We start from the raw sequence: 57,671 nt of genomic DNA on the forward strand, positions 1-57,671 counted from the left end.
AGCCTGTTGTGGCCACAGCACCCACACCCGCACCCGCCCCGGTGCAGGCCCAGGGCCAAGGCCAAGGCCAAGTGTTCTCGCCCTTGCCTGAGGGCCTGTCCAGCATGGGCTGGGCCGAGCTGCAAACGGCCGTGCAAACCTGCCAGTCGTGCGGCCTGTGCGCTGCACGCCAAACGCCAGTTTTGGGCTCGGGCCAGGGCACAGCCCGCTGGATGGTGGTGGGCGATTTGCCTTCGGACACCGATGCGCAGCAGGGCCAACCCTTCACCGGGCCGGAAGGCGTGCTGCTCGACAACATGCTCAAGGCCGTGGGCGTGCGCCGCCAGGGCTCATCTGGCAGCGCTGATATGCCCGAGGCCTGCCTGACCCACGCCGTCAAATGCCGCCCCCTGAACGGGCGCAACCCCGAGGCCGCCGAGTTGGCGATTTGCGCGGGCTATTTGTCGCGCCAGGTCGCGCTGGCACAGCCCCGGGTGATTTTGGCCATGGGCCGTTTTGCCATCCAGACCCTGCTGGGCAGCACCGAGCCCATGGGCAAACTGCGCGGTCGTTTGCACGACTTCCAGGGCGTGCCGGTGGTGGTGACTTACCCCCCGTCGAGCTTGCTGCGAACCCCGGCCGACAAGGCCAAGGCCTGGGCCGATCTGGTGTTGGCTTTGTCGGTGGCCCAAGGCTGATCACGGCTCTCCCCGAGGACTGGCGGGGCGGGCTTCCAATGGCGAGGCCTCTGGCATGGCGGGTGGCCTGCGCCATGCACGCTTGGGGCCGTGGCTACGGGCATCGTGCGGCGGCGGGTGCGTGCCCGACAACCGCTAAAATCTCGGGTTTACCAGAATACTTCCCCGGAGCTGACCCCCATGGCCAACACACAACACATGGCGAACGCCATCCGCGCGCTCGCAATGGACGCCGTTCAACAAGCCAACTCCGGTCACCCCGGCGCCCCCATGGGCATGGCCGACATGGCCGTGGCGTTGTGGGGCGATCACCTGCAGCACAACCCCACCAACCCGCACTGGGCCAACCGCGACCGCTTTGTGCTGTCCAACGGCCACGGCTCCATGCTGATTTATTCGGTTCTGCACCTGACCGGCTACAAGCTGCCGATTGACGAGCTGAAGAACTTCCGCACCCTGCACAGCAAAACCGCTGGTCACCCCGAAGTGGGCGTGACCCCCGGCGTCGAAACCACCACCGGCCCCCTGGGCCAAGGCATCACCAACGCCGTGGGCATGGCGCTGGCCGAAAAAATGCTGGCCGCCGAGTTCAACCAAGAAGGCCACAAGATCGTCTCTCACCACACCTACGTGTTCCTGGGTGACGGCTGCCTGATGGAAGGCATCAGCCACGAAGCCGTGGCCTTGGCCGGTGCCTGGAAGCTGAACAAGCTGATTGCTCTCTACGACGACAACGGCATCTCCATCGACGGCCAGGTCGCCCCCTGGTTCATCGACAATACGCCCCAGCGCTTTGCCGCTTGTGGCTGGAACGTGATCGACGCCGTGGACGGCCACGACGCCGCTGCCGTGTCGGCCGCGATTGCCAGTGCCAAGCACAGCGCAGACAAACCCACCCTGATCGTCTGCAAGACCGCCATCGGCAAAGGCTCGCCCAACCGTGCTGGCACCTCCAAAGCCCACGGCGAGCCACTGGGTGCTGAAGAAATCAAGCTCACCCGCGAAGCCCTGGGCTGGACGGCCGAACCCTTCAAGATCCCCAAAGCGGTCTATGCCGACTGGGACGCCAAGGCCGCTGGCAAAGCCCGCGAAGCCGAGTGGAACACCGCTTTTGCCGCTTACAAAGCCGCCTTCCCCGCACAAGCCAAAGAGTTTGTGCGCCGTATGAAAGGCGACTTGCCCAAGAACTTCAACCAAGTGGCGTTTGACGCCGTGGTCGCTGCCCACACCAAGGGTGAGACCGTGGCCAGCCGCAAGGCCAGCCAGCTGGCGCTGGAAGCCTTCACGGCTGCCTTGCCCGAAATGCTGGGTGGCTCGGCCGACCTCACGGGCTCCAACCTGACCAACACCAAGAGCACCCCCGCTTTCCGCGTGGACCTGGCTGGCGATGTGGTCAAAACCGAAGACGGGAAAATCGGCCGCCACATCAACTACGGCGTGCGCGAATTCGGCATGGCCGCCATCATGAACGGCGTGGCCCTGCACGGCGGCTACATCCCCTACGGCGGCACTTTCCTGACCTTCTCAGACTATTCACGCAACGCCATCCGCATGGCCGCGCTGATGAAGCAGCGCGTGATCCACGTCTTCACCCACGACTCCATTGGCTTGGGCGAAGACGGCCCGACCCACCAGTCCATCGAGCACGCGGCCAGCCTGCGCTTGATCCCTGGCCTGGACGTGTGGCGTCCTGCCGACACGGCCGAAACCACTGTGGCCTGGGCCGTGGCCCTGCAAAACGCCAACCGCCCATCGGCCCTGCTGCTCAGCCGTCAAAACCTGGCCTATTCGCCCAAGAGCGATCTGGGCGACATCAGCCGTGGCGCGTATGTGCTGTCCGAGCCTGAGCACGTCGGCATCAAGAAGACCCACGGCGTGATCATCGCTACCGGCTCTGAAGTGCAACTGGCCCTGGCCGCGCAAAAGCTGCTGGCCGAACGCAAGATCGGTGTGCGCGTGGTCTCCATGCCCAGCACCAACGTGTTTGACCGCCAAGACACCGAATACAAGCAAAGCGTGCTGCCCAAAGGCCTGCCCCGCGTGGCGGTCGAGATGGGCTCCACCGACGGCTGGTGGAAATACGGCTGCGCCGCCGTGGTCGGCATCGACACCTACGGCGAATCGGCCCCTGCGCCTGTGCTGTTCAAACACTTCGGCTTCACCGCCGAAAACGTGGCCGACACCGTCCACGCGGCGCTGCTCAAGGCCTGATTCAGGCCCGCCGGATGAACCGCTTCAGCGCCATGGGTTGGGCCCAGCGCTGAAGTGCGTTCAGGGATCAGGCCCATGCAAGGGATTTGATTTCAAATCTGGTTACGTAACCGTTTAGTAACTTTTCTCCCGAGGCTCTCACCATGACCATCAAGTTGGGTATCAACGGATTCGGCCGCATTGGCCGTCTGGCACTGCGCGCCGCACTCAAACATGGCTACGACGACATCCAGATCGTCGGCATCAACGACCCCAAGCCCGCCGACTACCTGGCCTACATGCTCAAGTACGACAGCGTGCACGGCCGCTTTGATGGCACGGTGGACTTCACCGAAGACACACTCATCGTCAACGGCAAAAAAATCAAGCTCTCGCACGAGCGAGACGCGCACAACCTGCGCTGGGGCGAGATGGGCGTGCACACCGTGCTGGAATGCACAGGCCACTACCTGACCGAGCCCACCAGTCAAATGCACATCGTGGCGGGTGCCAAAAAGGTTGTGATCTCTGCCCCGTCCAAAGACAGCATCCCGATGTTCGTTTATGGCGTGAACCACAAGAAGTACGCGGGCGAAGCCATCATCTCCAACGCCTCATGCACCACCAACTGCCTGGCCCCCGTGGTCAAGGTGCTCAATGACAAATGGGGCATCAAGCGCGGCCTGATGACCACGGTGCACGCCGCCACCGCCAGCCAAATGACGGTGGACGGCTCATCCCGCAAAGACTGGCGCGGCGGCCGTGGCATCCTGGAAAACATCATCCCCAGCAGCACGGGCGCAGCCAAGGCCGTGGGCGTGGTGATCCCCGAGATCAAGGGCAAGATCACCGGCATGGCCTTCCGCGTGCCGACCTCTGACGTGTCGGTGATTGACCTCACGGTGGAGTTGAACAGCGACGCCAGCTACGCCGAAATCTGCGCCGAAATGAAAGCGCAAAGCGAAGGCGCCCTCAAAGGTGTGCTGGGTTACACCGACGAAAAAGTCGTCTCCACCGATTTCCGTGGCGAGCCTTGCGCCAGCGTGTTCGACGCGACCGCGGGCATTGCGCTCGACAAGAGCTTCGTCAAGATCGTGGCCTGGTACGACAACGAGTGGGGTTATGCCAAGCAGTGCCTGGAGATGGTGCGGGTGGTGGCCAAGAAGAAGTGATCTGAACGGGCAGGCAGCGCCAGGGCTCCCCGCAGGGGCTCAGAGGCGCTTCGCTTTGCCACATCGCCCCTGCGGGGAGCCCTGGCGCTGCCATGGGGCATCGCTCAAATCGCCTGCGGGCGCTTTTTCATGCCTGGGTGGCTTGCCGAATCATGTCGGCGGCCTTCTCCGCCAGCATGATCGTTGGCGCATTGGTGTTGCCGCTCACAATGCGCGGCATGACGGACGCGTCCACCACGCGCAGGCCCGGCACGCCGTGCACGCGCAGTTGCGCATCCACCACCGCCATGTTGTCCTGCCCCATGCGGCAGGTGCCCACGGGGTGGTAGACCGTGTCGGCGTGTTGGCGAATCCAGTGGTCGAGATGTTCGTCGGTGCGGGCATCGGCCGAAGCTGCCCACTCCTTGCCATGCGCGGCCAAAGCGGGCTGGGCCAGAATGTTTTGAGCTTGACGAACGCCGTCGCGCAAGCGCTGCAGGTCGCGCGGGTCGCTCAAAAACTGCGGGTCAATCAGCGGTGCGCTGTTCGGGTTGCGGTCGGTCAATTGCACACGACCTCGGCTGTCGGGTTGCAACAAACACACATGCAAAGAGTAGCCGTGCCCCAGCGTGAGTTGGCGGCCATGGTCCACGAGTTTGGCCACCACAAAGTGCAGCTGAATGTCCGGGTGCGCCTCACTGGGCCGGCTTTTGTAAAACGCGCCGCCTTCGGCGAAGTTGGTGGTCAGGCGTCCCTTTCGGTGTTGACGCCAATCCCACAGGGCCTGCAAGGTGTGCCAAGCGCCTTTGGGGGACACACCGATCAAATCGGTCTGGCCCGGCGCATCGGCCACGAGCACCACGTCGGGGTGGTCGTGCAGGTTCTCGCCCACGCCGGGCAAGTTGTGCAGCACCTCAATGCCCAGGCTTTGCAAATGCGCAGCAGGCCCAATGCCTGAACGCATGAGGATGGCGGGCGATTGAAAAGCGCCTGCGCTCACAATGATTTCGCGCCGGGCGGTCACGGTGCGTGCTTGACGGCCCTGCAAGGCATGCACCTGTCTCGCCATGCCATCCACCAGGCCAATGCGGTCCACCGTCACGCCCGTCATCACATGCAAATTGGATCGACCCCGATTCGGCGTGAGGTAAGCCTTGGCCGCGCTGAAGCGCTCGCCAGCTTTCTGCGTGACTTGGTACAGGCCAACGCCTTCTTGCGATGGGCCGTTGAAGTCGGTGGTGTGGGGCAGGCCCGCTTGCACGCCCGCCTCGACGAAGCGCTGTGAAAACACGTTGGGGCTTTGCAGGTCGGCCACGTTCAAGGGGCCGTGTTGGCCATGCCACTCGTTGTGGATGCGCTCGTTGTGCTCGGCCTTCAGAAAGTAGGGCAAGACCTCGGCCCAAGACCAACCCGCGCAACCCATGTCGGCCCAGGTGTCGTAAACCACGGCTTGGCCACGGATGTAGGCCATCGCATTGGTCGAGCTGGAGCCGCCCAGCGTGCGCCCGCGCGGCTGAAAACCGATGCGGCCGTTCAAGCCGGGTTGCGGCACGGTGTTCAGGCCTTGCGACACCAGGTCCACGCGGGCCATGAGCGCGATGCCTGCGGGGCAGTGGATCAGCGCGCTGGTGTCTGGCGGCCCGGCCTCCAGCAGGGCTACCTGCACGCTGGGGTCTTCGCTCAAGCGGCCAGCCAACACACAACCGGCCGAGCCACCGCCCACGATCACGTAATCAAATTCCATGCATGCCCCGAAAAAAGCTGAGTGCTGCCAATATAAGGGTTAGGACGGTGTGCGCCCAAGGCGCCTGTCATTCAGAATGGCCCAAGAGGAGAGCGGGCATGGGGCATGGCTTCGGTGCGGGGTCAGTTGGGCGTTGTTTGCAGGTGCGCAGATGAGCACGCCTGCGCTCGCGCACGAACAACCTTGGCAAGACAAGCGCTGGTGGTGGCTGCTCAGCCCCGCCATACCATTGATCTTCACGGCCTCGATGCTGGCTGCCGTTGGCACAGGTGTGTGGTGGTGCATGTTGCTGGCCCCGCTCATCATCCATGTCTTGTTGCCCCTGCTCGACCGGGTGTTTGGCGAAGACTTCAGCAACCCGCCCGAATCGGCGGTGGCGCAACTCGACGGGGACGTGTTTTACCGCGCCTTGGTGTGGGCCTATGTGCCCCTGCAATGGATGGGCACGGTCTTGGGGGCTTGGATGGCGGTCACGCAGCCGATGCCCTGGATGGGCTATGCCGCTTTGGTGTTCACGGTGGACGCCATCAACGGCGTGGGCATCGGCACCGCGCATGAGCTGGGCCACAAAAAGGAAAGCCTGGACCGGTGGTTGTCCAAGATCGCTTTGGCGCCCAGTGCGTATGGGCACTTTTTTGTCGAGCACAACCGCGGCCACCACAAATGCGTGGCCACACCCGAAGACCCGGCCAGCGCCCGCTTGGGCGAAAGTTTCTGGGCCTTTTTGCCGCGCTCGGTTGCGGGAAGCTGGCAATCGGCTTGGGCGCTGGAGCAAGAGCGCTTGAACAAACAAGGCCTGAACGTGTGGCACCCGCAAAACCACAACCTCCAGGCCTGGGCCCTGACGCTGCTCTTGTTTGGCGCGCTGGTGGCGTGGCAGGGCTGGGTGGTGCTGCCTTTTTTGCTGCTGCAGGCCGTGTACGCGGCCTCGATGCTGGAGGTGGTGAACTACGTGGAGCACTACGGTTTGCTGAGGCAAAAAGACGCCAGCGGCCGCTACGTGCGCTGCGAGCCCGAGCATTCTTGGAACAGCAACCACCTGGTGGGCAACCTCTTGCTCTACCAGCTGCAAAGGCATTCCGACCACCACGCCCACCCCAGCCGGCGCTACCAAGCCTTGCGGCATTTCGAGTCCGCGCCGCAATTGCCGGCGGGCTACGCCACCATGATCACGGTGGCGTATTGGCCGCGCCTGTGGTTCGCGTGGATGGACCCCCGCGTGATGGCGCACTACGGTGGGGATTTAGATCGGGCCAATGTGCAGGCACCGGCCCGTCACAGGCTGATGCGCCACGGGTCCTGAACCCATGGCCCGTGTGTGGGCTCGGCCTCATGTCTCCACAAACGCCAACACCGCCTCCAGCATGCGCCTTACATGCGGCTGCACGCCCGCTGCCATCTCGGGCAGGTAATCAAACGGCCAGCTTTCCTGCATGTAGCTGCATTGCGTCATTTCCAGCTGTACCGCGTGCACGCCTTGCGCCGGGTTGCCGTATTGGCGGGTGATGTGCCCGCCCTTGAAGCGGCCATTGAGGACCGCTGTGTAGCCGGTGGCTTGCTTGCCAATGGCCAGCAGTTGCTCGGCCAGCACAGGGCTGCAGCTGGCCCCGTTGGCTGTGCCCAGGTTCAGGTCGGGCAGGGCCCCTTCAAAAAAGCGAGGCAACACCGAGCGTATGGAATGTGCATCCCACAGCGCCGCCACACCGTGCGCGGCTTTCATGCGGGCCAGCTCTTGCGCCAGTTGTGCGTGGTAAGGCTGCCAAATGGCTTCGCGTCGCGCGGCAATCTCGGCCTCACTCGGTGCATCGGCCGGGTCGCGGTACAGCGGCTGGTCATCGAACAAGTCAACCGGGCACAAGCCCGTGACGCTTTGCCCGGGGTACAGGCTTGCGCCGTCTGGCGGGCGGTTCAGATCGATCACAAAACGCGAATGCGTGGCCACCAGCACCGAGGCACCGAGCGCATCGGCAAAGTCGTACAAGCGCTCCAGGTGCCAGTCGGTGTCGGGAACGCGCTGGCCTTCGTCGGTGAACCGCGCGGCCAATTCAGGCGGCACATGCGTGCCCACATGCGGCATCGAGATAAGCAAAGGGCGTGTGCCTTGGCGAAAGCAGAAGGGGGGCTCGTTGGTCTGGAAAGTCATGGTGTGTTCTTCAGCAATTGTTGACGTGCGGTGACTAAGCCATTCAAGGCCGTGTCGTGCAAAACGTGGCGGCCCGATTGAACCTGTACACGACCTGCCACCCACACCTGCTGCAAGGTCGATTGGCGGTGGCTGGCAAACACATGCGCCGACAACATGGCATCGGGCGTGGGCAGATCGCGCAGCAGTGGGTGTTGTGCGTCCAGCACCACCATGTCAGCCTGCTGACCCACAGCCAAGCCGGCCACCGAGCGCGCACTCGCCTGCGCGCCACCTGCCACAGCCGACAGTGTCATGGATGTAGCGACCGAGGGCTGCGCCACACTGGCCAGCACATTGCGCTGGCGTGTCGCTAGGCGTTGGCTGTATTCAAGCTGCATCAACTCTTCGGCGGCATTGACACAAGCATGGCTGTCCGACCCCACCCCCCAGCGCCCACCGGCTTGCAGCCAGGTGGGGGCATCAAAAATGCCATCGCCCAGATTCGCCTCGGTGCTGGGGCACAGGCCCGCCACTGCGCCGGTGCGGGCGGCGCGAGCACTTTCTTCAGCGCTCATGTGGGTGGCATGCACCAGGCACCAGCGGGCATCCACCGGGGCGTGGTCCAGCAGCCACTGCACCGGGCGCTGTCCACTCCATGCCAGGCAGGCATCGACCTCGGCAGTCTGCTCGGCAATGTGGATGTGCAACGGGGCCGTGGCATCCATGGCATGCAAACCGGCCAGGGCTTCGCGCAAGCTGTCTGGCGGCACAGCGCGCAAAGAATGGGGTGCCAAGCCCAAGCGTGCGCCCTGTGCTTCGCACAAGGGTTTGAGCTTTTGCAGCAAGGCCAGCATGTTGTCGGTCGAGCGGATGAAGCGCCGCTGACCCTCGCTGGGCGGGGCAGCGCCAAAGCCACTGGTCTGGTAAAGCACGGGCAACAAAGTCAGGCCCATGCCTGCGCGGGCAGCGGCTCGCAGCAGGCACATCGACAAGGCGGCGTCATCGGCATAGGGGCGTCCATCGTGATCGTGGTGCACATAATGAAATTCACACACGCTGGTGTAGCCAGCCTCTAGCATCTCGACATAGAGCCCTGTTGCGATGGCCTCCAGTTGTTCGGGCGTGATGGCCGCTGCGAAGCGGTACATCAGACTGCGCCAACTCCAAAAACTGTCTTGCGCAGCACCCCGGTATTCGGTCAGGCCACCAAACGCCCTTTGAAACGCATGCGAGTGCAAATTGGGCATGCCCGGCAACAAAGGGCCAGCGGCGCGGGGGGTCGCTTCCGGACAGACGGCCTGCGCCTTCACTGCCGTTATCACGCCCTGGTTGTTCCAAGACAAAAGCACATCACACGCCCAGCCCGAGGGCAACAAAGCATGTTCGGCAAACAGACTCTGTTCGTTCATGCTGCACTCCGCTGCACCTGCATACCGTCAACCGCCACACGGCCCTGGCGCACCACGCTGCAGGCCGGACGCTGGCCCAGCCAATAGGCCAGCTCGGCCACATCACCCAAAGGCCACAGCACAAAATTCGCGGGGCAGCCCACCGCAACGCGGCCATGCGTGGCCTGCAGGCCCAGCGCCTGCGCGGCATGGCGCGTCACGCCCGCCAGCGCCTCGGGGACCGTCAAACGGAACAAGGTGCAGGCCATGTTGAGCATCAGCAACAAACTCAAAGCAGGCGAGGTGCCGGGGTTGTGATCGGTGGACACGGCCATGGGCACACCCGCCTCGCGAAGTGCGGCAATGGGCGGCATGTGCGTGTCGCGAAGCGTGTAATAAGCGCCTGGCAAGAGCACCGCCACCGTGCCCGCTTGCCGCATGGCGGAGATGCCCGCGGCGCTCAGGTGTTCGATGTGGTCGCACGACAGAGCGCCGTAACGCGCCGCCAGCGCCGAGCCGCCCATGTCAGACAGCTGCTCGGCGTGCAACTTGACCGGCAATCCCAGCGCTTGCGCAGCCTGAAACACCTGCTCGGTCTGCGCCAGTGAGAAGCCAATCGTTTCGCAAAAAACGTCTACCGCATCCACCAGGCCTTCGGCGGCCAGCACAGGCAGCATCTCTTCACAAACCAGACGGATGTATTCGTCGCTGCGCCCGGCGTATTCGGGCGGCAAGGCATGCGCCCCCAAAAAAGTGGTTCGCACCGTCACGTCAAACACATCGCCCAGACGACGAGCCACGCGCAGCTGTTTGCGTTCGTGCTCCAAGCTCAGGCCATAGCCTGATTTGATCTCGATGGCGCAAACGCCTTCGGCCAGCAAAGCCTGCAAACGGGGCACGGCCGCGTCGAACAAGGCTTCTTCGCTCGCCAGACGTGTGGCTTTGACACTGGACACAATACCGCCCCCAGCCCGCGCCACCTCTTCGTAGCTGGCACCAGCCAGTCGCATGGCAAATTCGTTGGCCCGTTGGCCACCGTAAACCAAGTGTGTGTGGCAGTCGATGAGGCCTGGCGTGACCAAAGCCCCTTGGCCATCGAATGTGGGCAGATGCCGGTAAGCATCTGGCAAATCGGCGTGCGCGCCCACCCAAGCAATGGCCCCTTGCTCGACCACGATGGCCGCGTCAGGCACGCCCGAATCATCAGCGCCCAAGGCCTCAGGTGCCAAGTGCAGGTGGTGCCAAATGCCGTCGGCACTGTGCCAAGCAACAGGAGTCATGGAAGCCTTCATGGTCGATGGAAGTAAAGGGTCAATGTGATATTTTCAAGGCCAAGAGTGCCGCGTCAGGGCTTTGCGGGCGCAGCCGCCAAGCCGTGTCCGCATCCGACCACCATACGCCCTCTTGCGGCAAAAGCGTCAGCGTGCTTGGGCCTTCCAACTTCCAGCTTCCCTGGACCGCCATCAACAAGCCCTGCGACGCGACAGGCCAATCGCAGGCGCTGCGCAAGACCTGCAGCGATGCGCTGCACACAGCACGCCGGGTCATGACGTTGAAGTCGTGACAGTCGCCTGCCAACAAACGGGCTTGGATAGCCGCCTCACCCGCAAACGCGAAGGGTTCCCATGGCGTGTCCAAACAGTGGTCCACCTGCCCGCCATCGCCGTGCAAGTGCACACCGCCGCCGCTGAGCAGCGTGATGACGCGGTCGATGCCAACAAAAGAAGAAAACGGCCCGTCACTCTCGATGTGCGCGATGCTCACGCGCCAGTCGAAACTGCCCATGTCGGCACCGGACGGCTGGCAGACGATTTCTCGCGTCACGCCTCCACCGTTCTTCCAAGGCATGGCGGGCAAATCTGCCACATTGAATCTTTGCAGTGACATGGGTTTGAGTAACACAGACCTTTGGAATGCCTCGGATCGGACCACGCCAGCCTTACTTGACCATGGGCAGTTTCAAACCCTGCTTTTTGGCTGTGGCCACGGCCAGTTCGTAACCCGCATCGGCGTGGCGCATCACGCCCGAGCCGCTGTCGTTGACCAGCACACGCGCCAGGCGCTCGGCTGCGGCGTCGGTGCCGTCGGCCACGATGACCATGCCCGAGTGTTGTGAATAGCCCATGCCCACGCCACCGCCGTGGTGCAGGCTGACCCAGCTGGCGCCCCCTGCGGTGTTGAGCAAGGCGTTGAGCAGCGGCCAGTCGCTCACGGCGTCGGTGCCGTCTTTCATGGCTTCGGTCTCGCGGTTGGGGCTGGCCACCGAGCCGGTGTCCAAGTGGTCGCGTCCGATCACGATCGGGGCTTTCAATTCGCCCGTGCGCACCATCTCGTTGAAGGCCAGACCGGCCAGATGCCGCTCACCCAGACCCAGCCAGCAAATGCGTGCGGGCAGGCCCTGAAAGCTGATGCGTTCTCGCGCCATGTCGAGCCAGCGGTGCGTGTGCGTGTTGTGCGGGAACAGTTCCTTGATCTTGGCGTCGGTTTTGTAGATGTCCTCTGGGTCACCCGACAAGGCCACCCAACGGAAGGGGCCCTTGCCTTCGCAGAACATGGGGCGGATGTAGGCTGGCACAAAGCCGGGGAAATCAAAGGCGTTTTTCACGCCATGGTCAAACGCCACCTGGCGGATGTTGTTGCCGTAATCCACCGTGGGGATGCCCATGGTCTGGAAGTCCAGCATGGCTTGCACCTGGATGGCGCAGCCTTGTGAGGCATCGGCTTTCAGTCGGGCGTGCTGTGCGGGGTCGTGTTGGGCGGTTTTCCACTGCGCCACGGTCCAGCCCGGTGGCAGGTAGCCGTTGATCAGGTCGTGCGCCGAGGTCTGGTCGGTCACCAGATCGGGGCGCATGCCACCGGCCTTCGCCCGACGCACCAGCTCGGGCAGGATGTCTGCCGCATTGCCCAGCAAGGCAATTGAAATCGCCTCTTTGGCAGCGGTGTGCTGCGCGATCATGGCCAGGGCCTCGTCCAGGTCTTTGGCCTGCTTGTCCACATAGCGGGTGCGCAAACGGAAGTCGATGCTGCTTTGCTGGCATTCGATGTTGAGCGAGCAGGCCCCGGCCAGCGTGGCAGCCAAGGGCTGTGCGCCGCCCATGCCGCCCAGGCCGGCCGTCAGGATCCAGCGGCCCGTCCAGCTGTTGTTGTAATGCTGGCGACCAGCCTCCACAAAGGTCTCGAACGTGCCTTGCACGATACCCTGGGTGCCGATGTAAATCCACGAGCCGGCTGTCATTTGCCCGTACATGAATAGACCCTTGCGGTCGAGTTCGTTGAAGTGTTCCCAATTGGCCCACTTGGGCACCAGGTTGGAGTTGGCGATCAGCACACGCGGCGCGTTGGCGTGCGTCTTGAACACGCCCACCGGCTTGCCTGACTGGATCAGCAAGGACTCGTCTTCGTTCAGGTCTTTGAGCGAAGCCAGGATCTGGTCAAAGCAGGCCCAGTCGCGCGCGGCACGACCAATGCCGCCGTACACGACCAAGCTTTGCGGGTTTTCGGCCACTTCCGGGTCGAGGTTGTTTTGCACCATGCGGTAGGCGGCTTCGGTGACCCAGTTTTTGCAGGTCAAGGTGCTGCCACGCGGTGCGCGCACCACTCGGGTTGGGTCCAGGCGGGGGTCGAGATTTGTGGTCATGTGGGCTCCTTGAAGATGAAAAATGGATGTGTCAAAGGTGTTCAGCGCACGCCGGGCAGGGCTGTGTTGCTCAGTGTGGAGGCGCACTCAAGCAGTGCGCCACTCTTGACCATGTCGATGGCCGCTTGCATGTCGGGCTGGATGTGGCGGTCGTCGCTCAGGTGCGCCACGCGCGTGCGCAGCAAAGTCACCGCCGCGGCCAAGGCCTGACTGGTCTTGAGCGGCGCGTGGAAGTCGCAGCCTTGGGCAGCGGCCATCCACTCGATGCCGATCACCGCCATGGCGTTGTCGGCCATGGGCAGCAGGCGGCGTGCACCGTGCGCGGCCATGGACACATGGTCTTCCTGGTTGGCCGAGGTGGGGATCGAGTCGACACTGGCCGGGTAGGCGCGTTGTTTGTTTTCTGAGACCAAGGCCGCAGCTGTGACCTGCGGGATCATGAAGCCCGAATTGAGCCCCGGCTTGGGTGTGAGGAATGCGGGCAGCCCCGACAGTGCTGGGTCCACCAGCATCGCGATGCGTCTCTCGGCCAAGGAGCCGATTTCGCAAATCGCCATGGCGATCATGTCGGCGGCAAAGGCCACCGGTTCGGCATGGAAGTTGCCGCCAGACAGGGACTCGTCGGTGTCGCTGAAGATCAATGGGTTATCGGACACCCCATTGGCTTCGGTCTCCAGCAATTGGGCAGCGTTGTGCAGCACATCGAGGCAGGCCCCCATGACCTGCGGTTGGCAGCGAAGGCAATACGGGTCTTGCACCCGCTCATCGCCTTGCAGGTGCGAGGCGCGGATGGCGCTGCCCAAGAGCAATTGGCGCAAAGCCTCTGCGGTGGCGATCTGTCCCCGGTGCTTGCGCAAGCGGTGGATGCGGGCATCAAAAGGCGCATCAGAGCCCTTGGCCGCATCGGTGGCCAAGGCGCCGGTGAGCAAGGCCGACTGGAACAAGCGCTCGGCTTCAAACAAGCCCGCCAAGGCGTGGGCGGTTGAAAACTGCGTGCCGTTGAGCAGCGCCAGGCCTTCTTTGGGGCCCAAGGTCACTGGAGCCAAGCCCGCGCTGGCCAGGGCCTGTTCTGCGGGCATGCGGCCTTGGGGCGTGTCGGCATCGCCCACGCCGATCATCACGGCGGTCATGTGGGCCAGGGGTGCCAAATCGCCCGAAGCGCCCACCGATCCTTGACCCGGCACCACGGGGATGATGTCGTGGGTCAACATGGCTTCGAGCAAAGCCAAGGTGGCTGGGCGAATGCCCGAGGCACCTTGGGCCAAACTGGCGATTTTCAGGGCCATCATCAAACGGGTGATGGCCACTGGTGTGGCTTCGCCCACACCCGCCGCGTGCGACAGCACGATGTTGCGCTGCAGGGTTTCCAGGTCTTCGGCTGGAATGCGCACACTCGCCAATTTGCCAAAGCCGGTGTTGATGCCGTACACCGGCTCGCCTTTGGCCACGATGCGGGCCACGCTGTCGGCACTGGCTTGCACGGCAGCGGCACAGGCGCTGTCCAGCACAGGCTGGGCACCTCGGTAAATGGCGCACCAGTCGTTCAAAGTCACGTGACCCGGAATGAGTTTCAAAATAAGGGGTTTCATCAAAAGGGTCGGTTCAAACAAAAATAATGGCGCTTTATCGCCCTGAGGTGTCGAAGCAGTTTCAGTGCATGCCAAGATAGGCTTCTGTCAACTTGGGATCGTTGCGGGCAGCTTCGGCGCTGCCTTGCCACACGGTGCTGCCAGATTCCAAGACACAGATGTGGTCCGCAATTTTCAAGACGCGCTCGGTGTTTTGCTCCACGAGCAAGACGGTCATGCCATCGCGCCTGAGTTGAATGAGCGCTTGGTAACAAAGATCAATGATCTTGGGCATCAAACCCAAAGACAACTCATCGATCATGATCAGGCGGGGACGCGTCATCAGAGCGCGGCCAATGGCCAGCATTTGCTGTTCGCCACCCGACAAGTTGCCCGCCAAAGAGTTCAGGCGTTCGCCTAAGCGAGGAAATAACGCAAGGACACGGTCTCGGTCATGGTTAAAAACCTGAGCGGATTGCACCATGCCCCCAACCCGAAGGTTGTCTTTGACAGTCAGGTCTTTGAACAAGCGACGGCCTTCGGGAGAAATGGCAATGCCATTGCGCACGCGCTCGGTGGGACCCAACCTTGAAATGTCTTGTCCGTCCAGATGGATGGCACCACCTTGTTGATGCACATGGCCAGCAATGCACATGAGCGTCGAGGACTTGCCTGCACCATTGGCACCCAAAAGCCCCGTGATGGTGCCCGACTTCAAGGAAAGGGACAGGCTGTGCACGGCCTGAAATGCGCCGTAGCCGCAAGATATCGAAGTGAGCTCAAGCACGTTGCGTCTCCAATGTGGAATGTCCCTGGGCTTCAGAGGCGCCCAAGGCATCTCCTCCAAGGTAGGCAGCGCGTACGACTGGATCAGCCATGACCTCACGCGGATCGCCATCGCCAATTTTTTTGCCGTTGTCGAGCACAACCAAGCGTTGACAAATTCTCATGACTTCGCCCAAGTTGTGTTCAATAAGCACAATGGTCAAACCCTGCTGGTTGATTTCGGCGATGGTTGTTGCCAGCGCACGCGCTTCCTGAGAGTTCAAGCCGGCCAAGGGCTCATCCAAGAGCAGCAGACGGGGTTTGAGGGCAAGCGCGCGCGCCAACTCCAAACGTTTGAGAACACCCAGGGGCTGGATGCCAGGACTTTGGGTCGCCATGCTGGCAATACCCACACGGGCCAATTCAGTTTGGGCAATTGCCAGTTCTCGCTCAGTCGAGACATTGAGCAAAGCCCGCAAAGGACTGATGGTCTTGTCACTGGCCGCGGCCAAAGCAACGTTTTCTTGGATGCTGATGTCCCGCAATGGCCTCACCAATTGCTGCGACAAGGACATCCCCTTTTGGATGCGTTTGTGGATAGGCAAGCCGTTGAGTGATTCGCCGCCCAGCAAAACGCTGCCCACGGTCGGCTGCACCACGCCAATGATGGCGCGCATCATGGTGGTCTTGCCAGCTCCGTTGGGGCCAATCAATCCCAACAAATCACCTTGGTGCACATCGAAGGACACATCGTCTACGGCAGTCAAGCCACCGAAACGCACGGTGACCCCTTTCACTTGCAACAGTGGCGTACTGGAGGTTGGATGGTTCACTGCTTACCCCCCTTGCCCAAGGGCGTTGTCGGGAAAAAGCGTGCCGCCAAACCCGCCATACCGCCTGGCGAAAATCGCATCATGACAAACAGCAATCCACCGTACACCAACAATTTGTAATCACCAATCACCTGAAACCAGGCTGGCAGCACGGAGAGCAATGCCGCTGCAATGATCACACCCGGCACGGAGCCAATGCCACCAAAAACCACCATGGACAAAACAGTGATGGACTCTACAAAGCCAAAACTTTCGGCGCCAATGAAGGTCAGGTGGTAGGTGTAAAAAGTACCGGACATGCCCGCAAGAGCGGTGCCCATCGCGAAAGCTGCGAGCTTGTACCGCGGCACGTCAACGCCCAGCACCCGCATCGTGTCTTCGTCTTCGGCGATACCGTTGAAGACGCGCCCCATCCAACTGCGCTTGATGTAAACACTGAGCGCAGCAACGCACGCACACATGAACAAAGCCAAGGACATAAAGCCCACACGCCCCAGTCCATGGTCAGGGATGGACGAAATACCCAACTCGCCGCCCAAGAATTCCTGTTGACGAACAATGCCCACAAAAAGAAAGCCCACCCCCATCGTTGTGATGGCCAGGAAATCAGCACGCACCCGGAGCGAAGCCAGCCCAACAATCACCCCCAGTAGACCCGCCAGGAGCATGGATACGGGCAGCGTCGTGAGAAAAGGCCATCCTGCTTTTCCCAGCATGGCAGCGGCATAAGCGCCGATGCCCTGAAAGGTGGCATGCCCCAGACTGATCTGACCACAAAACCCTGTGATCAAATTCAGTGAGAGTGCAAACATCACGGCAATGGCCATGGTGGTGATCAGTGAAATTTCATAATTCATGGTGTGTCCTTCTGTGTCAGCTGCGGGCAAACAAGCCCTGAGGACGCACCATCAGCACCGCAATCAAAAAGGCAAACGCAATCGCATTGCGGTCAAGAATGTCGCCAAGATAAATGGTTCCGAAAGCCTCAATGACACCGAGCAGCAGTGCAGCCGCCAGCGTGCCGGGCACTGAGCCCAGCCCGCCCAGCACGATGATCGCCAGGGCTTTGTAAGATGGCACGCTGCCCATGGTGGGTTCGACCAAGTTGTTCAAAAGAGCCACCCAAACACCCGCAAATCCCGCCAAAGCCGAGCCCACGAAAAAGTTGATGTCGCGCACTTTGAGCAAGGAAATTCCAAACGATTGCGCCATCTGCGGGTCAGAGACAGTGGCTTGGCAAGCAATACCAATTCGGGTGCGCGCCTGAAGCCAGGCGAGCACACCAATGATGGAGGCTGTGCTGACCATCACCAGTATCTCGGCCAACTTGAATTGAAGTCCCCAACCGAGCACAAGTTGTTGTTGCAAGGCGGGATTGGTGAAGGACATGCCCTGTGCACCAAAGATGATTCGGAAAGCTTCCTCGGACGCAATGAACAACCCGATCGATGCAATGAGCGCCACATAAGGCGGTTGTGACAGCAAGGGTTGGTAAGCCAGACGAAACATGGCCACGCCACCAAAGCCAGCCACCAGGGCTGCAATCAAGAAGCCCAATGCCAAGCTCCCGCTCGCGTTGCACACCAACACACCGACATAACCACCGAGCGTGAACAGCGCCGCGTGCGCCACATGAAGAATACGCAAGAGTCCGTAAACCAAGGTCAGCCCCAACGCCACGAGGGCGTAGATGCTGCCTTGTATCAGGCCCTGCGCGACGAGTTCAATCGCGAGCATAGGTCAGTTCCTTGCTTATTTGGCTTTGGTAGGAGGCGCCAGCAGCACGGGGTCTGAAATAACGGAATGGCGGCGGAATGCTTTATCTTTGACGATTTGCACTTGGATGTCTTTTTTCACTTCGTGCAGGTCATTGAAGGCCAGTTTGCCAATGGGCGTGTCGTAGTTGCCTGCAGCAATTGCATCGCGCAATGCAGCGCCGCCTTTTCCGCCTGTCTTTTTCAAGCCTTCAATGGCCACCGATACGGCTGTGTAAGACGAAGCAGCGACCATGTCGGCACCTGCGTTGGTGGCCTTTCTGTAGTCAGCCAAGAATGCCTTGGTCGCAGGCTCAGTCGAGTCGCGATCCAGCGAGGTGGTGATGAGCGTGCCTTCAGACGCAGCGCCAGCGATTTCGATGAACTTGTCCGAGTCGTAGCCTTCCTGGCCGATGATTGGAACGGTAATGCCGGCTGCACGCAGCTGGCTGACCAGAGGTCCGGCGTTGAAGAAGTAACCCGAGGCATAGATCACTTCAGGGTTGTCGGATTTCACCTTGCTCACCAGGGCACCAAACTGCCGATCGGGCATCGCGTATTCGTATTCATTGACGATATTGATGCCCAGCTTGGGGGCCGCGTCCTTAAAGCCAGCAGCCAGGGCTTGACCGAAGTCGTTCTTCACAGTGATCAGTACTGTGCGCTTCTTGCCCAGGTTCTGAACCAGCTTGGCACCCCCGCGACCCTGGACTTCGCCCATGGACGAAACACGGAACATGTAGTCGCCGGCCAGTGTGATGTCAGGGTGGATGGCATACGCCACGACATAAGGTATCTTGGCATTCTGAAAAATCGACGCAGCAGCTCGCGTGGAGCCGGAATACGAGCCCGATACAGCCACAACGACTTGGTCTTTTTCAACCATTTTGGTGGCAGAGGGCACCGCCTCTTTCGCGACGGCTTGGTCGTCATAGACAACCAACTCAATCTTCTGGCCAGCCACGCCGCCCTTGGCGTTGGCCTGTTCAACGGCCAGCTTGGCACCCTCCAGCGCCGATTTACCGTCGGCGGCAGCAAAACCCGTCAATGGGACGTTGAAACCCATCTTGAGCTGGGCCCAAGCAGGTGAAGTAGACAGCGCCACCGCAGCAGCGACGGTCATTAAGGAAAAACGGGCAGTGCGGAATTTCATGGTCAAGTCCTTTCGGGTGATGGCGTTGCTTTGAAGTCGACTTTTCAAAACTTGTTAAATTGCATGTTTGTATAGACAAATGAATGATTTAAGAAAATATTGTCTATACAACTCTGCAAGCCAGAATGTAGTTAGCGCTAAGATTCGTGTCAATGCTCAACACAGCAACCGCGGGAAAACACCTAAAAAATGCCCAAAACAACTCTGCCAACCAAACGCCAACCCGCCTATCAGGCCATCAAGGCGCATGTTTTGTCCAAGATTCGTGATGGCGCATGGACAGATGGTGACGCCATACCTGCTGAAGAAAGCCTGGCACGTCAATTTGGTGTCTCGCGCATGACGGTCAACCGGGCCATCAGGGAGTTGTCAGACGAGCAAATCGTCAAGCGCATTCAAGGCTCAGGAACTTACGTAGCGCAACACAAATACCAATCAACGCTGGTTGAAATTCGAAACATTGCGGATGAGATCGCCGGTCGTGGTCATCAGCACCGCAGCGAGCTTCACTGCCTCGAACGTGTGAAAGTCGGTGATGTGTTGGGCCGAAAATTTGGCTTGAAGTCCAGCCAAATGGTGTTTCACTCTGTGGTCGTTCACTTTGAAAATGACCAGCCGATCCAGGTAGAGGATCGGCATGTCAACCCCAGTGTGGCACCGGATTACATGTCGCAAGACTTCAGCAGCTTGACGCCCAATGCCTACCTCATGCGCACAGCGCCTTTGCAAGGCGTGCGGTTTGACATTGAAGCTTGCTTGCCGCCCGTACACATCACGGAAATGCTGAACATTCCCGCCACTGAACCGTGCCTGGTTTTGCATCGGCAAACTCAATCTATGGGGCAAGTGGCATCGGTGGCCATGTTGTGGCATCCCGCTTCGCGCTACCGCTTCACGGGTCATTTCTGACGGCCAGCCTCACTTGCGCAGCAGCACGATGTTGCGGTAACCCAATCGGATCAGGCCTTGATCCTGAAACTGCCGCAGTTGCTGGTTCACGCGCTGGCGCGAGGCCGAGGCGGCTTGCGCCAGGTCGGACTGGCTCACGCGCAGCATCACGCCGTCGGCCACCTTGACGCTGTTGAATTTGGCGATCCGCTCCAGCGCGGCCCACACGCGCTGCTCCAGGCTGTGCATGCCTTGGTCGGCCAAGGTGTCAAACAGTTGGTTGATGCGCAGACCCAGGATGCGCAGCAGGTCCAGCGCTACCACAGAGTCGCGACCAATCAGCTCAATCAATCGGGCGCGTTCGATGTGCAAGACCTGTGTCAAGCCATGAGAGACTAGGTCGGCGGGGTTGGTGGCTTCTGCAAACACCGAACTCAGCCCTGCGATTTCACCGGGCAGCATCCAGCGCAGCAATTGTTCCTCGCCTTCAGGTGTGATCACGCTGATGCGTACGCGTCCACTGACGACCATCCATGCCGCCGAGGTGGGTTGGCCCCGGCTGAGCAAGACCTGGCCATCGGTCCAGGTGCGCAGCACGCCCACGCTGTGCAGCGCTTGGGTCGAGCGTGGCGTCAGCGCCGAGTTCACGGTCCAGGCTTGGTTGAAGTCGGGCGCGTCCAGCGCCTTGAAGACAGCGCTGCGTTTGGGGCTGGACGTGACCGTGCTCGGTGTGCGGGGGCGGGGCAGTGGCATGTTGATTTCGGGTGGCGTTCAGATTTATTTTGAGTGCTTTCCCCTAAATTGTCACATCAGAAACAATTTGGCGCTCCCGTGGGGCTTCAAATCTGCTTCGCCGAGCTTGACGGTGATCAAGCCTGTAACCCATCCATTGGAGACAACATGAAATTTACTGCCCCTGCATTTGTTCGCACCACCTTGGGTGCCATCGCCTTGACCCTGGGTGCCAGCGCCATGGCGCAGTCCGTGGTGCGCTTTCAGGACTATCCTGGTACCGGCAATTTGTTGGTGCGTGTGGCCCAAGAGCAAGGCTTCTGCCAGCAAGCGGGCATTCGCTGCGAACTGCGCACCATCGCAGGCGGGCCCCTGGGCATGCAGACCATGCTCTCGGGTGACATCGAAGTGTTTTTTGGCCCGACCGAAGTGGCGGTTGCAGCCGTGGCCCGCAAGGCCCCCATTTCCATCATTGCCGCAGGTTTCGTTGACCCGGTGTTTTTCATGGCCGCAGGTGCAAAAACCGAATTGCCGACCGAAAAAGAAGGCTACCCCGGTGTGGTCAAGTCCTTCAAAGGTAAAAAAATCGGCGTGACCCAACGCGGCTCAGGCGCTGAATTTCAGGTGATCGACATGCTGGCCGATGCGGGCCTGACTGCGAACGACGTGACCTTTGTGGCCGTGGGCGCGCCCGACACAGCATTTCCTGCGCTCACGCGCGGCCAGGTCGATCTGATCATGACCTTCCCGCCTGCCGACGGCATGTGCGAAGTGCTCAAGGCCTGCCGTCTGGTGGTCGACCCCCGCAAAGGTCAAGGCCCCAAGAGCATGCTGGCGACCCGTGGTGGCGCTGGCGCCATGGCGGTGAAGAGTGAATGGGCTGCAGCCAATCCACAAACGGTGGCCGCTATCCGCAAGATGCTGGACATGTCGGATGCTTTTGTCGCCAACCCAGCCAACTTCGGCAAGACACTGGAGATCCTGCGCAAGACCTTTGCACTGCAATTGCCCAACGCAGACCAGATCGCTGAGGTGAGCCTGCGCAACGGCATCGGCAACTTCAAGGCCCGTGGCACCGTGCCCGCCATGCAGGCGGTGGCCAATGGCATGGCTGAAAACAAGCTGCTGCCAGCCAAAGTGGACATGGCACCCGCGGTCTTGCCTTGAACTTCGAGCGGCGAGATTTTTTCAGGGAGCATTCATGATCGACGCACAGCGCATCGACCTGAGCTTTGACGGCACCAATTTGGTGTTGCAGGGGGTAGACCTGCACGTCAAGGCGGGGGAGTTTGTCGCGCTCGCAGGCCCCAGCGGCTGTGGCAAAACCACCTTGCTCAACCTGTGCGCGGGGCTGGTAGATTTGCCTGCAGGTCAGCATTTGCTGGTGGCGGGTGAAAAGCCAGCGCTGGGCAGCCACAACGTGGCCTATATGTTGGCCCGCGACAGTTTGTTTCCCTGGCTCAACGCGCTGGACAACGCTGCCTTTGGCCTGAAGGTTCGGGGTGTGCCGATTGCGGATGCCCGGGAACGGGCCGCTGTGATGCTCAAGCAGGTCGGGCTCGGCGGGTCTGAGTACCGACTGCCCAAGGCCCTGTCTCACGGCATGCGCCAGCGCGTGGCCCTGGCCCGCACCTTTGCCATGCCATCGCCCCTGCTGCTGATGGACGAGCCCTTTGGGGCACTGGACGCACAAACCAAGCTGCAGCTGCAGGACCTGCTGCTGCAGTTGTGCCAAGAAGGCAACCGCACGGTGCTTTTTGTGACGCACGACTTGTCTGAAGCCGTGGCCCTGGCCGACCGGGTGATGGTGATGTCCTCGCGTCCAGGGAAAATCGTGGCCGATGTGCAGGTGCCTCTGGCGCGTCCGCGCTCTATCCGTGAGCTGCAGACCAGCGATGACTTCCACCACACCTACACACAAGTTTGGAAACATCTCGAAGAAGGTTGGGTGCACCATGAGGGCTGAAACATTGCGTACCTTGTCACTGCATGCCCTGTTCCTGTGCGTGGTTCTGGGCTTGTGGGAGTGGGCTGCCCGCATGGGTTGGATTGACCCAAGTTTCATGGGCAGTCCGCTGGGCATCATCCAGTTCACGCTGGAGAACCTGACCAACGCCCGCTTGTGGGGCGATTTGGGCTACACCCTGTTGGCCGTGTTCGCGTCTTTTGTCATTGGCTCGGTTGCCGCCATGATCACGGGCTTGGCCTTTGTGACCTGGCCCAAGTTCGAGGCTTTTTGCGACCCCTACATCTCTGCCTTCAATGTGCTGCCGCGCATTGCGCTGGTGCCGCTGTTCATTTTGTGGTTTGGTTTGGGCATCGGCTCCAAGATCGCTCTCGGGGTTTCGCTGACGTTCTTCATTGTGCTGTCCAGCACGGTGGCCGGTATTCGGGGCGTCAGCCAGGACCATGTGACGCTCACCCGCACCCTGGGTGCCAGCAGTCGGCAGATGTTTTTCTCAGTCACATTGCCGGGCGCTGTGCCTGTGCTGTTCTCAGGATTGCGCTTGGGCGTGATCTACGCCTTGCTGGGCGTGGTGGGCGCAGAAGTCATTGCTTCCGAGCGTGGCCTTGGGCAGCAACTGGCCTACCTGGGCTCTACTTTCAACGTCAACGGCGTGTGGTCACTGCTGTTTGATCTGGCGCTCATTGGGGTGCTGATCATGAAGCTGATGAACTGGATCGAACGCCGTTTGCTGCACTGGCAATAAGCCGGTGAACACCATCACATCAAGGAGATTAAAAAATGAACTTCCGTCACATCCAGGTCGATCCCATGACGCCCACCATCGGCGGCATGATCAGCGGCGTTGATTTGAACAACACCCGCTCAGAAGACGTTTACGAAGAAATCAAAAAAGCGCTGTGGCAATACGGCGTGGTGTTCTTCCGCAAGCAGGCCTTGAAGCCCGAGGCTTACATCCGTCTGGGCCAAAACTTTGGCGAGATGGAGCAGCACGAGTTCTTCCCGCACATTGAAGGTCACCCCCAGATCCAGCTGATCTCCAACCAGGGCAACGAAGCCCCCGAGACCGACCGCTGGCACACCGACGTGACCTTCCGCAAGAAGCCCAACATGGTCTCCATCTTGCGCATCACCGACTTGCCCCCCTCGGGCGGTGACACCATGTGGATGCACGCGGGCGCGGCCTACGACGCCCTCAACCCCGGCATGCAGCAAATGCTCGAAGGCCTGCAGGCCGATCACGACCTGCCTTGGCACTTCCGCCGCATCAACGCCAGCGAGCGCTTTGCACAACGCGCCACCGCCAAGAGCGGCATGCTGGTCACGGCCAGCGAGCAAGAGTGCAAGATGATCGAGAACACGCCCACGGTGACGCACCCGGCGGTGATCACGCACCCTTACAACGGCCGCAAGATCCTGTTCGTCAATTCGATCTGGACCAAGCGCCTGCTGGGCATGCACATGGACCTGTCCGAGGCCGTTTTGCACATGCTCTACGAGTGGGTCAAAAAGCCCGAGTTCATGGTGCGTTTCCGCTGGGAAAAAGACTCCTTGGCCATGTGGGACAACTGCGCCACACAGCACTACGCCGTGTTCGACTACGCGCCGCACTACCGTGCTGGCCAGCGCATGACCTGCGGCAGTTTTGTGCCCACGCTCAACCCCGGCGCAGCCCCTGCGGGTGGCCAGCCCTCGGTGATGCGTCAGTTGCTGGACACCACCCGCATGCAAGCGGCCAGCCCGAGCGAGCAGAAGGCGGTCGAAGCGATTTTTAGCGCGCTGGAAAGCGTGGACCTGAACGCCGTGGCCACAGCGGCCCAGCGCCGTTGAACCCGGGATGCACCCTGTCATGAGTTCAAGCAACCCCATCGACCTGGCCGACCACGACCTGGCCGCCTTGCAGGAGGCCCGCGACTTGCTGGGCCGCGCCCGGCAAGCCGCTGCCACGCTCGCGCTGTGGACGCCCGAAGAAGCCAAGCGCGTGGCCAAAGAAGTGGCCGCGGCCTTGCTGCCGCGTGCCGAGTTTTATGCCGAGTGGGCCGTGCGCGAAAGCCGCATTGGCAAAGTCGCCGACAAGATCGCCAAAAACCAGTTGGCCTGCACCCTGACGCCCACCGCTTGGGACAATGTGGCCCTGGGCGGCGTGCGCCGCAACGACGCGCTGCGCATCGTCGAGATCGGCCGCCCGGCCGGTGTGGTGGTGGGCTTGTCCAACTCCACATCACCCGTGGCCACCATCATCTTCAAGGCCATCCTGTGCCTGATGACGCGCAACGCGCTGGTCATCTCGCCGCACCCTGTTGCGCTGGGCTGCTGCACCGCTGTGACCAATGAATTGCAGGCCGCCATTGAAAAAGCCGGTGGTCCGGCCAACGCTCTGCAAATCCTGACCCGCCCCACGGTCGAGGCCACGGGCGCGCTGATGCGCGACGCCCGCACCGACGTGATTTTGGCCACCGGTGGCACGCCCATGGTGCGTGCGGCCTATGGCTCGGGCAACCCCGCCATTGGCGTGGGTTCGGGCAATGTGCCGATTTATGTGGACGCCAGCGCCGACATTCAAGCCGCTGCGCAGACCATTGTGGCCGCCAAGAATTTTGACCACGGCAGCCCCTGCCAGGCCCCTTCGGTGCTCTTGTTGCACGCGGCCATTGCCGGTCCCATGCAGCAAGCCCTGGCCCGCCAGGGGGCGCATGTGTGCACCGAAGAAGAAGCGCAAAAAATCCAAAACCACGCCTTTCCGGGCGGCAAGTTCAACGGCAAAGTGGTCGGACGCCCCGCGTTTGAGATCGCGCAGGCCGCAGGCGTGCAAGTCCCACGCGACTGCCAGGCCTTGGTCTGCCCCATCGCCAACCCACAGGCTGGCCATGTGATGCTCAAGGAAAAGCTCTCGCCGATTTTGGGCTGCGTGGTGGTGCAAGACGTTGACCAGGGCATTGGTGTGGCGCGGCTCATGCTGCAGCACAGCGGCGCAGGCCACACCACCGGCATCCACTCGGCATCGGCCGAGCAGGCGGTGTACTGGGGCGCGGCGCTCGACTATTACCGTGTGGTCGTCAACGGCTCCACGGTGCACGACAGCACCGGTGCCAACACCGGCCTGCCTTACACCTTCACCATCGGCACGGGTTACGCGGGCAAAAGCTCGGTGGACTGCAACGTCGGCCCCGAGCTGCTGGTCAATTGGAAACGCGTGGCCTTTCCGCTGCCGGGCGGCTGGGCCGGGGCCATGGCTTCAGGCGCAGCTTTGCCAGCGGCACCGGGCCAGCTGTCCACCCTCACGCCTGAACTCCAGGCCACCGTCCTGCGCATCGTGCAGGAAGAACTAGAACACCTTCGCTGAAAGCTCCTCATGTCCACTTTGCGCAGTTACATTTTCCTGGACCGCTTGCAGCCACAACTGATGTGCATGATCGGATCCACCGCCCGAGGCTTTTTGCCGCGCCACAACGACGCCGCCATGGTGATCGAAGTCGCCCCCGGCATGGACATCGAGTGGCTGACCGACATCGCGCTCAAGCACGACAACGTCAAGCCCGGCAACCTGGTGGTCGAGCGTCAGTTCGGCTATCTGGAGTTCCACGGCCAGTCTTCTTCGTCCGTCAAGTCGGCGGGTGCCGCGGTCCTTGAGGCCATGGGCGTGAGCGAGAAAAGCGTGCTCAAGCCCGAAATCCTGGCCTCCAAAGTCATTGACCGTGTCGACGGTTACCACGCCTTTTTGATCAACCGCAGCAAATCGGGCAGCATGCTCTTGCCCGGTGAGTCGCTCTACATCATGGAGATGACCACCTCGTCTTATGCGCTGCTGGTGGCCAACGAAGCCGAGAAGGCCGCCAACATCAAACTGATCGACTGCCGCTTCATGGGCCCAGCCGGTCGCTTGTACCTGTCGGGCAATGCGTCCGACGTGCGGGCCGCCGCTGCCGTGGCCGAGGCCGTGATCCGCGACGCAGGAGGTGCTGCATGAGCACTGACGCCTTGCGCGCGCAAATTCGCACGCAGGTGCGAAAAGCTTTGGGCGCTGCGTCCAGCCCAGCCCCGGCGGCTGACGCGTCCGTGGCTGCTCTGATGCGCCGCTTCGAACAAGGTTACGAGATGGTCAGTGCAGAAGCCATCGTGGCCTGCTTTGCCCCCGATGTGGTGTGGACCTTGCCCGACTCGCGCGTGCTCCGTGGCCGCGAAGCCTGCCTGGCGTTCTTGAAAGAGCGCTTTGCCAGCCCTACAGGCCCCAAGTTCTCGGACTCGCACATGAACGTGCTGGGTCAGACCGTGGTTCAAAACTACAAGGTGGGCGTGCCCTTGCCCGGTGGCCAGTCGGTCACGCTGGACGGCACCGACGTGTACCAGATACGCGATGGCCTGATCGCCGTCAAAGACGCTTATTGGAAGCAAATTGGCGCGCCCAAGCCTGCTGCTGCGCCTGCTGCCCCGGCTGCAGCGTCAGCCAATACGCCCGCGACTGGGCCTCAAGGCGTGGTGGTGCCCTTGCGTGTGGGCACCGCTGCGCAAGCCGCCTCGCTGACCGACCTGTTCAAGCGCCTGGCCGCCAGCCCTGCGCTGCTGCAAGCGGCGCAATCGGGTTTGCTGCGTTTTGACATGCGTGTGGACGAAGCGGCGGTGAAAGCCGTGGCGGCCTCTGCTGGTTCATCCGGTGGTGCGTCCGGAGGTGCCTCGGCCATGGCCGCCACCACCGCCATTGACCCGGCCGCTTGCTGCCCCTCTTGCAAAGAAGGCAAAGCCTGCGAATGCAAGGGCGACACCTGCGAGCTGCACGACCACAAAGCGCAAGTCCCTGAACTCCAAGGTGTGATTGGCGAGAAGCTGCTCAAAACCTTGCCCGCCAGCGTCAAAACCGTTCGCATCCACCCCAAAGCGGTCCTGACCCCTTTGGGCAAAGAAGCCCTGCGCAAGCGCGGCATCGCCATTGACCGAGGAGCCACCCCATGAAAACAGGAACCGTGATCGGCCGCATCGTGGCCAGCAAGCGACTGCCGGAATTGCCTGCGGGTGCCTTGCTGGAAGTGCAACTGGACTACCCCAAGGACGTTGTCGTTTGCTACGACCCGCTGGGCTGCGGCATCGGCGAGCGCGTGATGATCACCATCGGCGCACCCGCTGCCTGGTGGTTCGCCCCGGCGCACCCGCGTGTGGTGGCCGATGCATTGGTCATTGCCTCACTCGACAACTACGACACCCCCACACCGATGCGTTGACGCAGCGGTATTTTTTCCCTCACCCTTTCCCTCAACCCTTTCTTTTTTAACCCCTCAAGGAGACTCACATGTCACAAGCTATCGGAATGATCGAAACCAAAGGTTATGTTGCTGCCTTCGCTGCCGCTGACGCCATGGTCAAAGCCGCCAACGTCAACATCGTTGGCAAAAAAGAAGTCGGTGGGGGCCTGGTCGCCATCATCGTCTCGGGCGACGTGGGTGCCGTCAAAGCCGCCACCGAAGCCGGTGCAGAAGCCGCAGGCGCGATCGGTGAAGTGGTGTCCTGCCACGTCATCCCACGTCCACACGCTGACGTGTCCAAAGCCTTCGACGGCAAGTGATCGCAGGCTGTTGCAGATAAGGAGGCCGCATGGCCACAACTAAAAAAACCGCAGCGCCTGCCAAGCCGGCCGCTGAGCTTCGGGTTTACCTGACGCTCACCGACCTGCAGCCCCAGTTCTCCTCGTGGATGAGTTCGCCCTTGGGCGCACGCGGCTACGTGGCGATGCAAGGCACCAATGCGCTGCTGGTCGAGATCGCCCCCGGGCTGTCCATTCAACGTGTGATCGACTTGGCCCTGAAGGCCGAGCCCACACTCGAGCCCGGCATCCTGGCCGTGGAGCGGCAGTTTGGTGTGCTGGAGTTGCACAGCAACGACAGCGCGGCGCTGCAGCGTGCCGGCCAGGTCATCCTGGACTGGATGGGCGCCAAGGCCCAAGACCAGCTGCGCCCGCATCTGCTGTACAGCGACATTCTGGAAAACGTGACCGATCAGCACGCCGTGCTGATGAACCGGACACGCCAAGCCAGCATGGTGCTGCCTGGCCAAAACATGCTGCTCATGGAAGTGGCCCCGGCCCTGTTTGGTGCCCACATGGCCAACGAAGCCGAAAAAGTCGCCCCTGACCTGACCTTGGTCGAGTGCAGCATGATCGGTGCGAGCGGCCGCATGTACCTCACGGGCAGCATGGCTTCGCTCGAAAAAGCCAAAGCCCATGTGGAGCAATTGCTTTCGGAAATTCCGGGCAGAGGCTGATGCGCTTGCCGGTCGGTGCGTGACCCCCAAGGGCACGCACTGACCCGTGCATGGGTGGGAATGTCTGGGTTGTTTAACCCAGACATCGCTTGCACTTCAAGCCTTTCTCAGGCCACCCATCAGCATGTATTTCAATTCCAAATAGTCATCCAGACCGTGGTGTGAGCCTTCCCGGCCCATGCCTGATTCTTTGATGCCGCCGAAGGGTGCCACTTCGGTCGAGATGAGGCCCTCATTGATACCGATGATGCCCGCTTCCAGTTGCTCGGCAACGGCCCAGACCCTGGCCAAATCACGGCTGTAAAAATAAGCGGCCAAACCTGATGGGGTGTCGTTGGCCAGACGGATGGCTTGCTCTTCGGTTTCAAACCGATAACAGGCCGCGATGGGACCAAATGTTTCCTCTTGCGCCATCAGCATGTCGGGTGTGGCATCGGTGACAACCGTAGGTTCAAAAAATGTGCCGCCCAGCGCATGCCGCTGGCCACCGCATTGGATGTGGGCCCCTTTGGCGACAGCATCTTGCAGGTGCTTTTCCACTTTGGCCAAGGCTGCCTGGTTGATCAAGGGGCCTTGTTCGACACCTGCTTGCAAAGCCGATCCCACTTGCAACTGCCGCACACGTTCGGTGAGCTTGGTGGTGAAGGCGTCAAACACACTGCTTTGAATCAAAAACCGGTTCACACAGACGCAGGTCTGGCCCGTGTTCCGAAACTTGGAGGCCATGGCGCCGTCTACAGCAGCGTCCAGATCGGCGTCATCAAAGACGATGAACGGGGCATTGCCGCCCAGTTCAAGAGATACTTTTTTCAAGGTGTCTGAGGCTTGGCGCATCAGCAATTTTCCGACGCGTGTAGACCCGGTGAAAGACAGTTTTCGGACCACGGGACTGTTCATCAGTGTCTCGCCAATGGCTGGCGCATCACCGCAGACCACATTCAGAACGCCATCAGGCAAGCCTGCTTTTTGACCGAGAACCGTCAGGGCGTGGGCAGAAAGAGGGGTCTCCTCTGAAGGTTTGAGCACCACGGTGCAACCAGCGGCGAGTGCAGGACCCACTTTGCGCGTGACCATGGCCAAAGGAAAGTTCCAGGGGGTGATGGCGGCCACAACCCCGACCGGCTCTTTGAGCACAAGCACCCGTGCCCCTGATTTGAAGGAGGGCACGATATCGCCATGGGCGCGTTTGGCTTCTTCACCAAACCACTCCAGAAAGCTGGCGGCATAAGCAACTTCCCCGCGGGCTTCGGCCAAAGGTTTGCCCTGCTCGGTGCTCAGGATCAAAGCGAGATCGTCCTGATGCTCCATCATCAGGTCGGCCCAGCGCCGCAAGATGGCGCTGCGTTGCTTGCCGGTGGTTTTGCGCCAGGAAGTCAGGGCGTCTTGCGCGGCATGGATGGCGGACTCGGTCTGCGCTGTGCCCGCGCGTGCGACAGTGGCAATGCGCTCACCTGTGGCGGGATTGGTCACCGCGAAAGTCACAGCGCTGGCCAGCCACTGGCCATGGATGAAGCTGCCCGTTGGCAGCAAGTCTTGTTGCTTCAGGCGTTGTGTGAGGTTCATGGGTCACCGATGACAAGTTGAAAAAGGTGAAATCTAGAGGGGCAGGGCGCAGCTGACAAACGATAAATATGGAGGGGGTGGATGAGTTTATGGAATGCGTGTCCACATGAGATTTCCTCATGGGTGGTGCTCATATAAATCGGTTGTTGCTGCACCACGTCCTTGCGCACAATGTGGCTTGCTTTTGAGCAGACTGTCTGAACAGACACACTGAACAGACGGCCCATTGAACAACCCATTTGGAAATGAATCTGAACATGTACATCGGTGAATCATTTATCGGTAGCGGCCCGAACGCAGCACACATCAACGTGATGGTTGGCCCTCGAACCGGCCCCGTCGGATCGGCCTGGGCAGGCGCTCTGTCATCGCCCACAAAAGGGCATTTGCCCTACATGGTCGTGCTGCAGCCAGGTGTGCCCGTTAAACCCATGACGGCCTTCATCAACAAAGCCGATTTGCGGGGTGAGCAGCATGAAACCATGACCTGGGGTCCAGCGCAAGCGGGTGTGGCCAAGGGTGTGCAAGAGTGTTTGCTTGAGGGCGTGTTGCCGCCTGAGGCTGAAAACGAGTGGTGCGTGATTGCGGCGGTCTGGGTGAACTGGACGGCCCATGATGCGGACGAGGTGTTTGCCAACAACTACGCAGCGGCCAAAGGTGCCGTGCAGGCTGCCATGCGGCAAGAGCCTACATTGGCACAGGTTCGCCAAGCCGCAACCGATGTGAAAAACCCGTTCTACACACCCAAAGCCTGAGGACACACCATGCAATACGTCAACTTTGGCCAAACGGGCATGAAGGTGTCTCGCCTTTGCTTGGGCACCATGGGCTTTGGTACGCCTGCGTGGCGTCCGTGGGTGATGGATGAAAGCGCCTCCACACCGGTCATTCACGCCGCCATAGAGCGTGGCATCAACTTCATTGATCTGGCGGACTTTTATTCCATCGGTGTGTCCGAAGAAGTGGTGGGTCGCGCCATCCGCCATATTCCCCGTCACAAACTGGTGTTGGCCTCCAAGTGCCTGTACGCCATGAGCGACGATGTGAATGACCAAGGTCTGTCGCGCAAGCACATTTTTGATGCGGTGGATGCTTCCCTGCGCCGCATCGGGACCGACTATCTGGATTTGTTTGTGATCCATGGCTTTGACCCGTCAACCCCCATGGAAGAAACCATGCGTGCACTGGACGATGTGGTGCGCTCGGGCAAGGTGCGTTACATCGGGGCTTCGACCATGTATGCCTGGCAGTTCGTGAAGATGAACTATTTGGCCAAAGTTCATGGCTGGACTTCGTTTGTGTCCATGCAGTGCCAGCTCAATGCCGCTTACCGCGAAGAAGAGCGCGAGATGATTCCGTATTGCCAGCATGAGGGTTTGGCCGTCACGCCTTTCTCTCCTCTGGCGCGGGGTTTGTTGAGTGGCAATGCGACGTCACTGCGCAACAAGACCGATCAGTTCACCACCCAGCAGTATGACGACCAAACCAGTTTGGACATTGCACGCGCTGTGGGTCAGATTGCTGAGAATCGGGGTGTTTTGCCTTCTCAAATTGCCTTGGCCTGGGTCAATGCAAGGCCCGGTGTGACCTCCACCCTGATTGGGGTTGAAACCATTGAGCAATTGGATCAAAACATCAGCGCCCTGGACATGGTGTTGACGCCGCAGGAGCTGTTTGAAATCGACCGTTGCTACACGCCATGTGATGTCATCAACGATTACAACGTCAACCGAATTCCACGTCAGCCACGCTGACATGGAATGCGGGGTCAGGGATCCATGGGCGCAGACGGAGGACTGTGAATCAGGGATTTGAGGGTGTTCAGGCCACTGACCATTTGTTCGGTGGTCTGGGGTGAGTTCAAGCTGATCCGAATGGCGTGTGGTGCCGCAGAGCGGCCCACCGCAAAGTGGTCAGCGGTTCTCACCAGGACACCGGCATGCCGCAATGCCGCAGAAAATTGCCCGGCTCGCCAAGGGTCGGGCAAGGGCATCCACAACAAGGGATATTCGCTGTCAGATTGGAAGTCAAGACCGTCCAGAACGGTGTTGGCGATGGCCAGGCGCTCTTGAATGGCCTTTCTTTGCAAGCCAATCAGGTACTCCATTTCGCCGCTTTCGATCCAGTGCGAGGCAATTTCCGGCATCAAAGGTGCCACCATCCAGCTGTCGGCCCGAATGCTGGCGGCGAGCTTGTCAAGCCATTCGGGGGCGGCCTCCAAAAAACCGATCCGCAATCCGGGTGCAATGACCTTGGAAAAACTGGACAACAAAAAAGAACGCTCTGGCAGCCAAGTTGACAAAGCGGGCAAGGGGCTGACCTGAGCGGCCGCATGGACACCATCTTCAATGACCAGCAAATTGCTTTTGCGAGCGATGGCGGCGATTTCTTCCCTTCGGGAGATGGGCATGGTGCTGCCCGTGGGGTTGTGCAACGAAGGGGAGCAGTACATGAATTTGGTGTCAAAGGTTTTGGCCGCGCGTTCCAGCGCCTGAGGAACCATGCCCTCGCTGTCCATCTCGACACCAATGAGTTGCAAGCGCATGGATCTGGCCAGGGCTTGCAAGCCGGGGTAACTCAAGGATTCTGTCAACACCGCATCACCGGGACGAGCCAGGGTGCGCAAGATGCATGCAAGCCCATGCTGGGCACCATGGGTGATCATCACCCGGTTCCAATCCCCTGAGGTGCCAAATCGCTTCAACCATTGGGCCCCGGCTTCCCGGTGGCGCAACAGCCCCGTTTCCGGTTGGTAACTGAGAACTTCGCGCAAGGCCTCTGGCGATGCAGACAAGGCGTCGAAGGCCCGCTTGAGCGCCTGAGTGTCGTCCGTCGGAATGGACACGTTGTGGGCCAGGTCAATCGGAGCCGCCTGGAGTTCGGTGGGGGCAAACGATGTGCTTCTCTCCAAAGCACGCACATAGGTGCCGTCACCCACGCGTGCACTGGCCAGACCGCGCCGCTCCAAATTGGCATAAGCGCGGCTGATGGTGCCTGCAGTCACCCCCAGCCGATGGGCCAAATCCCGCTGCGGCGGGAGTTTTTCCCCCATTGCAAATTGGCCCGCCAAAATGGATTGGGCCAAATCGTCTGCAATGAGCTGGTATTTGGGCTTTGTGGCGTCGCCAAGGCTGGTGATTGAGATCAACTGTTCAAAAGACAAACGCTCCTCCTCAAGGTGGATGACGGGATGATTGCACCATTGCGGATGCCGGTGTGATGGGGAGACCCCTGTGTTCAATTACTCAATTTGAACGCATTGAATGGGTGCATTCTTGTGAATAGCATATGGCATTGACATTCAAGAAGTACCCCAGCAATGCACCGACCGCCAAAGACAGACGCCACCAGTGTGTCTGTCCCGTTAGAGATGGGTAAGCCATTGACTGCAGAACCAGCGCCGACAAGCCTGATGGCACAACCTTGGGTGCTCTGGGCTTTGGCCGTGGTCTATGTTTTTTGGGGCACCAGTTATTTGGCCATCAAACAGGCAGGTCAAGACTTTCCGCCCATGCTTCTGGTCGGGTTGAGGAATTTGCTGGCCGGCGGACTGATGCTCTTGCTGGCGTGGATGCTGAAACGACCTTTCGGGACATTCCGGCAGGGGATGAATGCCTCGTGTGTGGGGGTCTTGATGATTGCCGTGGGCGCGAGTTTGCTGGCCATGGGCATTCGGTATGTCGACTCGGGGTTTGCTGCGATGCTGTTTGCCACCGTGCCCGTGGCGGTGTGCCTGATGGTGGCCGTGACAGGCTCGCGCATTGGCCTGATGCAATGGTTGGGCACCTTGGTGGGTGTTTTGGGTTTGGTGCTGATGAACAAAGACATTGACGGATCCTTGCAAAGCACAGGCATGTGGTTGATCTTGGCGGCTGTGATTGCAACCGCCGCATCCGCCGTGATGATGGACCGCTTGCCCATGCCGGGCGATTTGATCGTGGCAACCGGCGTGCAGATGGTGGCAGGCGGCGCAGTCGCTTGCATCGTTGGCTGGATGCTCGGTGAGCGCATCGAAGAGGTGGGCTTTCCCGCCTGGATGGCCTGGCTGTACCTGAGCCTGATGGTGTCCGTTTTGGGCTACATGTCCTACACCTATTTGTTGCTCAAAACAGGGCCGGTGTTGGCCAGCAGTTATGCCTATGTGAATCCACCCGTCGCCCTGTTGGCTGGTGCGGCCATGTTGGGTGAGTCGGTGACCTCGTCTGGATTTTTCAGCATGGTTTTGGTCTTGCTTGGGGCCATGGTTGTGCTTTGGGGAACACCGGCCCAGCGCGCCCAGACCCGCAGCAGTGCAGATCAATTTATGAAAAAAGCAAAAACATGAACAGCTACGATTTCATCATTGTGGGTGCTGGGTCAGCGGGCTGCGTTTTGGCCAATCGGCTCAGTGAAAACCCGGATCGCCGTGTGCTCTTGATCGAGGCGGGAGGGTCTGACCGCAGCCCTTTGATCCAGGTGCCGCTGGGTTATGGCTTGACCTTTAATCACCCGCGCTACAACTGGATGTACGACACCCAGCCCGATGCCGCGTTGAACGGTCGCACGTCCTTTTGGCCCCGGGGCAAGGTGCTGGGCGGCAGCAGCTCGATCAACGCCATGGTCTACATCCGAGGCCAGGCGGGCGACTTCGACGACTGGCGCGACGCGGGCAACCCTGGCTGGTCTTGGGACGATGTGCTGCCCTATTTCAAGCGCTCCGAAGACCATGTGTGGGGCGCCTCGACGCACCACGGCGCGGGCGGTGAGCTGCGCGTGAGCGATTTCACCCAACAAGTGCACCCCTTGTGCCAAACCTTTTTGAACACCGGTGTGGCCTTGGGTTGGCCCAAGACCCCAGACTTCAACGGTGCGCAAGCCGAAGGGGTGGGTCTGTGGCAAATGACGATTCGCGACGGCAAGCGCGAGTCCACCGCCAACGCGTTTTTGCGCCCGGCCATGGGCCGCGCCAACCTGACGGTCATGACCCACACGCAGGTCACCCGTGTGCTGATGGCCAACGGCCGCGCCACCGGGGTGGCCTGCGTGCACAAAGGCCGCGAACAGACCTTCAACGCACGCAAAGAGGTGATTTTGTCGGGCGGTGCGATCAACTCGCCACAGCTGCTGCAGCTGTCGGGCATCGGCGACGCCGAGCACCTGCAAAGCGTGGGGGTGCCCGTGGTGCACCACCTGCCCGCTGTGGGCCAAGGTCTGCAAGACCACCTGTGCGTGTCTTATTACTTCAAGTCCAAGGTCAAGACGCTCAACAACGAGCTCTACCCGTGGTACGGCAAGGTGAAAGCAGGGCTGCGCTACTTGTTGGATCGCAAAGGCCCGTTGGGCATGAGCGTGAACCAGGCGGGGGCTTTTGTGCGCAGCCGCCCTGGCTTGGAGCGCCCCAACATGCACCTGTACTTCAACCCGATCAGCTACACGGCCAGCACCATGAAGCCCGGGCGCATCCCCAACCCCGACCCGTTCGCCGCCTTCTTGATTTCCTTCAACACTTGCCGCCCCACCAGCCGCGGCCGCGTGTCCATCGCATCGGCGAACCCCTTGGACAAGCCCAAGATCGAAACGAATTTTTTGAGCACCGAGCAAGACGTCAATGATGTGCTGGAAGGCGCGCAGTTGCTGCGCCGCATCGCCGCCACGCGACCACTGGCCGATGTGGTGGAGAGCGAGCACTTGCCGGGGCACGAGACCCAAACACCGCAGGCCATCCTGGACGACTTTCGCGCCAGGGCCGGTTCCGTCTACCACGCCTCGTGCACCTGCGCCATGGGCCCAAGCGCCGAAACCTCGGTGGTTGACGCCCGCTTGCGCGTGCACGGCATCCAAGGCCTTCGGGTGGTGGACGCCTCGGTGTTCCCCTTTGTGACCTCTGGCAACACCAACGCGCCGACCATCATGGTGGCCGAAAAAGGCGCCGAGATGATTTTGCAAGACAACGCCTGAGTCCCTTTCTTTTTTTAACACAGACCCCATCACCATGAGCACAGATTTTCAAGCGCTGGTTTTGAACCAGCAAGACGGCAAAACCACGTCAAACGTCCAAGGCCTGAGCCTGCAAGATTTGCCCGAGGGCGATGTCTTGGTGCAAGTCGAGTACTCCAGCATCAACTACAAAGACGCCATGGCGGTGACCGGCACCGGAAAAATCATCCGCCAATTCCCCATGGTGCCGGGCATCGATTCGGCCGGTACCGTGATCGAGTCGAGCAACCCACGCTTCAAAGCGGGCGACGCGGTGGTGCTGACCGGTTGGGGCGTGGGCGAACGCCACTGGGGTGGTCTGGCGCAACGCCAGCGCGTCAAGGCCGACTGGTTGGTGCCCTTGCCCCAAGGCATGAGCCCCTTGACGGCGATGACCATGGGCACCGCCGGTTTGACCGCCATGCTGTGCGTGATGGCCTTGCAAGACGCGGGTGTCGCATCCGGCCCCGTGTTGGTCTCGGGTGCCACGGGCGGCGTGGGCAGTGTGGCCGTGGCGGTGTTGGCGCGCTTGGGCTACAGCGTGAGCGCCTTGAGCCAGCGACCCGATGCCTCGCGCGACTATTTGACCCAACTCGGCGCCACCGACGTGATTGGCGGGCCTGAGTGGAGCGAGAAACCCAGCCCCTTGGCCACCCAGCGTTGGGCTGGCGCGGTGGATGTGGTGGGCGGCACGACCTTGGCGCGGATCTTGAGCGAAACCCATTACGGTGGCGCGGTCGCGGCCTGCGGCTTGGCCGGTGGCGTGGGCTTGGAGACCACGGTGATGCCCTTCATCTTGCGCGGTGTGCGCCTCTTGGGGGTGGACTCGGTGATGTGTCCGACCGAGCGGCGTCTGTTGGCTTGGCAGCGTTTGGGCACCGAGTGCCCCAACGTCGAAGGCCTGGGTTTACAACGCGTTGTGGGTCTGAGCGAGGTGTTGGCGATTTCGAAAGAAATGATGGCCGGCCGCGCACACGGCCGCGTGGTGGTCGATGTCAACCGCTGAAATGCCAGAGGACACCATGTACGCCACCCGTGAACACCGTCTGGACGCCCTGCTGCGTCCCCGCTCCATTGCCATCGTGGGCGCCAGTGGGCGTGAGGGCAGTTTTGGCAAACAGTTGCGCTTGTCGATCGAGTCCCTGGGCTACGAAGGTGAAGTTTTTCTGATCAACCCCAAGTACGAGCAGATCGATGGTCTGCCGGCTTACCCCAGTTTGGCCGCACTGCCGCATCCGGTCGATTGCGTGGCCATGGCCATCGCCGACAAGGCCTTGCCACACAACCTGGAGCTGGCGGTTACTGCCCAGGCACGCTCGGCCCTGATGTTTGGCCGTGCATATGGCGCAGCCGATGATGGGCGCGAGCTGATGCCCACCTTGTCTGCCATCGCCCAAGCGGGCAACATGCAGTTGTGTGGGGCCAATTGCATGGGCTATGTGAATTTGGAAGACCGCTTGCAAATGACGGGCTTCCCGTTTTCCACCTTGTCCGAACCGGGCCATGTGGCCTTGGTGTCACACAGCGGCTCGACGTGGTCGGGCATCGTGGGCAATTTGCGCCAACTGCGCTTCAACTACGCCATTTCGGCCGGTCAAGAATTGGTCACCGGGGTGGCCGACTACATCGACTTTTTGGTCGATCAGCCCTCGACGCGGGTCATCTGTTTGGTGCTGGAAACGGTGCGCCAGCCCGAGGCATTTTTGGCGGCGCTGGGGCGCGCGCGCACCCAAGGCATCGCGGTCATTGCCTTGAAGCTGGGACGCAGCGCACAAGGCCAGGTGTTTGCCCAATCGCACAGCGGGGCCATGTCGGGCAGCGCCGACGTGTACGACGCCATTTTTGAACGCCACGGCGTGGTCAGCGTGCGCACCTTGGACGAGTTGATGGACACTGCCGAGCTGTTTGCTGCTGCGCGGCGTCCCCACAACGGATCGATTGGCCTGGGGTGCGACTCTGGAGGGGAGCGTCAACTGATCGCCGATGTGGCCGAGCCACTGGGCTTGTCGTTTGCGCCTTTGAGTCGCGCGACCGTGACCCGGCTCGAAGGCTTGCTCGATCCGGGCATTGAAGTGGCCAACCCTTTGGATTACTGGGGTGACGGCAACGACATCATCGCCGACGCTTTGCTGGCCTTGGCCAGTGACGAAGGGGTCGGCACTGTGGTCATGGCCACCAACATCCCCGACGGTCAAGACTTCACCAACGCTTGCACCGCCGCCTTGGAAAAAACCTATGCGGGCACATCCAAACCCGTGGTTTTGATGGGCAACGTGGCCAACACCATGTCGCCCACCGAATGCGCGCGCTACCGCGCGGCGGGCATCCCGGTGCTGATGGGGACAGAGACCGCTTTGCGTGCCTTGCGCCACTACACGCGGTACCACGACCGTTTGGCTGCCCGTGCTGAACATGCGCCCGCTCTGGCAGCACCGAGCGTGTCTGCCGCCGTGACCGAGCGTTGGCTCAAGCGCCTGCAACAAGCTGCACAAACCCAGACCAGCGTGCAAGACTTTGATTTGCTGCGCGACTTTGGCGTGTCGGTGCCGGCCTCGCTGAGCACCGCCGATCTGGCGCAGGCTTTGGACTTTGCGAGCGCCACCGGGTATCCGTTGGTGGCCAAAATTGATTCGCCTGACATCGCCCACAAATCCGATATGGGCGGCGTGATCTTGGGCATCCACAACGAGGACGCTTTGCGCGAAGCCTTTGCGCGTTTGCAGTCCATCGCGCCGGGCCCGGTTTTGCTGCAACAGCAACTGCAGGGCAGTGAATGGATCCTGGGCATGAAACAAGACCCCCAGTTTGGTCCCACCTTCACCTTCGGTTGTGGCGGCATCTTCGTGGAAATCCTCAAGGACTACACCACCTTGTTGCCCCAGGACAGCGTGGCGCAGATTCGCCAAAAAATCCAATCGCTCAAGGCCTATCCCTTGTTGGCAGGCGCGCGCGGACGCGCAGTAACCGATGCGACGAAATTGGCCGCCGTGGTGCACGCGTTCATGCGCATGGGCCTGGCCTTGCAAAGCGGGGTGGCCGAAATGGAAATCAACCCCTTGCTGGTCGATGGCCACCGCATCGCCGCAGTCGACCTGTTGGTCATCCCCCTGTCTGAGGTCAACTCATGAACAAACCATACGAAACCATCCGCACCGAAACCGTCGGTCGTGTCGGCGTGATTCACCTGAACCGCGCCCGCAAACTCAACGCCATCAATGGCCAAATGATGCAAGAGGCCACCGAGGCCTTGCGCGCTTATTCGATCGACCCAGCCATCGGTGCCATCGTCCTGGCAGCCGAGGGCCGGGCCTTCAGCGCGGGCTTTGACTTGAAAGAGTTGGCCGAACAACACCTCACCACGGCCGAGCAGTGGGGCGAGGTCTTGCGCGCCGACTTTGACTTTGTCATGCAGTTTTGGGACTGTCCCAAGCCCACCGTCTCGGCCATCCACGGCCACTGCATTGGCGGCGGCATGGAATTGGCCGTGTCGTGCGATTTGACGATTGCCGACGCCGACACACTCATGGGCGAGCCCGAAATGAAGTTTGGCTCCAGCATCGCGGCCTTGGTCTTGCCTTGGCTGATCGGCCCCAAGCAGGCCAAAGAGTTGTTGCTCACCGCCAGCGACCGGGTCACGGCACAACGCGCTTACGAGTTGGGGCTGGTCAATGAGGTCACGCACGGCGGCACGCACTTGCAACGCGCCCTGGAGGTTGCCCAAGCCATGGCGGGTTACTCGGCCATGTCGGTGCAAATGACCAAAAAAGCCATCAACCGCAGCCTGGACATCGCCGGCATGCGCCAGGCTTTGCTGGCCGCCATCGACACCGCCACCTTGATCGAGGCCAATGTGCGCCCCGAAAACGTCGAATTCGAACGCATCCGCAGCACCGAAGGCATGCAAGCGGCCTTGGCTTGGCGCGATGCCAAAGCCAAACCCTGAGGTCAGACCTCATCCACAGACACGCAACAAAGGAAACAGACACCATGAACAACGCCAGCCAACCCGCCGTGGGCTTCATCGGATTGGGCAGCCTCGGTGAAGGCTTGTGCCACAGTTTGGTCAAAGCGGGCTTTCCCGTCACCGTGACCGATTTGAACAAAGCCAGCGCCCAACGCTTGATCGCCGCCGGTGCGCAGTGGTCCGACGACGTCGCGGGCGTGTGCCGCAACGCCGAGGTGGTCATCACCGTCTTGCCGTCACCTGCCGTCTCGCGCCAAGTGGTCGAAGGCCCCGAGGGCGTGTTGACGCACCTCAAGTCCGGTGGCATCTGGATCGAGATGAGCACCACCGACTTGGAAGACCTCAAGCGCTTGGCCGCTTTGGCCAAAACCCGTGGGATCTCGGTGCTGGAGTGTCCCGTCACGGGCGGTGTTCATTTGGCCAACTCGGGTGAAATCACCGTGCTGGTCGGTGGTGAAAAAGACACCTTCGAGCGCGTCGAATCGCTGCTGGGCACCATGGGTGGCGAGATCATTTACATGGGCCCCATGGGCAACGCCTCGGTGGTCAAGGTGGTCACCAACATGCTGGCCTTCATCCACTTGGTGGCGGCCGGTGAGGCCATGATGCTGCCCGCCAAATACGGCGTGGACCCCGATGCCACCTACCGCGCCATCCGCGCGAGTTCGGGCAACAGCTTTGTGCATGAAACCGAATCCAAGCTGATCCTGAGCGGCAGCTACAACGTGAAATTCACCATGGACTTGGCGTGCAAGGACTTGGGCCTGGTCAACGGCATCGCCGAAAAACTGGGTGTGCCGCTCGAGTTGGGCAGCATCACGCAGCAAATTTTCCGACGCGCCCGTGGCCTGTATGGCAGCCAAGCGCAATCGCCCGAGGTGGTGCGCATGCTGGAGCAGGCGTGCGGCTTGGAGTTGCGCGCCGATGGTTACCCGACCGAGTTGGTCGCCGAGTAAACCCATGAGCTCGTCCAACCCCACACGAACACGCGACGACTGGGCGCGAGCCGCTGCGCAGCTCACGCCCGCTCAGGGCCATTTCATCGGTGGCCGCAGCGTGCAGTCGCGCGCAGGCGCCACCATGCCTTGCATCAACCCGGCCAACGGGCAGCTCATCGCCCAGGTGGCGCGGGGCCAGGCCGAGGATGTGGACGCGGCCGTGGCCTCGGCACAAGCGGCCTGGCGCGACGGGCGCTGGCGCCTGCAGTCGCCGCGCCAACGCATGGCGGTGTTGCAGCGCTGGGCCGACCTGATCGAGCAACACGCGCACGAGCTGGCTTTGCTCGAAACGCTGGACATGGGTAAGCCCATTTCCGATGTGCTCAACATCGACCTGCCCGAGGTGCTGCGCACCGTGCGTTATTTCGCCGAGTGCATCGACAAACTCGACGGTGCCGTCACGCACACCGCGCCCGAGGCCATGCACCTCATCACACACGAGCCTTTGGGGGTGGTGGGGGCGATCACCCCTTGGAACTACCCCATGCTCATGGCCATGTGGAAGCTTGCACCCTGTTTGGCTGCGGGCAACTGTGTGGTGCTCAAGCCGGCCGAACAAGCGCCCTTGACGTGCACGCGTTTGGCGCAGTTGTTTGTGGACGCGGGCGGCCCCGAGGGGGTGTTCAACCTGGTCAATGGCGTGGGGGCCGAAGCCGGACAAGCGCTGGCCCTGCACCCCGATGTCGCCAAGATCACCTTCACCGGATCGACCGCCGTGGGCAAGTTGCTCATGGCCTATGCCGGTCAGTCCAACCTCAAGCGCGTGGCCTTGGAGACCGGGGGCAAGAGCCCGCAAATCTTCATGCCCGATTTGTACGACCTCGACGCCGCAGTGGACCGCGCCGTGGGTGGCATCTACGACAACGCCGGCCAGGTGTGCAACGCCGGTTCGCGTTTGTTGGTGCACCGCTCCTTGTACGACGCTTTTGTGGAGCGCTTTGTGGCGCGCACGCAGCAAACCTACCGCCCCGGCGACCCTTTGGATCCCACCACCACCATGGGCCCCTTGGCCAGCCGAGGCCACCAAGCTGGTGTGCTCAAACGCATCGCGCTGGCCCAAGCCGAGGGTGCGCAATGCGTGATAGGCGGCGGCAGCACCTTGGGCGAGGAAGCCACCTTTGTGGCGCCCACGCTCATCGCCGGAGCGACGCAGTCGATGGCCATCGTGCAAGAGGAGGTCTTTGGCCCCGTCGCCACGGTGCAAGCCTTTGACACCGAAGCACAAGCGCTGCAGATGGCCAACGACTCCATCTACGGCTTGGCCGCCTCGGTCTGGACGTCCGACCTGAAAACCGCGCACCGCATGGTGGGCGCGCTCGAGGCGGGTGTCGTCTGGGTCAACTGCTTTGGCGACGGCGACATGACGCAGCCCTTTGGTGGCTACAAGCAAAGCGGCAACTCGCGCGACAAACACATCGACAGCCTGCTGTCGTACATGCAAACCAAATCGGCGTGGTTCAACCTCGTTTGAACCCCCCATACGCCAAAGGAACCACATGATTCGATGCAACTTTTATATCGACGGCGCTTGGGTAGAACCCCAGCGGTCCGGTGCCGAGCACCCCATCGTCAACCCGGCCGACGAGAGCATCATGGGCACGGTGGCCATGGGCTCTACCGAGGACGCGGCGCTGGCGGTGCAAGCTGCACGGCGCGCTTTTGAGGATTTCAGCCAAACCACGATGGCGCATCGCCGGGCCTTGTTGGCGCAGCTCAAAACGGTCTTCGAAAAACGTTACACCGAGATGGCCCAAGCCATCAGCCACGAAATGGGCGCGCCGTGGGATTTGGCCTACGACTCCCAAGCCGAGTGCGGCCCGGGTCATATCCAGGCCACCTTGGACGCGGCTGCGGACTACCCCTTTGAAGCACCAATCGGCACACACGGTCAGCTCTTGGCCGAGCCCATTGGTGTGTGTGTGCTCATCACGCCGTGGAACTGGCCCATCAACCAGATCATGTCCAAACTGGCCCCGGCTTTGTTGACCGGTTGCACTGTGGTCATGAAGCCCAGCGAATTCGCGCCCTTGTCGGCGCGCTTGGTGGCCGAGATGGTGCACGAAGCCGGTTACCCGCCCGGTGTGTTCAACCTGTTGTACGGCGATGGCCCCGTGGTGGGCTCGGCGCTGTGCGCAGACCCCGAGGTGGACCTGGTGTCCTTCACCGGCTCGACCGCCGCCGGCGTGTCGGTGGCCAAGGTCTCGGCCGACACGGTCAAGCGCGTGGTGCAGGAGTTGGGTGGCAAATCGCCCAACCTCGTGTTCGCCGATGCGCCTTTGGAAGAAACGATCGGGCGCGCGGTGCGCAAGTGCTTCAACAACACCGGGCAGTCGTGCAACGCACCCACGCGTTTGTTGGTGCAGCGCGCCGTATACGACGAAGCGGTGGCGATTGCCGCACGCGTGGCGGCCCAGGTGCGCGTGGTTCACCCGAGCGAGCGCGGTGATGGCGTGGGTCCACTGGCCATGCGCCGCCAATTCGAGACGGTGCAGCGTTTCATTCAGTTGGGTCTTGACGAAGGGGCCCGTTTGGTCGCCGGTGGTTTGGGTCGCCCCGACGGGTTTGAGCGTGGTTACTACGTCAAGCCCACGGTGTTTGCCGATGTGCGCAACGACATGGCGATTGCCCAGCAAGAGATCTTCGGCCCCGTGCTGTGCATCTTGCCCTTTGACGACGAAGCGCACGCCATCCGCTTGGCCAACGACACCCCGTTTGGCTTGGCCGCCTACATCAACACCGCTAACCCCGAGACCGCGCAGCGCGTGGCGCGGCATTTGCGCGCGGGCACCATCTCCATCAACGGTGTGGGCAACGAATACTGCTCGCCCTTTGGCGGCTACAAACAGTCGGGCAACGGCCGCGAGTGGGGCCGCTTTGGTTTGCAAGACTACCTCGAATACAAGTGCATCAACGGACAGTGAAACAGGGAGAACCTCATGAAAATTACCGATGTCAAAACGTTTGTGGTCGGCAACCCGCCCCCGGGGTTTGGTGGCCGCTATTTTGTTTTTTTGAAACTCATCACCGACGCCGGCATTGAAGGCCTGGGCGAGGTGTACAGCCTGCCCTTCCACCCACACGTGGTGGAAAAAATGATCAAAGACGTGGTCGAGCGCTGCGTGATCGGACAAGAGCCCTACAACATTGAGCGCATTTGGCGCAGCGTGTATTCGAGCGGTTTCACCCAGCACCCCGACCTGTCGATGATGGGCATCTTGAGCGGCATCGAAATGGCCTGCTGGGACATTGTGGGCAAGGACGTGAACAAGCCGGTCTACAAATTGTTGGGCGGCCAAGTGCACGAGAAGTTGCGCAGCTACACCTACATCTACCCCAAGCCCGGCGACAAGACCGATGTCTACGCCGACCCGATCTTGGCCGCCGAGCGCGCCGCCGAGTACATCGCCATGGGCTTCACCGCGCTCAAGTTTGACCCGGCCGGGCCGTACTCCGCATATGACGGCCGCCAACTGTCCCTCACCGAGTTGGACCGCTCCGAAACCTTCGTGAGGATGTTGCGCGAAGCCGTGGGCCTCAAGGCGGACCTCTTGTTCGGCACGCACGGCCAGATGACGGCAGCAGGTGCGCTTCGCCTGGCGCGCCGTTTGGAGCCCTACGACCCGCTGTGGTTCGAAGAGCCCATGCCCCCGGACAACCCACGCGAGATGGCCAAGGTCGCCCGTGGTACGAGCATCCCGATCGCCACTGGCGAACGCTTGGCCACGAAATACGACTTTGTGCGTTTGCTCGAAGAGGGCGCTGCGGCGATTTTGCAAATGAACCTGGGCCGAGTCGGCGGCATTTTGGAAGCGAAAAAAATCGCCTCCATGGCCGAGGCCTACCACGTGCAAATCGCGCCACACCTGTATTGCGGACCGGTGGTGGGCGCGGCCAACATCCAGTTGGCCACCTGCAGCCCGAACTTCCTGATCCAAGAAAGCATCTTGGATTGGAAAGGCTTCCATTCCGAGATTTTGAAGAAACCGATCCAGTGGCAAGACGGCTATATCATCCCGCCGACCGAACCCGGTTTGGGTGTGGAACTCAATGAAGAGGTGGCCTTGAAGCACCCCTACACCGGCACGGCACTGCACTTGGACATGACACACCACCCGATCCTGCCTTGAGTCTTGTCATCCTGAAAAATGTTGTGATGCATTGCGAGTACTACAGGGGGGCAAATACTCGGATTGCATCACGGGTTTCCGATGATTCATGTCCAGGAAGTCAGAGATAACCTAAGCGCCGAGTTGTTAAACGGCTCTGTCAAATCAATTTACGAAAGATTCACATCATGAACGATATGGAACAACTGAACGCTCTTGTAGCCAATGGGAAATTGTCGCGTCGGGAATTCGTCTCCCGTGCCAGCGCGCTGGGTGTTGGCTCTTCGCTCGGTGGTTTGCTGTTGACCGGCGAGGCAGCTGCACAAACAAAGAAAACCCCTAAAAAAGGCGGAACCCTTCGTGTGGGTATGGAGGGTGGAAGTGCCAGCGATTCTCTCGATCCTCGCACTTATGCAGACTCCATCATGATTGCAGCGTCATTGACGTTGATGAATGGCTTTATTGAAATTGGCAATGATGGCAAAGCCAAAGGTGAATTGTTGGAGAGCTGGTCCACCAAGCCTGGTGCGACCGAGTGGGTGTTCAATGTGCGCAAAGGCATCAAGTTCACATCGGGCAAGACGCTCGATGCCGACGACATCCTGTATTCCTTGTCGTTGCACATGGGTGATACGAAATCGCCCGCCAAAGGTTTGCTCAAGCAAATCAAGGAAATGAAGAAGCTGTCACCGACGCAAGTTCAGTTCACGCTGGAGAGCGGTAATGCCGACTTCCCATCCGTCTTGTCGGATTACCATTTGGTCGTGACCTCCAATGGCTGGACAGATTGGACAAAACCAGACGGTACAGGTGCTTTCACGCTCGAAAAATTCGAGCCAGGTGTCCGCATCACGTTCAAGAACAAAGGCAGTTATTGGAAGCCAGGCCGCGGCAATTTCGATGGCGTGGAAATTTTGTACATCAATGACAAGGCGGCCCGCACAGCCGCACTCCAATCCGGAAAAATCGATGCAGCCAACCGCCTGGATGCCAGGACCGTGAATTTGCTGGCCAAAAATCCGAAGCTCAACATTGTTCGGACCAAAGGCTCTGGCAACCGCTACTGCTTCGTCTCTCACGTCACGGCGGCACCTTACAACAACAAGGACTTGAGAACCGCTTTGAAGTTCGGTATTGATCGCAAAAAGATCATTGACACGGTGTTCAATGGTTTTGCATCCGTGGGCAACGACCACACCTTGGATGCCAACAATCCTTTCTACAACAAGAAGATGGCCCAGCGTGCTTATGACCCGGACAAAGCCGCATTCCACTTCAAGCGTTCCGGTGTCGCGGCTTCGGATCTTGAATTGCTCACCTCTGAGGGTGCCTGGGGTTCTGCTGTCGATTGCGCATCGATCTACCAGGAGTCACTGAAAAAAGCAGGCATTCAGCTCAAAGTCAAAAAGGTAGCCGCCGATGGTTACTGGAGTGATGTGTGGCTCAAGCAGCCTTTCTGCGCCGCCTATTGGGGAAGTCGCCCAACGGCAGACGTTGCCTTGTCGACCACCTTCAAATCAGATGCCGAGTGGAATGACACCAAATGGAAAAACGCCGAGTTTGACAAACTGATTCTGGAAGCGCGTGTTGAACTGAACGAAGCCAAGCGCAGTGAGATGTATGCCCGCGCGCAAGAGATCGTTGCAGACGACGGCGGCATGGTTTGTTTTGCCATCAGTGACTATTTGGATGGCTATGCCAAAAACGTCATGGGCAACGATCCTCACCCCCGTTACGACCTCGCGGATGACCGGATCGCAGAAACCGGATGGTTCGCCTGATTCACGGTTTCGTAAAAAGGTAAGACATGTTGAGAATCGTATTCAGCCGACTGTTATTGGGTGTGTTGACTTTGTTGGCTGTGAGCATGCTTATCTTTGCCGCAACCGAAGTACTGCCTGGCGATGTCGCCAGTGCAGTACTGGGGCAAGGTGCCACCGCCGAAACACTGGCGGTATTCCGCAAGGAATTGGGCTTGGACCTGCCGGCGACAACGCGGTACATGAACTGGCTAACAGGGGCACTCAGTGGTGACCTGGGTGTGTCCATGACCAACCAAAGACCCATTTTGGAAGAAATTGCGCCACGCTTTCTGAACACCTTGTTCCTGGCGTTTTTTGCGGCATTGATTGCCATTCCTTTGGCCGTTGGCTTGGGGATTGTGTCTGCGATCAATGAAGGAAAGTCGGTTGACCGTGCGTCCAATGTCTTGTCATTGATGACCATCTCGGTGCCCGAGTTCTTCATTGCCTACCTGTTGATCATGGTGTTTTCCGTGCAACTCGATTGGCTGCCTTCACTGGCGACGGTATTTCCGGACATGGCCTTGGGCGAGCGCCTGTATGTGACGGCCTTGCCGGCCATCACCTTGACACTGTTGGTGACTGCGCACATGTTGCGCATGACCAGGGCATCGGTTTTGTCCATCATGTCCCAGCCCTACATAGAGATGGCCTTTCTCAAGGGTTTGACACGGTCACGCATCGTGATCCGCCATGCACTGCCCAATGCTGCGGCACCGATCATTGCTGTGGTCGCACTCAATTTGGCTTATTTGATTGTTGGGGTGGTGGTCATTGAAGTGGTTTTTGTGTACCCAGGCATTGGGCAACTGATGGTGGATGCGGTGTCTAAACGCGATCTGCCAGTTGTTCAGGCGTGTGGCCTCATTTTTGCTGGTGCATTTGTGGTGCTCAACACCTTGGCCGATGTGCTGGCCATCTTGGTCAATCCCCGGTTGCGCAAGCCACGATAAATCAATTCAAAGAACTAAAAAATGCGCTTGTTTGGACAAACTCCGACCCCCTCTGCAAAGATGGGCCTTTCCATCATTTTCATCTTTCTGAGCTTGGCCATATTTGCCCCTTGGCTTGCACCCTATGGCGAATCTGAAACCTTGGCCGGTACGTGGGATCCACCCTCCGCACAACATTGGCTGGGCACAGACAACATCGGTCGGGATATTTTTTCACGTTTGATCTATGGAGCCAGAATGACGGTGGCCGTGGCGCTGGCAACGACACTTTTGTCTTTTGTTTTCGGCACTGTGACGGGTTTTCTGGCGGCTGTGGGTGGCAAGTGGATTGATCTGACTTTGTCAAGAATTGTGGATGTGATGCTGAGCATTCCGCTGCTCATCTTTGCGCTGATCATCCTGTCTGTTTTTGGCTCGTCCATTCCCGTTTTGATCCTCACCATTGCGATCCTCGATGCCACGCGCGTTTTCAGATTGGCCAGAGCGGTGGCGATGAATATTTCGGTCACCGAGTTTGTGGAAGTGGCGAGATTGCGGGGTGAAGGTCTGTGGTGGATCATCCGGCGTGAGGTATTGCCCAACGCGGCCCCCCCCATGATTGCAGAATTCGGTTTGCGTTTTTGTTTTAACTTTTTGTTTGTCGCTGGCCTGAGTTTTCTGGGTTTGGGCATTCAGCCACCCTTGGCGGACTGGGGCGGCATGGTGCGGGACAACGCTCAAGCCATCTCTTTTGGTCTGATGGCGCCCATGTGGCCAGCCTTGGCCATTGCCTTGATGACCATCGGTATCAACCTTGTCGTGGACTGGGTGCTTTCAATCAATTCGCGCCCATCTGGTGCGTCGGCGGAGTTGTGATCCATGAGCGATAACTATCTGGAAATCAAGGACTTGAGGATTGAAAGCATTGCCGGTCAAGTCCTGGTCGACGGCATTTCATTGACCCTTCGACGGGGTGAGGTGCTTGGCCTGATTGGAGAAAGCGGCGCTGGTAAATCCACGATTGGGTTGGCTTCCATGGTGTATGCCAGAGGGGGCTGCCACATCCACAGTGGACATGTGCTGGTTGAAGGCCGCTCCATCAGAGATCTCGATGCCGATCAGCGCAGAGGGGTTCGGGGTGTCAAGATCGCCTACATCGCACAAAGTGCTGCTGCATCGTTCAACCCCGCCCACACATTGATGGATCAAGTGTGTGAAATGCCTCTGCAGCACAAGCTGATGAGCAGGCAGGAAGCGAGGCAATGGGCGATTGAGTTGTTCAAGGCGCTGGATTTGCCCGATCCGGAAAATTTCGGTGAAAGATACCCGCACCAGGTTTCAGGCGGTCAACTTCAGCGGGCCATGGCGGCCATGGCCATGTCTTGCCGTCCGGATGTCTTGGTTCTGGATGAGCCAACCACCGCGCTGGATGTGACCACACAAATTGAAGTGCTGGCCTTGCTCAAAAAACTCATTCGTGAGCACAACATGGCTGCCTTGTACATCACGCATGACCTGGCGGTGGTTGCGCAAATTGCGGATCGCATCATGGTGTTGAGGCAGGGGCAACAAGTTGAATTGGGCTCAACCGAACAAATACTTCACCAACCCCAACAAGCCTACACCGCTGCCTTGGTGGCGGAGCGCAGTGCATCCGAGAAAATGTCCTCCAATACGCTGGACGATGCAGCCGAAGACGTGTTGACCGTGACACATGCAGTCGGGGCCTATGGCGATGCCGTGATTGTTCGTGATGTCTCCATTCGAATTCGACGCGGTCAAACCATGGCCGTTGTGGGTGAGTCCGGTTCGGGTAAAAGCTCTTTGGCAAGATTGGTTGCCGGCTTGTTGACCCGCAGAAGCGGAGACATCCAACTCAGTGGTGAATCGCTGGCGCCCTCGTATGCCAACCGAACCAAAGAGCAGTTGCGTCGCTTGCAATTGATTTTTCAATTGCCCGATGTGGCGCTCAATCCTCGGCATACCGTCGGGGACACCATTGGCAGGCCGCTCGAATTTTATTTTGGCTTGAAGGGCGATGAAGTTCGGCGCAGGGTGCAAGAACTGTTGACGCAAGTGGGCTTGCCCAAAGACTATGCGCATCGGTTGACCAGTGCACTGTCAGGTGGTCAGAAGCAGCGCGTGTGCATTGCCAGAGCCTTGGCAGCCAAGCCCGATGTGATCATTTGTGATGAACCTACTTCGGCGCTGGACCCCTTGGTCGCAGATGAAATTTTGAAGCTTCTCAAAAAATTGCAGGACGACATGGGACTGGCTTATCTCTTCATCACGCACGACTTGGGGGTTGTTCGGCGCATTGCGCACAACACGGCTGTCATGCTCAAAGGTGAGTTGGTGGTGGAAGGTCCTACCCAAACGGTTTTTTCGCCACCCTTCCATCCTTACACCCAGTCATTGATTTCATCGGTGCCAGAAATGCGAACCGATTGGCTGGACAAGGTGTTGGCTAATCGGGTGACAAGCTGAGTTCATCCAGTTCCATCGCACGCGTATCGGACAAGGAGAGTTGTTTCATCAACCAGGTCCGAAATGTTGTGACCAGTTCTTTTTGCTGGCTATTTTGGGTGATCTCTGCAAACCAATAAGCTTGTGGCCCCATGAGTTCCCGGTCATCAAATCGTTTGAGAAGACCCGACTGAAGCTCCTGGATGATCATGGTCTGGTCAACCACCAAAATGCCTGCCCCGGCAATGGAGGCATTGATGGCTTGATCCAAAGTACTGAAATGCAGTCCCCCCTGTGTATCCACGCCACTCAAGCCGAAGTGGAGATCCCATTGCTCCCAAACCGGTAAGCGTTTGTCACCATCCAAGATGTGCAACAGGGTTGCTTTGACCAGCTTCGGCGGTTGGTTGCCGTGCCACAGTGATGGGCTGCAGGCCATGATGTGGTGTTCCTGCATCAGCCTCTGGCAGGCGAGGTCCGGCCAAGGTGCTTGGTCAAAGAACACCAGGCAATCGTGTTGGCGCGCGCTTTTGAGCGTTTGAATCCTGTCTGTGGTGATGGACAAATCGATGAACGGGTATTGGCTCCTGAAGTCTGACAATCGGGGCGCCAACCACCGCGTGGCAAATGTAGGCGGCGCATTGATGTTCAGCATTTGCCTTGCGGGCGTTTGGCGCGCTTTTTCCACGGCTTCTTCTATTTGTCCAAAAGCGTTCAGCAGTGCGTCCGACAGCGCTTGACCAGCAGGCGTCAAGCTGACCGATTGATGCGCCCTTTCAAACAAGCGTGTATCCAAATGTTGCTCGAGCATTTTCACCTGTCGACTGATGGCGCCTTGCGTGACATGCAGCAGCTCGCCTGCTTTGGTGAAGCTGCCTGTTTGTGCTGCGGTTGCAAATGCCCTCAGCGCGTTGAGGGGGGGGAGTCTTTTCATGGGGGCTTCAAGATGAATGAACAAAACTGACAATCAATACATGTTCAACGAATTCCTTGATTCGGCAGTGCTTGGTGTGATGGTTTGTCGCGCAATAGCCGCTTGATTGGGCTCAATGATTATGCGGTCTGGCTGCTCTGTCAGAACCTCAGAGGGTCAATTTTGCAGTGCGTTTTATTTTTTTATCCATGGCATGACTGACATCCAAGTTGGATGAAATTGGGGAAAACCAACAAGGCAAATACTCAAATTGAACGGATTGCATGCCAGTAAATCGGCACATAAGATTTATTCAAAGCAGTGTGTGACTGCTTGGTTGCAGATCAATCCGGATCGGCAAAAGATGAAAGAAAGACTTATGAAAAAATCAACTGTTTTCCGCGCCTTACCTTTGGTGGCTTTGTGTGCATCCAATCTGAGCTTTGCCGCTGAAACCAATGCCAACAGCTACAAGTTTTCTGGCACGCTGGATCTTGGCATTTTCCGTGACTTCGATGGCACCAACAACGTGGGCCCCATCTCCAGAAGCAACGTGGCGCTCTCAGGCGAACGTGATCTTGGCAATGGCAACAAAGCCAACTTCAAGCTGAGTGTTCGTCTGGACCCTTCTTCTGGCGATGCCAACGATCCTGGTGATACCAAAAAGCCTTTTTTCCACGGTGAAGCCACGGTGGGTCTGAAAAACGACAAGCTCGGTAGCATCAAGTTGGGTCGTGCACTGGATGTGTTGGGTAACAACAACTGGGCTTATGACCCGTTCTACAACTTTGACTCCATTGCCTCTTCGGCCTGGCATCTTTGGTCATGGAACTACACCACGGACCGCACCAGCAACACGAGCAAAGCCACGGGCAAACCTGCCGGTGAGTACGGTCGACTGAACAACGGTATTTTTTATGATTCGCCCGACTTCAATGGCTTCAAGCTGCACGTGAGTGGCTCTTTTGAAAAGAGCCCCAAAGTGCAAGGTTCGGGTACAGAGAACAATTTGGGCGCTGCTGTGACCTACAACAAGGGCCCCATTTCCTTGATGCTGGGCAACAGCAAAAACACCAGTGGTGACAAAGAGACATTTCTGGGTGGCAAGTACACCATTGGAACGCTGGAGTTGATGGGTGCGATCGACCGTACCTCTTACAACGGCACCACGGTGTCGACCAACACGGCCAAAACGGCTGGCGTGAGCTACGGCATGGGCAAATACCGTTTCATGGGCAGTGTGGGTCAGATCGATGACGCGCAATCCACAAAAATGATGGGTGTGGGTGCCCAATACTTCATCGATAACCAAACCAATGTGTACGTGAGTGCGGGTAGCAAATCATTCAAGACACTTTCTTCCACCAATGCCATTGGTGTTGGCATCAATTACAGTTTCTGATCGGTTAGTAGTTTCATCCAAGTGTTAGACCTTTGACCATGGCGAATGCAATGTCTGAAATTCAGGCCTTGCATTTGCCATGTTTTTTTATTGTTGTTTCACTATTTCCTCTTAGGTCACTTTTTTAGACCCTGTCTTTGGCTCATTCAATGCATCACTTGTTCTTTGACGATGCATTTGACTTAGCGCCTTAGACTCACCACCGCATCCTGCAGCTTGTGGGCATCCATGCGACAGGATGCTCCGGATTTTGATTGGACAATCCCGAACCGTGCGTCTTCGTCTGGAAGACTGGCATAAGGATTCAAATCAATGACAACGATACATGCGATGGACATCGGCCTTGTGGGCCTGGGCGTGATGGGGGAAAACCTCGCGCTGAACCTGGAGCGCAATGGCTTTTCGGTTGCGGGCTTTGACCTCGATGCCCTCAAGCGCGACAACTTTACACAACGCACCCAAGGCCTCCAGGCACAGGTCTGCGCCAGCTTGGCCGATTTGGTGGCCAGTCTGTCGGTGCCCCGGCGCGTCTGGCTGATGGTGCCCGCTGGCGCGGCCGTTGACCAGGTGCTGGCGCAGCTCACGCCCCTCATGTCCTCTGGTGATGTGCTGATCGATGGCGGCAACACGCTCTTCACCGACACCCAGCGGCGCATCGAGGCCCTGCGTGCATCGGGCATCTTGTATGTAGGCGCGGGGGTCAGTGGCGGCGAGGAGGGCGCTTTGCGGGGCCCGGCCCTCATGCCCGGCGGCTCGCCCGAGGCCTGGCAACTGGTCAAGCCCTTGCTGCAGGCCATTGCCGCCCATGCCGAAGACGGTCAGCCCTGCTGCGAGTGGATGGGGCCAGATGGCGCAGGCCATTTTGTGAAGATGGTGCACAACGGCATCGAATACGCCGACATGCAGATGATTTGTGAGACCTATGCCTTCATGCACAAGCTGGGCTTGTCGGCGGCAGAAATGAGCGAGGTGTTCGCCACCTGGAACGAGGGTGAGCTGGGCAGCTACTTGATCGACATCACCGCGCAAATCCTTCGACGCACCGACCCCGAGACCGGTGCGCCTTTGGTCGACATGATTCTGGACACCGCCGAACAAAAAGGCACGGGCAAATGGACCAGCCAGGTGGCGCTGGATTTGGGCGTGCCTGCGCCCACCATTGCAGAGGCCGTGTTCGCCCGCACCCTGAGCGCCATCAAGACCGAGCGCGTGGCAGCCGCCCAGGTCTTGCACGGGCCTGATGATTCGCCCTGGCCTGAGCGCAGTGCGGTGTTGGCCCAGCTGCGCAGCGCCCTGATGGCCGCCAAGGTCTGCGCCTACGCCCAGGGCTTTGCCCTGTTGCGGGCCGCTGACCGCGAACACCAGTGGCAGCTGCCCATGGCCCAGGTGGCCCAAGTCTGGCGGGCCGGTTGCATCATCCGCGCCCACCTGCTCGAAGACATCCGCCGCGCCTATCAACATCAGGCCGATTTGCCCAATTTGCTGGTGGACCCGCACTTCGCCCGCGTCATGGCCGACAGCCAGCAAGACCTGCGTGAAGTCGTGGCCCAAGCTGCGCTGCATGGCGTGCCCATGCCCGCTTTCATGAGCGCCCTGGGTTATTACGACGCCTACCGCTCAGCGCGTTTGCCCGCCAACTTGCTGCAAGCCCAGCGCGATTATTTTGGAGCCCACACCTACCAGCGCACGGACCGTGCGGGCAAGTTCCATACGCGCTGGGGAGCTTGAAGCAAGGCGGCTAGCCCCCTCAAGCCAGCCAGCCCACGCGCTCCAAAGTCCAGACAAGACCCAACACCACGATGGCTGTCGAACCGCCTGCCACGACCACCCAGCGGTAAAAACGGGTGCGGCGCAACAGCCAGGCGATGGGCAAGAACACCAAAACGATGGCCAGCTGGCCCAGTTCTACGCCCACATTGAATCCGCCCAGGGCTGCGACCAGGGCGCTGGCGGGCAAGCCCAGATCCAGCAGCACGCTGGCAAAGCCAAAGCCGTGAACCAAGCCAAACACGAAGGCCAAGCGCCAGCGCTTGAGCGAGTTGATGCCCAGCAGATTGTTCAAGGCGGCCAGCACCACCGACAAGGCGATGGCCGGCTCCACCAGATCGGGCGGGGGCGTGAGCCACCCCAGGATGGTCAAGCCCAGTGTGATGGAGTGCGCCACCGTGAAAGCCGTGACCACGGCCAGCACATCGATCAGCACAGGTCTGGCCTGCTGCGCTGCGGGCCACTGCGTGATCCGTTGGCGCGAGGGCTGCAAGGGTGCCAGCACCAACAGGCTGAGCAAAAAAACAATGTGGTCAATGCCGATCCAGATGTGCCACACCCCTTCGACGATGTAGCGGCCGAACACCCGCCAAGCGCTGCTGTCGGCCTGGCTCAGCTGCGCCTCGGGGCGCTCGGGGCTGAGCAAGGCGCTGCTCTGAAAGCCCGGCAAATCCACCTTCAACAGGCCACGGTGCAAGCTGTCTTGATCAAACATCAGGCCATAGCGCAAGGTCAGAGGGGCACTCGAAAGATCCGAGATGCCGGGGCAATCGGGTGTCCACTGCGCACTCAGATAAGTCCCGTCGGCGTGTTCGCTGGCTTGCAGATCGGCCACGCCCAACTGGCATTTTTGGCCCGCCGCACTCAGCTGCAAACCCTGATCGAGCCAACGGCCCAGTTCAGCGCTGCGCATCTGGGTCTCGCCCCAGCTGACTTGGCCATCGCGGTCGGCATCCAGATCGAAGATCAGGTCCACATCGCGCAGATGCAGGTCGGCACGCAAGGTCAGCCGCCCCTCTGGCGCGCTGAGCGTGAGATAACTGTTGCTGCTGGAATGCGCCAGAGCCGCGCCCGACCACAGCACAGCAGCCACAAAGGTCAACACACCGAGCAAGGCACGCCAGTGCTGGCGCATGGGTTGGCGGGTCATGGGCGCTCCTTGGACCAGCTCGGGTGAGCCTTCAGCTGTAACAGGAGCGGGGCCAATTGCGGGTCGGTGTAGCTCGTAGTTTGCGCCCACTGGACCACCGGTTCGGCCGCCCGTGCCTGCTGGAGCGCGAGCGCGGCCTGGGCGAACAGCAGTGCGTCAGGTGGTTCCTTTTGCATTTGCCAGTTCTCGATGGACAAGGCCAGGCCGGCCGCCAGATCTTGCCCATACGCAATTTGGTAAATCAGTTTGGGCCGTTCGATCAGTGATTCCTGGCGCAGCGCTTGCGATTGCAGGCGCGCCCCCATCTGCCCGGCCAAGGCCGCTTCATCCGGCGCTTTCAGCCCGCGACTGGCCATCAGGGCCTGCATCAACAAGGCATCGGTCAAGTTGGCGTTGAGCTTGGCCGAGTTGGCCGTGGCGACGGCTTTGGCCTGCTGAAACTGCCCCTGCTGGTTGAGCAAATCCGCCAAGGACAGCCTGAGCAAATGCGACTGGGGGTGGGCCTGCAGCAGCCGCTGCCAGACGGCGATGGCCCGATCGGGCTGATGGGCCACGCGGTGCGCCTCGCCCAGATGAAAGCCGATCCAGACTTGCGAGGCGGCATCTTGGTGATCGGGCGAGCGCATCGACGCGCTCAGCAATTGCACGGCAGTCAAGGCTTGTCCGGTTCGGTAAAGCAAAACAGCGCGGTAAATCTCGCCTTCTCTCGGGCCAAAGCGTCGCGCTATGTCTTCGGCGTCTTGGCGGGCAGCGCTCATGTTGGCTTGGAGCAAATGCAGGGCAAAGCGCCACGACCAGAACTCTGTACGCTCGGGGTTCAGGGCGATGGCCTGGTTGATGTCTTTCAAGCCACCATCGAAGTCGTGGAAACCCTGCTTGACCAAACCCCGCATGAAAAAACCATCGGCGGGCAGATCAGATGTCTGCCACCAAGGCATCAAAGCCGCCTTGGCCGAACCAAACCAGCGCAAATCGCCCTCATTGAAGCCCAAGCTGAACACGGCCCGGGCATAGGCCAGTGCTGCCTGCAAGTCTTGCGGTTGAGCTCGCCAAGCCTGGTCCAGAGCACGCAGCGAACTGGCGCTGCCCCCCGCCGTGTGCACCGAAGCGGCCAAAACAACCGCCGAAGGTTGAGGCAAAAAACGCTCCTGCGCGGTGGCGCTCAAGCCTGTCAACACGAGCGAGGCGGCCATTGCGATGTGGCGGCAGTCACGCCAGTCATTGGAAAACGGTGCAGATTGAAAAGGCGACCCAAGCAAAGGGGTTTTGTCCATCTTGGGAGAGCTTTCAAGGAATGTGACTAGCATGGAGGTGTGTCTGAAACCGCAGACACTTGATTCTGAATCTTTTCGACAACCTCATTCCCAGAAGGTGTTTCTATGAAAATCGTGATGACGGCTCTTGTTTCTGCTTTCATGCTGATGTCCGCTCCCGCCTTCGCAGGCAGCCATGGCGGCGGCAAAATGGACGACAAAAAAGTTGACTGCTCGAAAAAAGAAAACGAGAAGAACCCCGCTTGCGTCAAGAAGTAATTTTTCTTGGCTCTGCGCAAAAACCCCTCTTGAGGGGTTTTTTTTCGCCTGTCTGCAAACCCATCTTATTCTTCCTGTCCAAGGTTACAAAACCAGAACAATTCAACCAGCCTACGGATTTGGTAACAAAATTTCACGATATCGCATAGGATGGTTACATACAAGGGCCACGCGTTGAGTGTGGCCATTGCTCAAATCCCCAACGAAAGTGAGACCCCCATGACCACCAAAATCGGCATCAACGGATTTGGCCGCATCGGCCGCATGGTGCTGCGTGCAGCGGTGCAAAACTTCAAGGATG

The 57,671-nt window shown here is 60.0% G+C and carries 52 protein-coding genes and 1 pseudogene (1 of these 53 running past the window's edge); 35 read left to right on the plus strand and 18 right to left on the minus strand.

Annotation, left to right across the window (positions count from 1 at the left end; all coding sequences use genetic code 11):
* The 3 genes from QZ190_RS00115 to gap (QZ190_RS00125) form a co-directional block, all read left to right on the plus strand.
* The coding region (locus QZ190_RS00115; RefSeq protein WP_291912083.1) for a uracil-DNA glycosylase at positions 1–677 on the plus strand (677 nt) is incomplete at its 5' end.
* Positions 678–857: 180 nt separating this feature from the next.
* Entirely contained in the window at positions 858–2,888 is a 2,031-nt protein-coding gene (gene tkt, locus QZ190_RS00120; protein WP_291912085.1) for a transketolase, read from the plus strand.
* Positions 2,889–3,031: 143 nt separating this feature from the next.
* Positions 3,032–4,039 carry a type I glyceraldehyde-3-phosphate dehydrogenase gene (gene gap / locus QZ190_RS00125; protein WP_291912087.1) on the plus strand — a complete coding sequence of 336 codons (1,008 nt, stop codon included), beginning with the start codon at positions 3,032–3,034 and terminating at the stop codon, positions 4,037–4,039.
* Between the two features lie 127 nt (positions 4,040–4,166).
* Here gap (QZ190_RS00125) and QZ190_RS00130 read toward each other — a convergent pair whose 3' ends face one another.
* A complete protein-coding gene (locus tag QZ190_RS00130; RefSeq protein ID WP_291912089.1) occupies positions 4,167–5,762 on the minus strand; it encodes a GMC family oxidoreductase in 1,596 nt (531 codons plus the stop codon).
* Between the two features lie 151 nt (positions 5,763–5,913).
* Here QZ190_RS00130 and QZ190_RS00135 point away from each other — a divergent pair, with 151 nt between their 5' ends.
* Positions 5,914–7,065: an alkane 1-monooxygenase gene (locus QZ190_RS00135; protein WP_291912091.1), complete on the plus strand. Its 1,152-nt coding sequence runs from the start codon at positions 5,914–5,916 to the stop codon at positions 7,063–7,065.
* A 27-nt stretch (positions 7,066–7,092) separates the two neighbouring features.
* Here the strand turns inward: QZ190_RS00135 and hutG are convergent, their stop codons facing one another.
* The 11 genes from hutG to QZ190_RS00190 form a co-directional block, all read right to left on the minus strand.
* Complete coding sequence (gene hutG, locus QZ190_RS00140) at positions 7,093–7,905, minus strand: N-formylglutamate deformylase (RefSeq protein WP_291912094.1); 813 nt, start codon at positions 7,903–7,905, stop codon at positions 7,093–7,095.
* A complete protein-coding gene (locus tag QZ190_RS00145; RefSeq protein WP_291912096.1) occupies positions 7,902–9,296 on the minus strand; it encodes a formimidoylglutamate deiminase in 1,395 nt (464 codons plus the stop codon). The genes hutG and QZ190_RS00145 overlap by 4 nt, the downstream gene beginning before the upstream one ends.
* Positions 9,293–10,555 carry an imidazolonepropionase gene (gene hutI, locus QZ190_RS00150; protein WP_291912098.1) on the minus strand — a complete coding sequence of 421 codons (1,263 nt, stop codon included), beginning with the start codon at positions 10,553–10,555 and terminating at the stop codon, positions 9,293–9,295. The genes QZ190_RS00145 and hutI overlap by 4 nt, the downstream gene beginning before the upstream one ends.
* A gap of 31 nt (positions 10,556–10,586) precedes the next feature.
* Complete coding sequence (locus tag QZ190_RS00155) at positions 10,587–11,162, minus strand: HutD family protein (protein WP_291912100.1); 576 nt, start codon at positions 11,160–11,162, stop codon at positions 10,587–10,589.
* 52 nt (positions 11,163–11,214) lie between these two features.
* Complete coding sequence (gene hutU, locus QZ190_RS00160) at positions 11,215–12,912, minus strand: urocanate hydratase (RefSeq protein WP_291912102.1); 1,698 nt, start codon at positions 12,910–12,912, stop codon at positions 11,215–11,217.
* A 41-nt stretch (positions 12,913–12,953) separates the two neighbouring features.
* A complete protein-coding gene (gene hutH / locus QZ190_RS00165) occupies positions 12,954–14,501 on the minus strand; it encodes a histidine ammonia-lyase (protein ID WP_291912104.1) in 1,548 nt (515 codons plus the stop codon).
* A gap of 61 nt (positions 14,502–14,562) precedes the next feature.
* Entirely contained in the window at positions 14,563–15,267 is a 705-nt protein-coding gene (locus QZ190_RS00170; protein WP_291912106.1) for an ABC transporter ATP-binding protein, read from the minus strand.
* Positions 15,260–16,078 carry an ABC transporter ATP-binding protein gene (locus tag QZ190_RS00175; protein ID WP_367114212.1) on the minus strand — a complete coding sequence of 273 codons (819 nt, stop codon included), beginning with the start codon at positions 16,076–16,078 and terminating at the stop codon, positions 15,260–15,262. Before QZ190_RS00175 ends, QZ190_RS00170 begins: the two co-directional genes overlap by 8 nt.
* Entirely contained in the window at positions 16,075–16,935 is an 861-nt protein-coding gene (locus tag QZ190_RS00180; protein ID WP_291912264.1) for a branched-chain amino acid ABC transporter permease, read from the minus strand. Before QZ190_RS00180 ends, QZ190_RS00175 begins: the two co-directional genes overlap by 4 nt.
* Before the next feature lie 16 nt (positions 16,936–16,951).
* Positions 16,952–17,815, minus strand: a complete 864-nt coding sequence (locus QZ190_RS00185) for a branched-chain amino acid ABC transporter permease (protein ID WP_291912110.1) — start codon at positions 17,813–17,815, stop codon at positions 16,952–16,954.
* A gap of 15 nt (positions 17,816–17,830) precedes the next feature.
* Positions 17,831–18,985 (minus strand): ABC transporter substrate-binding protein, encoded by a 1,155-nt coding sequence (locus QZ190_RS00190; protein ID WP_291912112.1) that lies wholly within the window; start codon positions 18,983–18,985, stop codon positions 17,831–17,833.
* Between the two features lie 189 nt (positions 18,986–19,174).
* Between QZ190_RS00190 and hutC the strand changes: the two genes are divergently transcribed.
* The gene (hutC, locus tag QZ190_RS00195; protein WP_291912114.1) at positions 19,175–19,894 is read left to right on the plus strand and encodes a histidine utilization repressor; all 720 of its coding nucleotides are present in this window, start codon (positions 19,175–19,177) and stop codon (positions 19,892–19,894) included.
* Positions 19,895–19,903: 9 nt separating this feature from the next.
* On the opposite strand, the gene QZ190_RS00200 is transcribed toward hutC, so the two are convergent.
* Positions 19,904–20,626, minus strand: a complete 723-nt coding sequence (locus QZ190_RS00200) for a Crp/Fnr family transcriptional regulator (protein ID WP_291912117.1) — start codon at positions 20,624–20,626, stop codon at positions 19,904–19,906.
* A gap of 147 nt (positions 20,627–20,773) precedes the next feature.
* On the opposite strand from QZ190_RS00200, the gene QZ190_RS00205 reads away from it, so the two are divergent.
* The 10 genes from QZ190_RS00205 (at position 20,774) to QZ190_RS00250 (ending at position 28,820) form a co-directional block, all read left to right on the plus strand.
* Positions 20,774–21,772, plus strand: coding sequence for an ABC transporter substrate-binding protein (locus QZ190_RS00205; RefSeq protein ID WP_291912121.1), 999 nt, complete (start codon positions 20,774–20,776; stop codon positions 21,770–21,772).
* A 34-nt stretch (positions 21,773–21,806) separates the two neighbouring features.
* Positions 21,807–22,571: an ABC transporter ATP-binding protein gene (locus QZ190_RS00210; protein ID WP_291912123.1), complete on the plus strand. Its 765-nt coding sequence runs from the start codon at positions 21,807–21,809 to the stop codon at positions 22,569–22,571.
* On the plus strand, positions 22,561–23,316 hold the full coding sequence (locus tag QZ190_RS00215) for an ABC transporter permease (protein WP_291912126.1): 756 nt from the start codon (positions 22,561–22,563) through the stop codon (positions 23,314–23,316). Before QZ190_RS00210 ends, QZ190_RS00215 begins: the two co-directional genes overlap by 11 nt.
* A 35-nt stretch (positions 23,317–23,351) precedes the next feature.
* Positions 23,352–24,401 (plus strand): TauD/TfdA family dioxygenase, encoded by a 1,050-nt coding sequence (locus QZ190_RS00220; RefSeq protein WP_090139657.1) that lies wholly within the window; start codon positions 23,352–23,354, stop codon positions 24,399–24,401.
* A gap of 19 nt (positions 24,402–24,420) precedes the next feature.
* Positions 24,421–25,914 carry an aldehyde dehydrogenase family protein gene (locus QZ190_RS00225; RefSeq protein WP_291912127.1) on the plus strand — a complete coding sequence of 498 codons (1,494 nt, stop codon included), beginning with the start codon at positions 24,421–24,423 and terminating at the stop codon, positions 25,912–25,914.
* Positions 25,915–25,923: 9 nt separating this feature from the next.
* The gene (locus QZ190_RS00230) at positions 25,924–26,538 is read left to right on the plus strand and encodes a BMC domain-containing protein (protein ID WP_291912129.1); all 615 of its coding nucleotides are present in this window, start codon (positions 25,924–25,926) and stop codon (positions 26,536–26,538) included.
* Entirely contained in the window at positions 26,535–27,518 is a 984-nt protein-coding gene (locus tag QZ190_RS00235; protein ID WP_291912131.1) for a nuclear transport factor 2 family protein, read from the plus strand. Before QZ190_RS00230 ends, QZ190_RS00235 begins: the two co-directional genes overlap by 4 nt.
* Positions 27,515–27,784 carry a EutN/CcmL family microcompartment protein gene (locus QZ190_RS00240; RefSeq protein ID WP_090139648.1) on the plus strand — a complete coding sequence of 90 codons (270 nt, stop codon included), beginning with the start codon at positions 27,515–27,517 and terminating at the stop codon, positions 27,782–27,784. The genes QZ190_RS00235 and QZ190_RS00240 overlap by 4 nt, the downstream gene beginning before the upstream one ends.
* A gap of 68 nt (positions 27,785–27,852) precedes the next feature.
* Positions 27,853–28,125: a BMC domain-containing protein gene (locus QZ190_RS00245; protein WP_019427480.1), complete on the plus strand. Its 273-nt coding sequence runs from the start codon at positions 27,853–27,855 to the stop codon at positions 28,123–28,125.
* A 29-nt stretch (positions 28,126–28,154) separates the two neighbouring features.
* Positions 28,155–28,820: a microcompartment protein gene (locus QZ190_RS00250; protein ID WP_291912142.1), complete on the plus strand. Its 666-nt coding sequence runs from the start codon at positions 28,155–28,157 to the stop codon at positions 28,818–28,820.
* Positions 28,821–28,916: 96 nt separating this feature from the next.
* On the opposite strand, the gene QZ190_RS00255 is transcribed toward QZ190_RS00250, so the two are convergent.
* Positions 28,917–30,383 carry an NAD-dependent succinate-semialdehyde dehydrogenase gene (locus tag QZ190_RS00255; RefSeq protein WP_291912144.1) on the minus strand — a complete coding sequence of 489 codons (1,467 nt, stop codon included), beginning with the start codon at positions 30,381–30,383 and terminating at the stop codon, positions 28,917–28,919.
* Positions 30,384–30,628: 245 nt separating this feature from the next.
* Between QZ190_RS00255 and fae the strand changes: the two genes are divergently transcribed.
* Together fae and QZ190_RS00265 are read left to right on the plus strand one after the other, a co-directional pair.
* Positions 30,629–31,138 (plus strand): formaldehyde-activating enzyme, encoded by a 510-nt coding sequence (gene fae, locus QZ190_RS00260; RefSeq protein ID WP_090139643.1) that lies wholly within the window; start codon positions 30,629–30,631, stop codon positions 31,136–31,138.
* Between the two features lie 9 nt (positions 31,139–31,147).
* Entirely contained in the window at positions 31,148–32,137 is a 990-nt protein-coding gene (locus QZ190_RS00265) for an aldo/keto reductase (RefSeq protein WP_291912147.1), read from the plus strand.
* 14 nt (positions 32,138–32,151) lie between these two features.
* On the opposite strand, the gene QZ190_RS00270 is transcribed toward QZ190_RS00265, so the two are convergent.
* The gene (locus QZ190_RS00270; RefSeq protein WP_367114185.1) at positions 32,152–33,624 is read right to left on the minus strand and encodes a PLP-dependent aminotransferase family protein; all 1,473 of its coding nucleotides are present in this window, start codon (positions 33,622–33,624) and stop codon (positions 32,152–32,154) included.
* A gap of 171 nt (positions 33,625–33,795) precedes the next feature.
* Between QZ190_RS00270 and QZ190_RS00275 the strand changes: the two genes are divergently transcribed.
* From QZ190_RS00275 to QZ190_RS00335, 14 genes and pseudogenes are all read left to right on the plus strand, one after another.
* Positions 33,796–34,707, plus strand: a complete 912-nt coding sequence (locus tag QZ190_RS00275; protein ID WP_291912149.1) for an EamA family transporter — start codon at positions 33,796–33,798, stop codon at positions 34,705–34,707.
* Positions 34,704–36,320 (plus strand): GMC family oxidoreductase, encoded by a 1,617-nt coding sequence (locus QZ190_RS00280; protein ID WP_291912152.1) that lies wholly within the window; start codon positions 34,704–34,706, stop codon positions 36,318–36,320. The genes QZ190_RS00275 and QZ190_RS00280 overlap by 4 nt, the downstream gene beginning before the upstream one ends.
* Before the next feature lie 34 nt (positions 36,321–36,354).
* The gene (locus tag QZ190_RS00285; RefSeq protein WP_291912154.1) at positions 36,355–37,344 is read left to right on the plus strand and encodes an MDR family oxidoreductase; all 990 of its coding nucleotides are present in this window, start codon (positions 36,355–36,357) and stop codon (positions 37,342–37,344) included.
* A 16-nt stretch (positions 37,345–37,360) separates the two neighbouring features.
* The gene (locus QZ190_RS00290; protein WP_291912156.1) at positions 37,361–39,466 is read left to right on the plus strand and encodes an acetate--CoA ligase family protein; all 2,106 of its coding nucleotides are present in this window, start codon (positions 37,361–37,363) and stop codon (positions 39,464–39,466) included.
* Positions 39,463–40,281 (plus strand): enoyl-CoA hydratase/isomerase family protein, encoded by an 819-nt coding sequence (locus QZ190_RS00295; protein WP_291912159.1) that lies wholly within the window; start codon positions 39,463–39,465, stop codon positions 40,279–40,281. Before QZ190_RS00290 ends, QZ190_RS00295 begins: the two co-directional genes overlap by 4 nt.
* Positions 40,254–41,258: an NAD(P)-dependent oxidoreductase gene (locus tag QZ190_RS00300; RefSeq protein ID WP_255350674.1), complete on the plus strand. Its 1,005-nt coding sequence runs from the start codon at positions 40,254–40,256 to the stop codon at positions 41,256–41,258. The genes QZ190_RS00295 and QZ190_RS00300 overlap by 28 nt, the downstream gene beginning before the upstream one ends.
* Positions 41,259–41,262: 4 nt before the next feature.
* The gene (locus tag QZ190_RS00305; RefSeq protein ID WP_291912166.1) at positions 41,263–42,771 is read left to right on the plus strand and encodes an aldehyde dehydrogenase family protein; all 1,509 of its coding nucleotides are present in this window, start codon (positions 41,263–41,265) and stop codon (positions 42,769–42,771) included.
* A 25-nt stretch (positions 42,772–42,796) separates the two neighbouring features.
* Positions 42,797–44,221, plus strand: coding sequence for an aldehyde dehydrogenase family protein (locus QZ190_RS00310; protein WP_291912168.1), 1,425 nt, complete (start codon positions 42,797–42,799; stop codon positions 44,219–44,221).
* 15 nt (positions 44,222–44,236) lie between these two features.
* Positions 44,237–45,427, plus strand: coding sequence for a mandelate racemase/muconate lactonizing enzyme family protein (locus QZ190_RS00315; protein ID WP_291912170.1), 1,191 nt, complete (start codon positions 44,237–44,239; stop codon positions 45,425–45,427).
* Positions 45,428–45,594: 167 nt separating this feature from the next.
* A complete protein-coding gene (locus tag QZ190_RS00320; protein WP_291912172.1) occupies positions 45,595–47,187 on the plus strand; it encodes an ABC transporter substrate-binding protein in 1,593 nt (530 codons plus the stop codon).
* A gap of 26 nt (positions 47,188–47,213) precedes the next feature.
* Entirely contained in the window at positions 47,214–48,161 is a 948-nt protein-coding gene (locus QZ190_RS00325; protein ID WP_291912175.1) for an ABC transporter permease, read from the plus strand.
* Between the two features lie 60 nt (positions 48,162–48,221).
* A pseudogene (locus QZ190_RS18110) lies at positions 48,222–48,284 on the plus strand (hypothetical protein); the annotation flags it as partial.
* A gap of 114 nt (positions 48,285–48,398) precedes the next feature.
* Positions 48,399–49,016 carry an ABC transporter permease gene (locus tag QZ190_RS00330; RefSeq protein WP_291912177.1) on the plus strand — a complete coding sequence of 206 codons (618 nt, stop codon included), beginning with the start codon at positions 48,399–48,401 and terminating at the stop codon, positions 49,014–49,016.
* Between the two features lie 3 nt (positions 49,017–49,019).
* Positions 49,020–50,627 carry an ABC transporter ATP-binding protein gene (locus tag QZ190_RS00335; protein WP_291912178.1) on the plus strand — a complete coding sequence of 536 codons (1,608 nt, stop codon included), beginning with the start codon at positions 49,020–49,022 and terminating at the stop codon, positions 50,625–50,627.
* Here the strand turns inward: QZ190_RS00335 and QZ190_RS00340 are convergent.
* A complete protein-coding gene (locus QZ190_RS00340) occupies positions 50,608–51,564 on the minus strand; it encodes a LysR substrate-binding domain-containing protein (protein WP_291912182.1) in 957 nt (318 codons plus the stop codon). The genes QZ190_RS00335 and QZ190_RS00340 overlap by 20 nt on opposite strands.
* Positions 51,565–51,898: 334 nt before the next feature.
* Between QZ190_RS00340 and QZ190_RS00345 the strand changes: the two genes are divergently transcribed.
* Complete coding sequence (locus tag QZ190_RS00345; RefSeq protein ID WP_291912184.1) at positions 51,899–52,921, plus strand: porin; 1,023 nt, start codon at positions 51,899–51,901, stop codon at positions 52,919–52,921.
* 312 nt (positions 52,922–53,233) lie between these two features.
* Positions 53,234–54,649, plus strand: coding sequence for an NADP-dependent phosphogluconate dehydrogenase (gene gndA, locus QZ190_RS00350; protein ID WP_291912186.1), 1,416 nt, complete (start codon positions 53,234–53,236; stop codon positions 54,647–54,649).
* Positions 54,650–54,668: 19 nt separating this feature from the next.
* On the opposite strand, the gene QZ190_RS00355 is transcribed toward gndA, so the two are convergent.
* Both QZ190_RS00355 and QZ190_RS00360 read right to left on the minus strand, forming a co-directional pair.
* Positions 54,669–55,838, minus strand: coding sequence for a HupE/UreJ family protein (locus QZ190_RS00355; RefSeq protein WP_291912188.1), 1,170 nt, complete (start codon positions 55,836–55,838; stop codon positions 54,669–54,671).
* A complete protein-coding gene (locus QZ190_RS00360; protein WP_291912189.1) occupies positions 55,835–57,031 on the minus strand; it encodes a hypothetical protein in 1,197 nt (398 codons plus the stop codon). Before QZ190_RS00360 ends, QZ190_RS00355 begins: the two co-directional genes overlap by 4 nt.
* A gap of 186 nt (positions 57,032–57,217) precedes the next feature.
* On the opposite strand from QZ190_RS00360, the gene QZ190_RS00365 reads away from it, so the two are divergent.
* Together QZ190_RS00365 and gap (QZ190_RS00370) are read left to right on the plus strand one after the other, a co-directional pair.
* Positions 57,218–57,370, plus strand: a complete 153-nt coding sequence (locus QZ190_RS00365; protein WP_291912191.1) for a hypothetical protein — start codon at positions 57,218–57,220, stop codon at positions 57,368–57,370.
* Between the two features lie 219 nt (positions 57,371–57,589).
* Positions 57,590–57,671, plus strand: the 5' end (the start) of a protein-coding gene (gene gap / locus QZ190_RS00370) for a type I glyceraldehyde-3-phosphate dehydrogenase (RefSeq protein WP_291912194.1). 917 nt of this gene lie beyond the right edge of the window; only the first 82 of its 999 coding nucleotides appear in the window; its start codon is at positions 57,590–57,592; the stop codon falls past the right edge of the window.

Origin of the sequence: Limnohabitans sp. (assembly GCF_017848645.1) — a bacterium.
Taxonomy (GTDB): Bacteria; Pseudomonadota; Gammaproteobacteria; order Burkholderiales; family Burkholderiaceae_C; genus Limnohabitans_A.

Excerpts from the sequence above, each read along its gene's own strand:
- tkt (WP_291912085.1), top strand. The coding sequence starts at position 858 with ATGGCCAACACACAACACATGGCGAACGCCATCCGCGCGCTCGCAATG.
- gap (WP_291912087.1), top strand. The coding sequence starts at position 3,032 with ATGACCATCAAGTTGGGTATCAACGGATTCGGCCGCATTGGCCGTCTG.
- QZ190_RS00130 (WP_291912089.1), bottom strand. The coding sequence starts at position 5,762 with ATGGAATTTGATTACGTGATCGTGGGCGGTGGCTCGGCCGGTTGTGTG.
- QZ190_RS00135 (WP_291912091.1), top strand. The coding sequence starts at position 5,914 with ATGAGCACGCCTGCGCTCGCGCACGAACAACCTTGGCAAGACAAGCGC.
- hutG (WP_291912094.1), bottom strand. The coding sequence starts at position 7,905 with ATGACTTTCCAGACCAACGAGCCCCCCTTCTGCTTTCGCCAAGGCACA.
- QZ190_RS00145 (WP_291912096.1), bottom strand. The coding sequence starts at position 9,296 with ATGAACGAACAGAGTCTGTTTGCCGAACATGCTTTGTTGCCCTCGGGC.
- hutI (WP_291912098.1), bottom strand. The coding sequence starts at position 10,555 with ATGACTCCTGTTGCTTGGCACAGTGCCGACGGCATTTGGCACCACCTG.
- QZ190_RS00155 (WP_291912100.1), bottom strand. The coding sequence starts at position 11,162 with ATGTCACTGCAAAGATTCAATGTGGCAGATTTGCCCGCCATGCCTTGG.
- hutU (WP_291912102.1), bottom strand. The coding sequence starts at position 12,912 with ATGACCACAAATCTCGACCCCCGCCTGGACCCAACCCGAGTGGTGCGC.
- hutH (WP_291912104.1), bottom strand. The coding sequence starts at position 14,501 with ATGAAACCCCTTATTTTGAAACTCATTCCGGGTCACGTGACTTTGAAC.
- QZ190_RS00180 (WP_291912264.1), bottom strand. The coding sequence starts at position 16,935 with ATGAATTATGAAATTTCACTGATCACCACCATGGCCATTGCCGTGATG.
- QZ190_RS00185 (WP_291912110.1), bottom strand. The coding sequence starts at position 17,815 with ATGCTCGCGATTGAACTCGTCGCGCAGGGCCTGATACAAGGCAGCATC.
- QZ190_RS00190 (WP_291912112.1), bottom strand. The coding sequence starts at position 18,985 with ATGAAATTCCGCACTGCCCGTTTTTCCTTAATGACCGTCGCTGCTGCG.
- hutC (WP_291912114.1), top strand. The coding sequence starts at position 19,175 with ATGCCCAAAACAACTCTGCCAACCAAACGCCAACCCGCCTATCAGGCC.
- QZ190_RS00200 (WP_291912117.1), bottom strand. The coding sequence starts at position 20,626 with ATGCCACTGCCCCGCCCCCGCACACCGAGCACGGTCACGTCCAGCCCC.
- QZ190_RS00205 (WP_291912121.1), top strand. The coding sequence starts at position 20,774 with ATGAAATTTACTGCCCCTGCATTTGTTCGCACCACCTTGGGTGCCATC.
- QZ190_RS00210 (WP_291912123.1), top strand. The coding sequence starts at position 21,807 with ATGATCGACGCACAGCGCATCGACCTGAGCTTTGACGGCACCAATTTG.
- QZ190_RS00215 (WP_291912126.1), top strand. The coding sequence starts at position 22,561 with ATGAGGGCTGAAACATTGCGTACCTTGTCACTGCATGCCCTGTTCCTG.
- QZ190_RS00220 (WP_090139657.1), top strand. The coding sequence starts at position 23,352 with ATGAACTTCCGTCACATCCAGGTCGATCCCATGACGCCCACCATCGGC.
- QZ190_RS00225 (WP_291912127.1), top strand. The coding sequence starts at position 24,421 with ATGAGTTCAAGCAACCCCATCGACCTGGCCGACCACGACCTGGCCGCC.
- QZ190_RS00230 (WP_291912129.1), top strand. The coding sequence starts at position 25,924 with ATGTCCACTTTGCGCAGTTACATTTTCCTGGACCGCTTGCAGCCACAA.
- QZ190_RS00235 (WP_291912131.1), top strand. The coding sequence starts at position 26,535 with ATGAGCACTGACGCCTTGCGCGCGCAAATTCGCACGCAGGTGCGAAAA.
- QZ190_RS00240 (WP_090139648.1), top strand. The coding sequence starts at position 27,515 with ATGAAAACAGGAACCGTGATCGGCCGCATCGTGGCCAGCAAGCGACTG.
- QZ190_RS00245 (WP_019427480.1), top strand. The coding sequence starts at position 27,853 with ATGTCACAAGCTATCGGAATGATCGAAACCAAAGGTTATGTTGCTGCC.
- QZ190_RS00250 (WP_291912142.1), top strand. The coding sequence starts at position 28,155 with ATGGCCACAACTAAAAAAACCGCAGCGCCTGCCAAGCCGGCCGCTGAG.
- QZ190_RS00255 (WP_291912144.1), bottom strand. The coding sequence starts at position 30,383 with ATGAACCTCACACAACGCCTGAAGCAACAAGACTTGCTGCCAACGGGC.
- fae (WP_090139643.1), top strand. The coding sequence starts at position 30,629 with ATGAATCTGAACATGTACATCGGTGAATCATTTATCGGTAGCGGCCCG.
- QZ190_RS00265 (WP_291912147.1), top strand. The coding sequence starts at position 31,148 with ATGCAATACGTCAACTTTGGCCAAACGGGCATGAAGGTGTCTCGCCTT.
- QZ190_RS00275 (WP_291912149.1), top strand. The coding sequence starts at position 33,796 with ATGGCACAACCTTGGGTGCTCTGGGCTTTGGCCGTGGTCTATGTTTTT.
- QZ190_RS00280 (WP_291912152.1), top strand. The coding sequence starts at position 34,704 with ATGAACAGCTACGATTTCATCATTGTGGGTGCTGGGTCAGCGGGCTGC.
- QZ190_RS00285 (WP_291912154.1), top strand. The coding sequence starts at position 36,355 with ATGAGCACAGATTTTCAAGCGCTGGTTTTGAACCAGCAAGACGGCAAA.
- QZ190_RS00290 (WP_291912156.1), top strand. The coding sequence starts at position 37,361 with ATGTACGCCACCCGTGAACACCGTCTGGACGCCCTGCTGCGTCCCCGC.
- QZ190_RS00295 (WP_291912159.1), top strand. The coding sequence starts at position 39,463 with ATGAACAAACCATACGAAACCATCCGCACCGAAACCGTCGGTCGTGTC.
- QZ190_RS00305 (WP_291912166.1), top strand. The coding sequence starts at position 41,263 with ATGAGCTCGTCCAACCCCACACGAACACGCGACGACTGGGCGCGAGCC.
- QZ190_RS00310 (WP_291912168.1), top strand. The coding sequence starts at position 42,797 with ATGATTCGATGCAACTTTTATATCGACGGCGCTTGGGTAGAACCCCAG.
- QZ190_RS00315 (WP_291912170.1), top strand. The coding sequence starts at position 44,237 with ATGAAAATTACCGATGTCAAAACGTTTGTGGTCGGCAACCCGCCCCCG.
- QZ190_RS00320 (WP_291912172.1), top strand. The coding sequence starts at position 45,595 with ATGAACGATATGGAACAACTGAACGCTCTTGTAGCCAATGGGAAATTG.
- QZ190_RS00325 (WP_291912175.1), top strand. The coding sequence starts at position 47,214 with ATGTTGAGAATCGTATTCAGCCGACTGTTATTGGGTGTGTTGACTTTG.
- QZ190_RS00330 (WP_291912177.1), top strand. The coding sequence starts at position 48,399 with ATGACGGTGGCCGTGGCGCTGGCAACGACACTTTTGTCTTTTGTTTTC.
- QZ190_RS00335 (WP_291912178.1), top strand. The coding sequence starts at position 49,020 with ATGAGCGATAACTATCTGGAAATCAAGGACTTGAGGATTGAAAGCATT.
- QZ190_RS00345 (WP_291912184.1), top strand. The coding sequence starts at position 51,899 with ATGAAAAAATCAACTGTTTTCCGCGCCTTACCTTTGGTGGCTTTGTGT.
- gndA (WP_291912186.1), top strand. The coding sequence starts at position 53,234 with ATGACAACGATACATGCGATGGACATCGGCCTTGTGGGCCTGGGCGTG.
- QZ190_RS00355 (WP_291912188.1), bottom strand. The coding sequence starts at position 55,838 with ATGACCCGCCAACCCATGCGCCAGCACTGGCGTGCCTTGCTCGGTGTG.
- QZ190_RS00360 (WP_291912189.1), bottom strand. The coding sequence starts at position 57,031 with ATGGCCGCCTCGCTCGTGTTGACAGGCTTGAGCGCCACCGCGCAGGAG.
- QZ190_RS00365 (WP_291912191.1), top strand. The coding sequence starts at position 57,218 with ATGAAAATCGTGATGACGGCTCTTGTTTCTGCTTTCATGCTGATGTCC.